At 43.0% G+C, this 57,671-nt stretch carries 46 protein-coding genes and 2 tRNA genes (2 of these 48 only partly in view); 22 read left to right on the top strand and 26 right to left on the bottom strand.

Annotated elements, in window-relative coordinates; all coding sequences use genetic code 11:
* From lvrA to lon, 3 genes are all read right to left on the bottom strand, one after another.
* On the bottom strand, window positions 1-1,457 hold the 5' portion of the coding sequence (gene lvrA / locus LEP1GSC050_RS15535) for a hybrid histidine kinase/response regulator LvrA (protein ID WP_010568659.1). It extends 1,009 nt beyond the left edge of the window; only the first 1,457 of its 2,466 coding nucleotides appear in the window; the start codon lies at window positions 1,455-1,457; its stop codon lies beyond the left edge, outside the window.
* Between the two features lie 274 nt (window positions 1,458-1,731).
* Window positions 1,732-2,847: a DegT/DnrJ/EryC1/StrS family aminotransferase gene (locus tag LEP1GSC050_RS15530; RefSeq protein ID WP_010568658.1), complete on the bottom strand. Its 1,116-nt coding sequence runs from the start codon at window positions 2,845-2,847 to the stop codon at window positions 1,732-1,734.
* 60 nt (window positions 2,848-2,907) lie between these two features.
* Window positions 2,908-5,358, bottom strand: coding sequence for an endopeptidase La (gene lon / locus LEP1GSC050_RS15525; RefSeq protein WP_010568657.1), 2,451 nt, complete (start codon window positions 5,356-5,358; stop codon window positions 2,908-2,910).
* A gap of 106 nt (window positions 5,359-5,464) precedes the next feature.
* Between lon and LEP1GSC050_RS15520 the strand changes: the two genes are divergently transcribed.
* Together LEP1GSC050_RS15520 and LEP1GSC050_RS15515 are read left to right on the top strand one after the other, a co-directional pair.
* The gene (locus LEP1GSC050_RS15520; protein ID WP_010568656.1) at window positions 5,465-6,403 is read left to right on the top strand and encodes an NADP-dependent oxidoreductase; all 939 of its coding nucleotides are present in this window, start codon (window positions 5,465-5,467) and stop codon (window positions 6,401-6,403) included.
* A 185-nt stretch (window positions 6,404-6,588) separates the two neighbouring features.
* On the top strand, window positions 6,589-8,085 hold the full coding sequence (locus LEP1GSC050_RS15515) for a pectin acetylesterase-family hydrolase (protein ID WP_010568655.1): 1,497 nt from the start codon (window positions 6,589-6,591) through the stop codon (window positions 8,083-8,085).
* A gap of 125 nt (window positions 8,086-8,210) precedes the next feature.
* On the opposite strand, the gene LEP1GSC050_RS15510 is transcribed toward LEP1GSC050_RS15515, so the two are convergent.
* On the bottom strand, window positions 8,211-9,698 hold the full coding sequence (locus tag LEP1GSC050_RS15510) for a hypothetical protein (protein WP_010568654.1): 1,488 nt from the start codon (window positions 9,696-9,698) through the stop codon (window positions 8,211-8,213).
* 460 nt (window positions 9,699-10,158) lie between these two features.
* Between LEP1GSC050_RS15510 and LEP1GSC050_RS15505 the strand changes: the two genes are divergently transcribed.
* The gene (locus LEP1GSC050_RS15505) at window positions 10,159-11,871 is read left to right on the top strand and encodes a HAMP domain-containing methyl-accepting chemotaxis protein (RefSeq protein WP_010568653.1); all 1,713 of its coding nucleotides are present in this window, start codon (window positions 10,159-10,161) and stop codon (window positions 11,869-11,871) included.
* A gap of 8 nt (window positions 11,872-11,879) precedes the next feature.
* Here LEP1GSC050_RS15505 and LEP1GSC050_RS15500 read toward each other — a convergent pair whose 3' ends face one another.
* From LEP1GSC050_RS15500 to LEP1GSC050_RS15490, 3 genes are all read right to left on the bottom strand, one after another.
* The gene (locus LEP1GSC050_RS15500) at window positions 11,880-12,638 is read right to left on the bottom strand and encodes a hypothetical protein (RefSeq protein ID WP_010568652.1); all 759 of its coding nucleotides are present in this window, start codon (window positions 12,636-12,638) and stop codon (window positions 11,880-11,882) included.
* 17 nt (window positions 12,639-12,655) lie between these two features.
* Window positions 12,656-13,423: a hypothetical protein gene (locus tag LEP1GSC050_RS15495; protein ID WP_010568651.1), complete on the bottom strand. Its 768-nt coding sequence runs from the start codon at window positions 13,421-13,423 to the stop codon at window positions 12,656-12,658.
* A 104-nt stretch (window positions 13,424-13,527) separates the two neighbouring features.
* Window positions 13,528-14,559 (bottom strand): zinc-binding dehydrogenase, encoded by a 1,032-nt coding sequence (locus LEP1GSC050_RS15490; RefSeq protein WP_010568650.1) that lies wholly within the window; start codon window positions 14,557-14,559, stop codon window positions 13,528-13,530.
* Window positions 14,560-14,818: 259 nt separating this feature from the next.
* Here LEP1GSC050_RS15490 and LEP1GSC050_RS15485 point away from each other — a divergent pair, with 259 nt between their 5' ends.
* The 3 genes from LEP1GSC050_RS15485 to LEP1GSC050_RS15475 all read left to right on the top strand — a co-directional run bounded on the left by LEP1GSC050_RS15485 (window position 14,819) and on the right by LEP1GSC050_RS15475 (window position 16,620).
* Window positions 14,819-15,418, top strand: coding sequence for a PaaI family thioesterase (locus LEP1GSC050_RS15485; RefSeq protein WP_020987531.1), 600 nt, complete (start codon window positions 14,819-14,821; stop codon window positions 15,416-15,418).
* A 49-nt stretch (window positions 15,419-15,467) separates the two neighbouring features.
* Window positions 15,468-15,902: an MAPEG family protein gene (locus tag LEP1GSC050_RS15480; protein WP_010568648.1), complete on the top strand. Its 435-nt coding sequence runs from the start codon at window positions 15,468-15,470 to the stop codon at window positions 15,900-15,902.
* 100 nt (window positions 15,903-16,002) lie between these two features.
* On the top strand, window positions 16,003-16,620 hold the full coding sequence (locus tag LEP1GSC050_RS15475; protein WP_010568647.1) for a glutathione S-transferase family protein: 618 nt from the start codon (window positions 16,003-16,005) through the stop codon (window positions 16,618-16,620).
* A 159-nt stretch (window positions 16,621-16,779) separates the two neighbouring features.
* Here LEP1GSC050_RS15475 and LEP1GSC050_RS15470 read toward each other — a convergent pair whose 3' ends face one another.
* Both LEP1GSC050_RS15470 and LEP1GSC050_RS15465 read right to left on the bottom strand, forming a co-directional pair.
* Entirely contained in the window at window positions 16,780-17,166 is a 387-nt protein-coding gene (locus LEP1GSC050_RS15470) for a hypothetical protein (RefSeq protein WP_010568646.1), read from the bottom strand.
* Window positions 17,167-17,229: 63 nt separating this feature from the next.
* On the bottom strand, window positions 17,230-19,122 hold the full coding sequence (locus tag LEP1GSC050_RS15465) for a PAS domain-containing sensor histidine kinase (RefSeq protein WP_010568645.1): 1,893 nt from the start codon (window positions 19,120-19,122) through the stop codon (window positions 17,230-17,232).
* 165 nt (window positions 19,123-19,287) lie between these two features.
* Between LEP1GSC050_RS15465 and LEP1GSC050_RS15460 the strand changes: the two genes are divergently transcribed.
* Together LEP1GSC050_RS15460 and LEP1GSC050_RS15455 are read left to right on the top strand one after the other, a co-directional pair.
* Window positions 19,288-20,457 (top strand): esterase/lipase family protein, encoded by a 1,170-nt coding sequence (locus tag LEP1GSC050_RS15460; RefSeq protein ID WP_010568644.1) that lies wholly within the window; start codon window positions 19,288-19,290, stop codon window positions 20,455-20,457.
* 203 nt (window positions 20,458-20,660) lie between these two features.
* Entirely contained in the window at window positions 20,661-21,830 is a 1,170-nt protein-coding gene (locus LEP1GSC050_RS15455) for a PilZ domain-containing protein (RefSeq protein ID WP_010568643.1), read from the top strand.
* A 112-nt stretch (window positions 21,831-21,942) separates the two neighbouring features.
* Here the strand turns inward: LEP1GSC050_RS15455 and LEP1GSC050_RS15450 are convergent, their stop codons facing one another.
* From LEP1GSC050_RS15450 to LEP1GSC050_RS15430, 5 genes are read right to left on the bottom strand one after another with little or no spacing between them, the layout of a single operon-like run.
* A complete protein-coding gene (locus LEP1GSC050_RS15450) occupies window positions 21,943-22,677 on the bottom strand; it encodes a histidine phosphatase family protein (RefSeq protein WP_010568642.1) in 735 nt (244 codons plus the stop codon).
* A gap of 6 nt (window positions 22,678-22,683) precedes the next feature.
* Window positions 22,684-23,079, bottom strand: coding sequence for a DUF6285 domain-containing protein (locus LEP1GSC050_RS15445; RefSeq protein ID WP_010568641.1), 396 nt, complete (start codon window positions 23,077-23,079; stop codon window positions 22,684-22,686).
* 8 nt (window positions 23,080-23,087) lie between these two features.
* Window positions 23,088-24,131: a phosphotransferase family protein gene (locus LEP1GSC050_RS15440; protein WP_010568640.1), complete on the bottom strand. Its 1,044-nt coding sequence runs from the start codon at window positions 24,129-24,131 to the stop codon at window positions 23,088-23,090.
* Between the two features lie 2 nt (window positions 24,132-24,133).
* A complete protein-coding gene (locus LEP1GSC050_RS15435) occupies window positions 24,134-25,309 on the bottom strand; it encodes an acyl-CoA dehydrogenase family protein (RefSeq protein WP_010568639.1) in 1,176 nt (391 codons plus the stop codon).
* A gap of 28 nt (window positions 25,310-25,337) precedes the next feature.
* Window positions 25,338-26,420 carry an SMP-30/gluconolactonase/LRE family protein gene (locus LEP1GSC050_RS15430; RefSeq protein ID WP_156895970.1) on the bottom strand — a complete coding sequence of 361 codons (1,083 nt, stop codon included), beginning with the start codon at window positions 26,418-26,420 and terminating at the stop codon, window positions 25,338-25,340.
* Window positions 26,421-26,582: 162 nt separating this feature from the next.
* Here LEP1GSC050_RS15430 and LEP1GSC050_RS15425 point away from each other — a divergent pair, with 162 nt between their 5' ends.
* The 4 genes from LEP1GSC050_RS15425 (at window position 26,583) to LEP1GSC050_RS15410 (ending at window position 28,645) form a co-directional block, all read left to right on the top strand.
* Window positions 26,583-27,215: a cyclic nucleotide-binding domain-containing protein gene (locus LEP1GSC050_RS15425; protein WP_010568637.1), complete on the top strand. Its 633-nt coding sequence runs from the start codon at window positions 26,583-26,585 to the stop codon at window positions 27,213-27,215.
* A gap of 3 nt (window positions 27,216-27,218) precedes the next feature.
* A complete protein-coding gene (locus LEP1GSC050_RS15420; RefSeq protein WP_010568636.1) occupies window positions 27,219-28,421 on the top strand; it encodes an acyltransferase family protein in 1,203 nt (400 codons plus the stop codon).
* 66 nt (window positions 28,422-28,487) lie between these two features.
* Window positions 28,488-28,561, top strand: a tRNA-Ile gene (locus tag LEP1GSC050_RS15415).
* An 11-nt stretch (window positions 28,562-28,572) separates the two neighbouring features.
* Window positions 28,573-28,645 (top strand) — tRNA-Ala (locus LEP1GSC050_RS15410).
* A 60-nt stretch (window positions 28,646-28,705) separates the two neighbouring features.
* On the opposite strand, the gene LEP1GSC050_RS15405 is transcribed toward LEP1GSC050_RS15410, so the two are convergent.
* Window positions 28,706-30,367, bottom strand: coding sequence for a hypothetical protein (locus tag LEP1GSC050_RS15405; RefSeq protein ID WP_020987611.1), 1,662 nt, complete (start codon window positions 30,365-30,367; stop codon window positions 28,706-28,708).
* Between the two features lie 92 nt (window positions 30,368-30,459).
* Between LEP1GSC050_RS15405 and LEP1GSC050_RS15400 the strand changes: the two genes are divergently transcribed.
* Window positions 30,460-31,722 (top strand): PQQ-dependent sugar dehydrogenase, encoded by a 1,263-nt coding sequence (locus LEP1GSC050_RS15400; protein ID WP_010568634.1) that lies wholly within the window; start codon window positions 30,460-30,462, stop codon window positions 31,720-31,722.
* Window positions 31,723-31,740: 18 nt separating this feature from the next.
* Here the strand turns inward: LEP1GSC050_RS15400 and LEP1GSC050_RS15395 are convergent, their stop codons facing one another.
* Window positions 31,741-33,381 (bottom strand): hypothetical protein, encoded by a 1,641-nt coding sequence (locus LEP1GSC050_RS15395; protein ID WP_010568633.1) that lies wholly within the window; start codon window positions 33,379-33,381, stop codon window positions 31,741-31,743.
* A 141-nt stretch (window positions 33,382-33,522) separates the two neighbouring features.
* Here LEP1GSC050_RS15395 and LEP1GSC050_RS15390 point away from each other — a divergent pair, with 141 nt between their 5' ends.
* The gene (locus LEP1GSC050_RS15390; protein WP_010568632.1) at window positions 33,523-35,802 is read left to right on the top strand and encodes an NAD(P)-binding domain-containing protein; all 2,280 of its coding nucleotides are present in this window, start codon (window positions 33,523-33,525) and stop codon (window positions 35,800-35,802) included.
* Window positions 35,803-35,917: 115 nt separating this feature from the next.
* Window positions 35,918-36,376 carry a TfoX/Sxy family protein gene (locus tag LEP1GSC050_RS15385; protein ID WP_010568631.1) on the top strand — a complete coding sequence of 153 codons (459 nt, stop codon included), beginning with the start codon at window positions 35,918-35,920 and terminating at the stop codon, window positions 36,374-36,376.
* Window positions 36,377-36,410: 34 nt separating this feature from the next.
* Here the strand turns inward: LEP1GSC050_RS15385 and LEP1GSC050_RS15380 are convergent, their stop codons facing one another.
* Window positions 36,411-38,099: a helix-turn-helix domain-containing protein gene (locus tag LEP1GSC050_RS15380; RefSeq protein ID WP_010568630.1), complete on the bottom strand. Its 1,689-nt coding sequence runs from the start codon at window positions 38,097-38,099 to the stop codon at window positions 36,411-36,413.
* 799 nt (window positions 38,100-38,898) lie between these two features.
* Between LEP1GSC050_RS15380 and LEP1GSC050_RS15370 the strand changes: the two genes are divergently transcribed.
* Both LEP1GSC050_RS15370 and LEP1GSC050_RS15365 read left to right on the top strand, forming a co-directional pair.
* Entirely contained in the window at window positions 38,899-40,659 is a 1,761-nt protein-coding gene (locus tag LEP1GSC050_RS15370) for a hypothetical protein (RefSeq protein WP_010568628.1), read from the top strand.
* A 25-nt stretch (window positions 40,660-40,684) separates the two neighbouring features.
* Window positions 40,685-41,134, top strand: coding sequence for an LA_3150 family lipoprotein (locus LEP1GSC050_RS15365; protein WP_010568627.1), 450 nt, complete (start codon window positions 40,685-40,687; stop codon window positions 41,132-41,134).
* 74 nt (window positions 41,135-41,208) lie between these two features.
* Here the strand turns inward: LEP1GSC050_RS15365 and LEP1GSC050_RS15360 are convergent, their stop codons facing one another.
* From LEP1GSC050_RS15360 to LEP1GSC050_RS15330, 6 genes are all read right to left on the bottom strand, one after another.
* Window positions 41,209-44,313: an efflux RND transporter permease subunit gene (locus tag LEP1GSC050_RS15360; protein WP_010568626.1), complete on the bottom strand. Its 3,105-nt coding sequence runs from the start codon at window positions 44,311-44,313 to the stop codon at window positions 41,209-41,211.
* Entirely contained in the window at window positions 44,313-45,476 is a 1,164-nt protein-coding gene (locus LEP1GSC050_RS15355; protein ID WP_010568625.1) for an efflux RND transporter periplasmic adaptor subunit, read from the bottom strand. The genes LEP1GSC050_RS15360 and LEP1GSC050_RS15355 overlap by 1 nt, the downstream gene beginning before the upstream one ends.
* Window positions 45,476-46,789: a TolC family protein gene (locus tag LEP1GSC050_RS15350; protein ID WP_010568624.1), complete on the bottom strand. Its 1,314-nt coding sequence runs from the start codon at window positions 46,787-46,789 to the stop codon at window positions 45,476-45,478. Before LEP1GSC050_RS15350 ends, LEP1GSC050_RS15355 begins: the two co-directional genes overlap by 1 nt.
* 58 nt (window positions 46,790-46,847) lie before the next feature.
* On the bottom strand, window positions 46,848-47,195 hold the full coding sequence (locus LEP1GSC050_RS15345) for a hypothetical protein (protein ID WP_010568623.1): 348 nt from the start codon (window positions 47,193-47,195) through the stop codon (window positions 46,848-46,850).
* Between the two features lie 280 nt (window positions 47,196-47,475).
* Window positions 47,476-48,522: a winged helix DNA-binding domain-containing protein gene (locus LEP1GSC050_RS15335; RefSeq protein ID WP_010568621.1), complete on the bottom strand. Its 1,047-nt coding sequence runs from the start codon at window positions 48,520-48,522 to the stop codon at window positions 47,476-47,478.
* 176 nt (window positions 48,523-48,698) lie between these two features.
* Window positions 48,699-49,142, bottom strand: a complete 444-nt coding sequence (locus LEP1GSC050_RS15330; protein ID WP_020987202.1) for a winged helix-turn-helix transcriptional regulator — start codon at window positions 49,140-49,142, stop codon at window positions 48,699-48,701.
* A gap of 93 nt (window positions 49,143-49,235) precedes the next feature.
* Here LEP1GSC050_RS15330 and LEP1GSC050_RS15325 point away from each other — a divergent pair, with 93 nt between their 5' ends.
* The 3 genes from LEP1GSC050_RS15325 to LEP1GSC050_RS15315 all read left to right on the top strand — a co-directional run bounded on the left by LEP1GSC050_RS15325 (window position 49,236) and on the right by LEP1GSC050_RS15315 (window position 53,039).
* The gene (locus tag LEP1GSC050_RS15325) at window positions 49,236-49,847 is read left to right on the top strand and encodes a dihydrofolate reductase family protein (RefSeq protein ID WP_010568619.1); all 612 of its coding nucleotides are present in this window, start codon (window positions 49,236-49,238) and stop codon (window positions 49,845-49,847) included.
* 628 nt (window positions 49,848-50,475) lie between these two features.
* Window positions 50,476-52,479 carry a sensor histidine kinase gene (locus tag LEP1GSC050_RS15320; RefSeq protein ID WP_010568618.1) on the top strand — a complete coding sequence of 668 codons (2,004 nt, stop codon included), beginning with the start codon at window positions 50,476-50,478 and terminating at the stop codon, window positions 52,477-52,479.
* A gap of 101 nt (window positions 52,480-52,580) precedes the next feature.
* On the top strand, window positions 52,581-53,039 hold the full coding sequence (locus LEP1GSC050_RS15315; RefSeq protein WP_040911765.1) for a DMT family transporter: 459 nt from the start codon (window positions 52,581-52,583) through the stop codon (window positions 53,037-53,039).
* On the opposite strand, the gene LEP1GSC050_RS15310 is transcribed toward LEP1GSC050_RS15315, so the two are convergent.
* From LEP1GSC050_RS15310 to LEP1GSC050_RS15300, 3 genes are all read right to left on the bottom strand, one after another.
* On the bottom strand, window positions 53,036-53,788 hold the full coding sequence (locus tag LEP1GSC050_RS15310) for an enoyl-CoA hydratase/isomerase family protein (RefSeq protein ID WP_010568616.1): 753 nt from the start codon (window positions 53,786-53,788) through the stop codon (window positions 53,036-53,038). The genes LEP1GSC050_RS15315 and LEP1GSC050_RS15310 overlap by 4 nt on opposite strands.
* Window positions 53,789-53,903: 115 nt before the next feature.
* The gene (locus tag LEP1GSC050_RS15305) at window positions 53,904-55,265 is read right to left on the bottom strand and encodes a PP2C family protein-serine/threonine phosphatase (protein WP_020987387.1); all 1,362 of its coding nucleotides are present in this window, start codon (window positions 55,263-55,265) and stop codon (window positions 53,904-53,906) included.
* Window positions 55,266-55,534: 269 nt separating this feature from the next.
* Window positions 55,535-55,942 (bottom strand): GFA family protein, encoded by a 408-nt coding sequence (locus tag LEP1GSC050_RS15300; protein WP_040911386.1) that lies wholly within the window; start codon window positions 55,940-55,942, stop codon window positions 55,535-55,537.
* Window positions 55,943-56,248: 306 nt separating this feature from the next.
* Here LEP1GSC050_RS15300 and LEP1GSC050_RS15295 point away from each other — a divergent pair, with 306 nt between their 5' ends.
* Complete coding sequence (locus LEP1GSC050_RS15295; protein ID WP_010568613.1) at window positions 56,249-57,652, top strand: MBOAT family O-acyltransferase; 1,404 nt, start codon at window positions 56,249-56,251, stop codon at window positions 57,650-57,652.
* A protein-coding gene (locus LEP1GSC050_RS15290; protein WP_040911385.1) for a hypothetical protein crosses the window boundary here: on the top strand, window positions 57,652-57,671 show its start. It continues 925 nt past the right edge of the window; only the first 20 of its 945 coding nucleotides appear in the window; it begins with the start codon at window positions 57,652-57,654; the stop codon falls past the right edge of the window. Before LEP1GSC050_RS15295 ends, LEP1GSC050_RS15290 begins: the two co-directional genes overlap by 1 nt.

Here is a 57,671-nt window from a genome sequence, read left to right as displayed (position 1 = left end):
TCATAGATATATTCTCTCATTTCGGAATTATCTTCAACGACTAGAACGTGAGGAAGATTTCGATTTACGACTCCCGTTCCTTCTATTTCTGAAAGACGCCTAAATTCCTGTAGCGTTCCTAATACGGTAGCTTCCGAAATTTCGCTATATTTGTCCGTTGAAACGAAAGAGGAAGTCGGGGCTTTTAACGGTATCCGAATGTCAAAAAGAGCTCCTCCTCCGGAATTTTCCGATACCGAGATTCTTCCTCCGTGTAGATCCACGAAGTCCTTTACAATCGAAAGCCCGAGACCCGTTCCTCCGAATGATCGAGTGTCTCCATTGTTCACTTGGCGGAATCTCTCGAATATCGCATCGCGAAGCGAATCCGGGACTCCCGGTCCGTTATCCGAAACTATAATATTAGCAAAATCTTCTTTCGCGTTTAAAAGACAGTTTACTTTTCCGCCCGCCGGTACGAATTTGAAAGCGTTGGAGAGAAGATTTAGCAGGATTCTTTCGACTTTTGCCGGATCGACTTGTGCCGATAGAATGTTAGGGCCTTCTACGAAATATGAAATGGACTTTTCTTTGGCGACTGAATCGAAATGGGAAGCGACTCTTTGTAGCAACTTGGATAAATCGATTTCCGAATATTCGACGTTCATTTTACCGGCTTCCACTTTCGACACGTCGAGCAAATCATTAACGTGTTTTAACAAGGTTTGCGCGTTCCTTTCGACCACTTCCAAATCGGATCGATATTTATCAGGGAGGTCGTTCTTATTCAATAACTTTCGAATAGGTGCAAGTATCAATGTCAATGGAGTTCGCAATTCATGGCTTACGTTCGCAAAAAATTGGGATTTCAACTGATTCATTTCGTTCAATCGTTTATACAATTGCTGAAGTTCTTTTTCTCTTTGAGATAACTCCTCGTTAAAGTGCAGTAATTGTTTGTTTGCCTTTTGAACTTCTTGCGCCCTTAGATAGATTTCCGATTCCATCGAAGCCGTTCGGGACAATAGCTCCTCCGCTAGCCGATTTTGCTGATTTCCTAAATCCTTGAGTTTAACGAATTCGGTCACGTCCTCCACTCGATGTATAATATAGATCAGGTTTCCGGAAGAATCCAAAACCGGCGAATTGACGGGACTCCAGTATTTCTCCTCGAAGCCTCCACCTTCCGATTCGGGAAGTTGAATATCGTATTTTTGGACCGCCATGGAATTCGGAGCCTTATCTTCCAATACCCTTTTCAATGAATCGCGTAGATTGCTCACACCCGTTGCAGTGGGATCGGATGGATTGTCGGGAAATACGTCGAATACTCCGCGACCTAATATCGCCTCCCGTTCGGTCTTGGTAGCGGCAAGATACGCATTGCTGACCGCAACTATCGAGAGTCCGGGATCCAATACCAAAAACAAACCGGGGATGGATTCGAAGAGCAGTCTAAAATCAGGATTCGAGTGCAAATGGAGTCTCCAGCGAAATATTACAAGAGTGATGACTCGCTAAAAGAAACTAAATATTATATACTTCTCTCTTATTTTCAAGAATTTTAATAGGTAACGACGATCCTCCGAATCTTTTTGAATACGAAAATTTATTGACAATATGTCTAAAAATGAATTTAAAATCGGATTCGATTCGGGTAATAAAAAACCGCTAAGTCCTGTATGCAGGATTAGCGGTCGATTTTAAAAATTAAGATATAAAAAAATCGATCTGCATCAGAATCGAATCAATTTATTTTTTATATTCCCGAATCGCGGAAAATACTTCCTCGAGTTCCGAATCGGTCATATATGGGAATAAAGGGAAATTCAAGACGGAGGAACAGATTCGTCCCGTTCTATGCTCTTTTCCGAATCTACCTTTGATATACGGTTTAGCGCCTTCCTGGTCGCTCATAGCTCCCGGATAAATATTACCAAAACCGATTCCTTTTGCTTTTAAGACATCCTGAATTTTAGGTCGTTCGGACGGATCGAACAAAGTCACATTACAATAACCGTTTTCAAAAAAGTCTTTCGGAGGACGTATTACGTTTACGCCTAATCCGGGTAGGACCTCGTAATATTTATCTGCGGCCTTTCTCCTAGATGCGATTCGGGCATCCAAGAAGGGTAAGCTCAAGTTTAGAAAACCCGCCTGTAAAGTATCCATGCGTGAGTTCCAGCCCACGTCGCCGTAACCGTAATGCGAGGTCCTTCCATGATTTGCCAGCATACGAACTTTCGCGCCGAGCTCCTCGTTATTCGTAAAGACGGCTCCGCCATCCCCGGCGCCACCTAAAACTTTCGCAGGATAAAAGGATGTCGTACTAATTACGGCGTCCTTGTATATCGATTCTCCCTTGTATTTAACGCCGAAGCATTGAGCTCCGTCTTCCAATAGAGGAATTTCCTTAGATTTACAGAGTGTCCGGAAATCCTCCAAGCGGGAGCTCCCCCAACCGTAAAGATGAACGATGATAGCTGCTTTCGGTTTTACTTCTTCCAGGGCTTTTTTAAATTCTTCAAAATCCATTTGAAGATCGACGGGATTCGTATCAACGGTCGCGGGATTCGCGCCCACATTAACGACCGCTTCGAAAGTGGCCCAAAACGTTGAATCGGGAATGAGGACAGTATCTCCTTTTCCGACTCCAAGCGCACGCAAAGCCAACTGCAACGCGTCCGTTCCGTTTGCGCATGCGACGGAGAATTTTGTTCCGGTTGCAGCGGCTAAATTTTTTTCCAAGGTCGAGACTTCATCCCCACCGATAAAAGAAGCGTTTTTACTGAGAGTCTTGACTTTTTCTTCCCAAGAATCAAGAAGCCCCGGTTCAAAACGCTTTATGTCGATAAATGGTACGCCCATGTGATCTCCTTCGAACAGCTTTAGATCCATAGCGGAAAAAGCAATTCTTTTGAGACTGCATTACTTGCGGTTTCGTTTTACAGCCGATACCGGCTTACTTTTTTTCGTTTTCTTTGCGGCGACCGTTTTCGAGTTCATATAAGGAGCCAAAACTTTCGGATCAAACACTAACTTCTCCACGTCCTCGAATTTCGAAACGGGAAAGAACTCCATCCCTTTCTTCACATAATCCGGGATTTCATCCAATTGCGGTTGATTGTCTTTCGGAAAAATAATTCGATGCACTCCGACTCTCTTCGCAGCCACGACTTTTTCCCGCAGCCCTCCGATCGCTAAAACTTCTCCGGTTAACGTAAGTTCTCCCGTCATACCGAATCCTAGTTTAATTCTTTTTCCTATCGCTAGAGATAAGATAGCGGTAGCCATAGTGATGCCTGCACTAGGGCCGTCCTTGGGCGTAGCTCCGTCAGGAACATGTAAGTGAATCGTTTTATCCGTAAAGAGATCTTCGGAACCTAAGAAATTCTTAATAAAACTTAAAGCGATATTGGAAGATTCCTCCATCGATTTTCCGATCATACCCGTCAGCATGATACCGCCTTTACCCTTGACGAATACAGCTTCTATCAATAATGTCGCACCTCCCACCGAGGTCCATGCCAGTCCCAACGCGGTACCGGGAACGGTAGGTTTGGTCATTCGATCGTCTACGTATTTAGGAACTCCTAATAAAGATTCGATATCCGTCGAATGAATGGTCTTAGGATATTTTTGACCTTTTACGATTTGTAAAGCGATCTTTCGGGCAAGCTTATCCGTTTGCTTTTCCAATCCTCTCACTCCGGATTCGCGGGAGTAATGATCGATCATCGTCACAACGGCAGTTTTGTCCATTTGGATACCGTAAGGTTCAAGTCCATTCTTCTCCAATACCTTCTTCCAAAGATGTCTGGAAAAAATCTGCACCTTCTCGTCGGTGATATAGCCGGAGAGATTGATGATTTCCATACGATCCAGCAGAATTCTGCTGATGCTATCCAACGTATTGGCCGTCGCTATAAAAAAGACCGAGGAAAGATCGAAAGGAAGATCCAGATAATGATCTCGAAAAGTCTTGTTTTGCTCCGGATCCAATACTTCCAATAATGCGGAAGCCGGGTCCCCTTGCATACCGACCCCGAGTTTGTCGATTTCATCCAAGAGAATAACGGAATCTTTTTCCTTCGTGATCCGAAGAGCCGTAATGATCTTACCCGGCATCGACCCGATGTAAGTCCGACGATGACCTTTAATCTCCGCTTCGTCTCTCATACCGCCGACGGAAAAGCGAAAGAATTTGCGACCCATCGCCTCGGCGATCGATTTTGCAATGGATGTTTTACCGACTCCCGGCGGGCCGACGAACAAGAGTATGGATCCTTTCTCGGTCGGTTTCAATTTTTTTACTGCAAGAAATTCTAATATACGTTCTTTAACGTCGTCCAATTTATAATGATCTTTATCCAGAGTTTTGCGGGCTTTTTCAAGATCGATCTCTCGCATAGGAGCTGGCTCCCAGGGAAGGCTCTCCAAAATATCCAAATAATTTCTAATTACGTTATAGTCGGCGGTATTCTGATCGGTGTAGAGAAACTTTTCCATTTCCCGTTCGACTTCTTCGATCACTTCCGGGTCAGCGGGGACCGCCTTTAATCTTTCCAGAAATTTCTCGTACTTCTTCTCGTATTTATCCTCTTTAAGACCTAATTCGGTTTGGATCGCCTTTAGTTGTTCCCTTAGGAAAAATTGTCTTTGTTGTTTATCGATCTTATCCTGGATATTTTCCTGGATCTCCCGTTGCAAACTGACGAGCTCGATTTCTTTTCTCAAAAACAGAAGTACTTTCTCGATCCGATCCTTTAGATTGATCGCTTCGATAACGGATTGGTAATCCGCTTTTTCTATATTCAAAATACTGCATACGAAGTCGGCCATTTTCCCCGGCTCGTTGACGTTCAGCATAGTAAGTTTCATCTCTTCCGTAAAAAGGGGATTGTTCTGAGCCAATTCTCGGGTCATTACCAGAAGTGTCCGCATCATGGCCTTGATAGTATTTTTCGGAGCCCCAGGATCCTCTTCGGGATAAGAAACCTTTGCAACTAGAAGAGGCTCGGTGGAAACGAAGGACTCCACTTTAAATCTTCTTACCGTATTAATTAGGATATTAATGGCGTCGTCGGGAAGGTTTACCTTTTTCAGAATTTTAGCGACGACTCCGTAGGCATAAATATTTTCCTCGGTATTCTTTTCGTGCTCCTCATCGATCAATAGGACCAATCCTATGAAGGAGTTCCCCCTGAGAGAATTTTCGACGGCTTTGCTGAACTTTCCACCGGGAACGATCAATGGCGTGATGATTCCGGGAAAGACTGGACGGGCTTTAATCGGAATAAGAAAAAGCTCGGGAGGTAAAATTGCATCTACCGGAACAATATGGCTTTCCAATTCATTCAATTCGTCGATCGGTTCCAAGTTATCTCCTTTTTCAGGCGGTACGACTACTCGTTCGTTCCGGCCTTGTCCAGAATCTCACAGTGTGCAAGATTCTTAAACCATTCTTTTAGTCTAAGAAAATAGCATGAAAGCAATCCAATTTCGGAGTTTTGGCGGACCGGAAGTTCTCGAGTATTTGGACCTCCCTGATCCTGTTCCCTCAGAAGGGGAAGTACTAGTTAAGATTATTGCTTCCGGAGTTAATCCTTCCGATTGGAAGATTCGCGAAGGAAGATTTCAATCTCGTATGCCGAATACTCTCCCGATTATTCCCGGATGGGAGTTTTCCGGAATCGTGATCGGCAGGGGCTATTCGGCCAGAGAGTTCGAAATAGGTGACGAGGTATTTTCGTTTTGCCGAAGACCTTGGATTCAAACGGGATCTTACGCGGAGTTGATCAGTCTTCCTGAAACCTATTTAGCCCGTAAGCCCCGATCCTTAACCCACGAAGAAGCTGCAGGAGTTCCTCTCGCGGGAATGACCTCCTTCCAATGCTTGTTTCAAGCGGCCAATTGCTCTAGGAATGATTTAGTCTTGATTTTAGGTGCAAGCGGCGGAGTCGGGTCCTTCGCCATACAACTCGCAAAAAACGCGGGCGCCAATATCGTCGCAGTAGCGAGCGGAAGAAACGAACAATATCTAAGGACTCTCGGCGCAGACGAATTCATCGATTACTCCTCGATAGATTTTAGGAGCGCCTTTATCGAATCGCATCCGGAAGGAGCCGATCTCGTTTTAGACTTCGTAGGAGGAGAGACTTTTGCCCAAGGTTTAGCCTGCATTAAACCGGGAGGCAATATTGTTTCGATCATCGTTAACGATTTTCCTTCTAACGGAAATTTCCGGACGTCGTATGTTTTCGTAGAACCCAATTCAAAACAATTATCGGAACTTGCCAGATGGGCAGATTTGGGAAAGCTCAAAGTGCATATCAGTGAAATCTTTACGCTGGAGAACGCGCGACTCGCGCAGGAAAGAATCTCGCAATTGCACACGAGGGGAAAAATAATTCTGAAAATATGATCGATCAAAGATTCATTTTTTTATAACAATTGCTATTTATTATGGCTCGCCGTAAGGAACGGATTGACTTTTCTATACTCTTGGAAGAACATAAATAACTTTCTCATGCAAAGCGAATAAATAGAAAGTCTAAAACTAAATTCCAAAAAAAGATAATTAGATACGGGTAGGAAGAGTTTACTCTCATGAAAATAGATAGAATCATCATCGGGGCATTGGCAATTTGTCTAACGGCAGTAAGTTGCAAAACGAAAAACGATAATAACAAAGAAATCGTAGAACTCGCTTTAGCTGTCGCACTCTATAACCCTTACGAAAAAATCACCCCAACCGCAGGGACAATTTCGATTACGGGAGCAAGTTATACCAACCGAGCGTACAGTCCTTCTTGCACAGGAGTGACGGGAAATACGACCTTCGATTTCTTTCGCAAAAAAATCGTGGATAATAATACGAAACTCTTAATCAATTTCATGGGCGGAGGAGCCTGCTGGGACGGATCCAATTGTTTTGGAAATAATACGACCACCTATTTCAACCAATTGAACGCGGTCCCCGACCTATTCGTGAAATTCGCGTTCCGTGGAATTATGAATGAGACCGCTCCGAGCAACCCTTTTAAAAATTACGACGTGGTCTTTATTCCATATTGTACCGGAGACTTGCATATTGGTCATGCGAACACGGTTTACGTGAATCCGTTAACCGGCACCAACGTTACCATTAATCATTACGGTTACGATAATGTGCTTTCCGTATTGAAGTACATTCAGCAAAACTATACGAACGTGCAAACAGTATTCGTCACTGGACAAAGTGCGGGCGGTTACGGAGCCATATTAAATTATCCTGTTGTTCGGGAAACGATCAAGGGAATCAACGCTAGCGCACAAGTTAGTATGCTATCCGATGCGTCGAATGGAATCGTACCTGCATCAGGAACACCGGGCGCGTTCTTCCCTAAGCTAGCCTCTAAATGGGGAGTGGAGGCCGCTCAAAATTTACCGACCTGGGTGACGGGAATTCAAACCGATTATACTTCGAATGCGGCAAACAACGCGTCGATGAACGATTACTTTACCAAAGTCGCAGCATTTTATAGTGGCGATAGATTAGCACAGTACACGGCGATCTTCGATTCGAACCAACGTTTCTTCTATAATGTGATGGGCCAGATCAATCGAATCAACGGAGTCGGCGCTGCTCTCGCTTATTCGGATTCGGCCACGGCGGATCCATACGATGTAGGACGGACCTACTCCACGATATTCGGAGACAGCGACGGTACGTCCCTTTCCGACGGAACTTCCGCTAGTGCGGCCGACTTTACGACTTGCGACTGGTCAAAACAAGCGATTTCAAAAATGAAAACGGTTGCCGCAGCCAGAACGAACTATCGTTATTATTTAGGTCCGGGTGATGTTCACACTATCACTACTTCCGATACTATGTTCACACTTTCCAGCGGGGGCACCGACTTTACCACCTGGCTCACCAATTTTGCTACGGGATCAATGCCGGCCAACGTAGAATGCAGCGATAATAGCGGTTCCTGCGTTTTGACTAATTTGGTTAATAATACGGTGGAAAGAAATCTTGGGCAGGTAACTTCGGACCAATCGTATGGTCTATCGCGGAATTTATACACCGCTTGCGGTGGTTTCGCAGGATTAGGATTGTAAGAAAGGAAAAGAAAAGCATCTCTTATGCTTTAGGCGAGAGATGCCATATACCTTAAATGCTTATTTTCAAAATCAGCAATAATCGATGCAGAAGTACGAAGATCATTGTCGCGACTTTCGAAATTTCAAATCGACTGAATGACTAAATCCATTATTTTCCCGAAAACTTTCCGGATATCATCTCGAGCATCTTCGTCAGGTAGAACTTTATGGTTCCAAATTTTCAGTCCAAAGCGAATAAAGAAATTATCCAGAAACTCGCTTTCAATATGAGTTTTCATTAACGTGCGGGAATTTTCCCGATCCCATCGCAGCACAAAGTAAGATCCTTTCCCGCCGTTAGCCTTCACCAGTGTCTCGGTAAATTCATGAATGATGGATTGCAAATTTCCCGGAATAAAAAGATTGATCGCCCAGCTCGGAGCCAAATAGGCAAATGCGCCGCTAACTTCGAATTTTTCTATCTTGGTTAGCTTTAAATTCAGTACGCCCGAATTTGCGGTATTAGAAAATCGTCCTAACAGTTGAATATCATCGTTTTCTAATAAAAGTCCGTATAAATTCGCCTCGATGGAAGCCTTGACTAGAAACGGAAATTCGGTTAGAGAGGCTAAAGAAAACGAATCCTGAGGATAAAAATTGCCCTTACCGTCGAAAGGGATAACTTTTCCGTCCTTGGTGAAGAAGCGCAATTTCATCTCGGCCTTTTTGGATTCGATGGCAAATTCTAATAAAGTTTTCCCTTGTAGATTAGTAAGCTTTGCCTTAATCCATCCCAAATATTTAATATCGTCTAAATATTCCCCCAAATCCGTGAAGTCATGCGTCAGCGTTTGTTCTATATTTCCTTCAAAGGAGAACTCAGTAAGTCCGTGAATTTTCCCGTCTTTATTCACTTTGACGAGCGAATTTAAACCGAAATAGTAGTTCATAAATTTTGCAAGTGCCGGAAAAGATGCCGCAAAATCGTCCAGGGCTTTTCTGGCCTCGGGATCTTTTATCTTTCGAAAGAAGCCCGTAGCAGGAGCATGAATAGAACCGAGATTGTGCGCATCCAAAAACTTTAATCCCGAATCCATCGCGTTGATCCCATGCTTATGAGTAAAGGGACCTAGATGAGTTAGAATATCCAAATTTCCCGAATATGAATTCCCTCCATAATTCGGGCTTGAGTTGTGTTTCATTGCAAACTCTGCGGAAAAATCTCCGAACTGGGCAATGGGTACCTCCTTCATCCGAATCGGTTCTAAGCTGACTCGATAACCGTCTTGCGCGAACTTTCCTTTATAGGTTACGAAATGAGTTCCGTTGTCTTTCTGCATGAACTCCGAATTATATAAATTTTTTAATTCGAACCTTTCCAACGACCTATCGAGATATTTGTGAAATTCAACCGCTCTTCCGTCGTATTTGTTCTTAAGAGCCGCTATTTTTAAAAATTGGAAAAACTGTCGGGAGATATTCCTTCCGTCCGGACCGATCGAGTCCGGAATTTCCCGCAAAGAGAAAGTAGCCGATAATGACCCAGTAATTATTAGAAGAAACAGTAGTAAGTAATAACGATATGTTTTGCTCCGCTTATCGTTCCCGTCTCGCTTGGCTGAAAAGAGCATAATCCCGGTTCCCCTTTTTATAAAACAATTGTTCCAAATAGAATAATCGCCGCTTCCCTAACTTTATCGAGAGACTGGCGGATGTCAAGTGTATAGCGATCGCTACAATCCTGGAATTCATGAAGAAAACTAAACATAAACGGACACTAAGTTTTCACGTAACTCTACAAATTCGTATCAATGGCAAAATTTTAAATCTTCGATTCCTTATATTCATTCGATTCTACTTTCCCCTAAGCCGTCGGTTTAGATAAAATCAATCGAATAGCTAATTTTTGAAAGTTAAAACCGTATATTGTTCCATTGCCACTTCGCTTAAGCGATTAATAAAGAACATGAAGATAAATTGAGACTCTACTAAAAATTTCTGGCGGGAAGTTAGAGGTACTATAATATGCTCTACTTGTGACGGATTCGATAAAGGATTATTTCGAAATCTCAGCAGAGAGGGTTTTTTAAAATGACTTGGTATTCTCATTTAGGTTTAAAAATCAAACTTACGCTTTTATTCTCTTCCCTTCTCTTGCCAATCATCGTGATCCTAACTCTATCTCTAATAAATTCCTCCTCGCGAATCAGAGATATCGAAACGATCCATAATGATCGACTCGTTCCCTTAAAACAGTTAAAGACGATCTCCGATCACTATGCGATTTCCATCGTGGACTGCGTACACAAGGTTCGGAGTGGAACCGTCAGTTATGAAAAAGGAATCGACAATTTGGATTTAGCCAAAAAGGAAATTACCGAAGAGTGGAACTCATATTTAGCAACTAATTTGGTCCCCGAAGAAGTCGAGATTATAAAAGAATTAAAGCCGCTATTTTCGGGAGCAAATGAAGCGACCGAGGAAGCCAGGAATATTTTTGTCTCGGAAAATAAGCAAGCGTTGGATGAATTTGCGGATCGTAAGATGTATCCTAAAATCGATCCTGTAACCGAAAAGATCGACATGTTAATCAAAGTCCAATTAAGAATCACCGAAAGAATATATGCAAAGGCAGAACGAGAATACGAATATAGCTTAACTGTGTTCCTGACGATTTCGATCGCGACGATCGCATATATTATAATTTCTTCAATTACTTTCTCTATTCGTTTAGTGCGAGGACTTACAATCGTAACTACTTCCATCAAAGACGCCGATTTTAGTCGGCCGATCGATGTGAAAGAAGATCATCGAAACAAAGATGAGTTGCATCTGCTTTTAATCGCCTTTCGGGAATTTCAGGAGAAAGTTAAAAATATGCTTTCGACCATTTTTTCCTTTTCCGAATCGATATTAATTGCCTCCGAAGAACTTTCTAAATCAAGCGATTATCTATCTGAAAATGCGCAGTCCGAATCAGCCTCGGTCGAGGAAATTTCGGCTTCCGTAGAAGAGATTAGTGCAGGCATGGAGCAGGTTACTAAGAACGCGGAGGAACAATACTCTTCCATTTCTTCTTTTGCCGGAGAAATGAGAGAGTTAGAATCGCTTATCAATCGGGTCGGCGACGGAGTGCGGGAATCCTTGTTAAGAATTTCGGAGATGTATTCTAAAGTGGAAGCGGGTAGGAATACGATGGGGAATTTATCGACCAGCATGGGAAAGATAGAAAGCAGCTCCGTGGAAATGAGATCGATAACTGCAATCATCAAGGAAATCTCCGAAAAAGTAAATCTGTTGGCTTTAAACGCCGCGATAGAGGCGGCTCGAGCAGGAGATCATGGAAGAGGATTCGCGGTCGTAGCCTCGGAAATCACTCGTTTAGCGGAACAGACTGACGACAGTACAAAAACGATCGAAGAGCTGATTAGAACAAGTAATGAAGAGATAGAATCGGGAAAGGGATTCGTAGAAAACTCGGCCAAAGTTTACGTCGGAATCATGGATGGATTGAAATTCGTAAAAGAGTCATCGGACAACATCGTCGAGATAATGAAGTCCCAACAGGAAAAGAAGGAAACTATCCGAGACGGAGTCAGTCAGGTCGATTCCAAATCCGCCGAGATAAGAGTTTCCGTTAAAGAACAAAAAGTCGCGATCATCGAGACGGCAAATGCGGTTTCCAGCATTTCGATCACTATCCAAAGCAGCGCGGCAAATTCCGAAGAAATTGCCAGTAGTGCTTCCAGTTTGTTGAATATAGCAAAAAACTTAAGGGAAACTATGAGTTTTCTAAAGGCCTAAAATTTCGCTTATCCTGATTCTGGTGGACCGTCCGGAACATGACTCGTATCTGTCGTGGCTTCGATTTTTTTTACGATATAAAAAACCGGAAAATGTAATATAAGGTCCCACGTTAGGGAGAGAAAGATAACAATCAGGATCAAAAGCAACCCGAAGAACGATGATAAGAAATTCGGAAAAGAAGATAGAATGTACAATACGAAGAAAGGCACGAAAAACACCAAGTAGGACGTCCAAGCGGCCTGGATATAATCCGCTCTACGCAAATATTTTCCGAAAGACAAAATTCCCTGAACAACGCTTATTTTAGCGATCAGCACCGGAACTAGAGTAAACAAAACCAAGCCTATAGCGAATGGAAGCAGAATGTATAACCTTTCAAGTTCGGGAGGCAACGGAGTTTTTGGATCCTTAACGTAACTTTCCAAATACGGTTTTAATTGCGGACCGACAAACGGACTAGCCGCAAAATCGACGATAAGGACGACAACCGCACTAAATACGAGCATCAGGAAAAAAAACTTCAGATAGCTTCCTAACGTTGTTTGTTTATCCGACTCCATGTTTGCACGAATTTCATACCCGTTTGCCGCGTAAGTTCCGATTAGCCCGACAAAAATCGCCGCAAGGGCTAATACTGCCAAAGCGTTTCCTCCTTGCAGCATAGGCTGAATATACATAGATGAAATTAATAATAACGATCGAACAGTTATGATGTTTCTTACTTTTCGAAGGTTCGTGATATATTGAAAATATTGTTTAAGCATTTATGCAAAAGCCTCGATTATGGTTTCGATTCCGCTCGCTTTCGATCCATGCTCCGAAGATAAGCGAATACGGGGAGAGCGTAAAGGAATTCGTAAAATAACGCTGGGATCGAATACACGACGACGGCAGTTCGGCTATGTTCATAAACCGTTTCCAACTGTGACGCATCTGGAATTCCCGCAAGAGCGAAGGATAAAACGTACGACCCCAAACTGACGATAAGCGTAAGTAGCCAACTGAGTAGGAATTCACGATCCTTTATCGCATCGCGTAAATTCGTCCAGCCTGGAAAAACTTTTAAAGCGCCGACCTGCACGGAAAATAGAAACGTAATAATCGGAATCACGACGACCATAATCGAAAAAGCTCGAATCGCTTGAATCGTCGTTTTTTTTCCTACCGCCTCGTCGGGAATGTCCCTAGTCGCACCGACTCCGAATAAGGAAAGTACGAAGGAAAAAATAACGAAGCATAAAACTAATATCAGTATGAGACCCATCACCCGAAGTAGAAATAGAAAAAACTCTTTCATGGTTACCGGACTTTCTGGATCCATATCCTTTCGAATCAAAAAAAAAGTTCCGATTAAAACGAATAACTGAACGGTCTGAGCTAATGAAAATAGGAAATTCGAGCGATCGACTCCCTCACCATTTAGAAGAGAACTAAAAATGATAAACGAAGTATAACTTATGTAGGCGGAAAGAATCACTCTGATTACCCAAAAAAACCAAAAGGTTCGAAGGGTTAAAAGGTAATCCTTAAATTCTAGGAAAATTCTCATCCTGTTTTCCTTTCTGAATACGTAACGATCCCAATCGATACGTTTCCGGGAAAACACAATTCTTCAAAATAAGTCGAAAAAACTCTCTCGGGAAAAATGTAAAATCAGGGAGAAATGATAAAGCGTATCGGATTTCCTTTGCGATCTTCCAAATCACGGAGTCCTTCGTTAATATCGTCCAGCTTGCGAACGTCGGTGATAGACTTAGTCAAATTCAGCTTTCCCTGCATATACAAATCGATTAATTCCGGAATCGCTCTACGATCGGATCCGTACGAACCTGCGATCGTAATCTGTTTTTCGATGATGGAAAATGGAATCGCAAAAGTTAACGGCTCTCTTCCGATTCCTACTAAAACCATTCTTCCGCCCGAATTCATTGCACGAAGAGATTCTTGGATATTTGAATATTTTCCGGAAAAATCGGCCAATAAATCCACGCCTTTGGTGATTTCCTTTAAGGTCTTACCCGCATTTTTGACTTCGCGTAAATTTATCACCTCGTTTGCTCCGTAAGCAAGAGCATTGTTAAGCGCACCTCGATCCACATCCAGCGCGATCACATTTCCGCTAGTAAGTGCGCGAGCAATTGCGACTGCATGAATTCCCAAGCCCCCGCAGCCGAAAATGGCAACGGTATCTCCATCCTCGATCTGACCGCGAAACTTGATGGCATTGTACGGCGTGGAAACAGCGTCGGCAAGAATCGCTCCTTGCTCGAACGGAATAGCATCGGGCAAATGATAGAGATATCTTTCTTCCACGACATTGTATTCCGCAAAGCTTCCTGCTCGATCGAAACCGAATACGCCCAGATTCTTGCAGAGATTCTCGCGACCATTCAGACAATGAACGCATTCGCCGCAACTCGTTCCGGCCGCAATCACAACTCTATCACCTTTTTTGAATTTAGTAACGCTTTCTCCGATTTCTTCCACCACACCCGAGGCTTCATGTCCCGGAATTTGGGGATAATGGCTGCACTTTAACGTTCCATGTAAAACCAAATGTATATCCGAACCGCAAATCCCGCAGGCTCTGATTTTCACTTTGACGGAGGTAGGTTCCATCAACGGAACGGAAACTTCCTTGATATCTAAAGATCTTTTTCCGGATTCTAAGACTGCGGCTTTCATTTCAAACTCCAAGTACGACGCTACGTAGAATAGAAGAGCGAAGCGCTAGGTCAAGGGAATATCATTCACAAAAAGAAAGAACATATAAATCGTTTGGCGTCGAAACCGTTTACCGATATTTTCGATCCGTCGTTTTAATAAGACTTATCGCTGTTCGTTAGGTTGCATGATTTAAACGGAAGCGATTTACTCCTTGTCCGTGTTTGGACTCGTTTTTCCATGGTATCAATCCGCATTTTCCGCAAAACGGAGCCTATTCATGTTAGAAGATCAACTCTATCGACAAATCAAAGCTAGTCAAAACGGCCAAGATTGGCATCATAAAAACTGCTTCGGTTGCGGTCCTGAAAACCCGAAAGGTTTGCATGCAAGTTTCCCTTTCCACGAGCCGACCGGAGAAGTCCGATTTAGTTTCGTTATGGAAAAAGGATTCGAAGGTGCACCGGGTTATACTCACGGCGGCGCACTCGCCACATTAATGGACGAAGCTCAAGGAGTCCTTTGTTTTCATTTAGGTCATTTCGTAATGACCGATCAGTTGTACATGCGATATCTGAAAGCCTGTCCGTTAGGCGCGGAGATAGAGGTACGCTGTTGGGTTACGATGGTTCGTAGAAGAAGATTATACACGAAAGGAACGGTTCATCTCAAGAAAACCGGGGAGCTTCTTCTTTCTTCCAAAGCTCGTTGGTATGATATGCCCGAGAAAGTCTTTGCTAGAATGTTCCAAGGTACAGTGTTTCCTGTTGAAACTATCTCGAAAGTTTTAGAGGAAAACCAGAAACGAGGAAAGGAAATCCGAAAACGATTAAGGAAGGAAAAAGCAAAGCAACAAGGGCAAACGCTCGAAAACGCTTAACTGTTTCAAAAGCGTAATTCGTTTCCCATCTACGATTAGGAGAAATTGTATGGACTATTCTTGGAAAATATATGCGCTTACGACAGTTGCTCTTTTCTTAAAGTTGTTAACAAACTCGATCATTCAAGGCTATTATCGCTTAAAGACGAAATCATTTACGATGGCGGAAGACGCCGCGTTCTTTGCCAAATCCGAACCCACCAAAGAAGATAACCATATTGCAGTTCTTGTCCAAAAAATCTTCCGAAACGATTTGGAGAATATTCCGATTTTTTTATTCTTGCTGATCGGTTACATCCTACTCAATTCTTGGGCGGAAGGTACCGCCGCCTACGCATCCCTGTTTGTTTTTTCCAGAATTGCGCATACGATCGCTTATCTAAAGCAAGCACAACCTTGGCGACATTTGGCTTACGACCTAGGAATCGCAGTGATGTTTGCGCTCTCAGGACACATAGTTCATTCGGTTCTGACAAGTATTTAGGTTGAAAAACCGATTCTGACAACGAGTTCTAGACGAGTTTATCTTTTGCTAATTCGGTCGACTCCGAATCGAGTCTAATCCGGTATAGAGGAGAATACCATTGATCGATTTATATACGGCTTCCACGCCGAATGGCCGAAAAGTTTCCATAATGTTGGAAGAAATAGGAATTCCATATACGGTCCATCCCATCGACTTGAACAAATTGGAGCAAAAGGAAGAATGGTATTTAAAAATGAACCCGAACGGAAGAATTCCTACGATTGTCGATCGTGACAACGGAGATTTTATAGTCTTTGAATCCGGAGCGATACTGGTTTATCTTGCCGAAAAGACGGGGAAGTTCCTGTCTAAAGATCCGAAAGAAAGGTCGGTTGCTATGCAATGGCTGATGTTTCAGATGGGGGGCATTGGTCCTATGCAAGGTCAGGCCAATTTCTTTCTAAGATCGGCACCCGAAAAAATTCCATTTGCGATCCAAAGATACCAAAATGAAACCAAACGGCTGTATTCAGTATTGGAGCGCCGCTTGCACGAGTCTGAATTTCTGGCCGGTAAAGAAATATCGATCGCGGACATCGCGACCTGGCCTTGGGTTGCGGGACATACTTGGGCCGAAGTTTCTATTGATGAGTTTCCGAAAATAAAGGACTGGCTAGAGAAATTAGGAGCACGCCCGGGTTTTGTTAAAGGCAAGGATATTCCTGTCAAAAAATAAATTCGATAGACCGTAAGTTACAATCGATATCCGACGCGATCTTCGTTTCCGTAAAAAACGGTTTCAAGTCGGATAAGCGATTACCGTAGTTTAAGATAATGATTCGATGCATCACCGAATTTCGCTTCGCTTATACGGTAGATAAACGAAGACGAAATTTTATCGTCTGGAAGAGTCGATCGCAGCCCCAACCGTAGCGGAAACGAAGAGAATTACGAAATACCTAAGTCCGATTTGAATAAAATAATCGGGTAAATTCATCTTAGACATCGGAATAAGAATCAACATATCCAATCCCAAATTTTCCAATAACCAAATGACGCCGATGATTGTGAAGGGTCTCAATGCGGGAAGAGTAACACGTTTCGAAAGTAAAAATAAGAAATAGCAACCCGTCGCATTTCCGACTAAAATCATCACAGTCTTAAACAGGAAAATGTCCGTCTGCAGCTTACCTTCCGGAGTATAAAATCCAAAAGCGACGACGAACGGGATCAGCCAAACCAAAAAGCCGAACAAGAAAACTCTTACGATGATATTTTTCAAAACATCAACCTCCTAATCGCACAATAATGAACCTATATCCCAGGAAGTGTCTATAAAAATTCATCATTTAGGATGGGAAGGTAAGATGACTTTAAACGTAGTTTTACCTACTCTCGACTCCACTTCTATTTTACCTTTATGACTTTCCACAATCTTTCTGCAGATATCAAGTCCTAGGCCGCTTCCCTCCCCTTTTGCCTTTGTGGTAAAAAAGGGTTCGAAGATTTTATCCTGTATTTCCGGCGGAATGCCAGGACCATTGTCGGTAATTAGTACGTTCAAATAATTTCCTTCTTTTTGGGTTTCGATTTCTAACCGACCCTTATAGGAAATCGCTTGGAAGGCATTATTAATCAAGTTAGCCCAGACTTGCGTTAATTGATCGGCCTGCCCGTAAGCTAAAGAAGGTTCCGAAAATTTTCGGACAATTTCCACTCCATGTTTTAGTTTATTATAATATAATGTAAGAACTAAATCGAGCTGCTCCGGAACATTAACTTCCGAGGCGCCTGCGTGATCCTGATATACGTATGTTTTCAATGCGCGGATTACCTGCGAAGCCTTGTGTGCAGCCTCTCGAATAACGTTACTTTGTCGGAAAATACCGGACAAATGAACCGCATTTGCGACTACGAAATGAAACCTTTCCTTCGGAACGTCCTTAATGATTTCCGGCAGGTCTTCCAGATGAATACCGAGTTCCGCTAGATTATCCGATAAAGAATCAGTTTTGGAAAACCCCGAAGCTTTTAATCGATCGCGGATCGCTTTACGCTTTCTTCGTTCCTCGATCGAGTCGTAAAATTCGGGAAGTATGCTTCCCTTTGAAAATAAATTTCTCCAAAGTTTTTTTTCGATTTCGTCGAATCGGGAATATTCCGCTAGAAACGATTCCCATCCTTCCCGAAAGACACTTTGGATGCCTTCGTTTGAGGATATGATCGCTCCCAAAGGCGTATTTACTTCATGAGCGATGCCGGCGATCAATTGCCCCAGGACCGCCATTTTTTCCGACTGGACCAATTGCGCCTGAGTCGATTTTAATTCCAAAAGAGCGGATCTTAAGTTTAGATTCGTATGTTCGAGATAATTATTGCTTGCATTAAGCTGCTCGGTTCTAAGTAAAACCTTCATTTCCAATTCTTCGTTGAGTTTTCGAATTTGCTCTTCGGATTTCTTTCTCTCCGATATATCCCTCACAATAGCTTGCAATAAACGTTTACCGCCCACTGTCACGGAGTTAAGAGTCACTTCCGCGTCGAAATTCGTTCTATCCTTTTTACAATGAAGCCATTCGAAAGTCTGGGGCTTGCCGGCAAACGCTAAGCTGATCTTGTCAGCCGCTTTTTCCAACGAAAAGGTTCCATCAGGTTGAAACTCCGGAGAAAAATCGACGGGAGAATGTCCGATAATATCTTCTTTTTGACATCCGAAAATTTCTTCCGTCTTTCGATTACATTCTAGAAAGAATCTTTCATCCATTAGAAAAATTGCATCCCCGGCGGCTTCGAATAATGCTCTGAATTTCAGCTCCTTTTCCCTAAGAGCTCTTTGCATCTCGATCCTTTTTGATAGATTCCTTGCGAGTTTCTTCTCGGTATTTTTTCTTTTTGTAATATCTTCGAAAGTTAAAACAACTCCGTTTATGCGATTGAAATAGTCAAAGATCGGAGCGGCTCTCAAGGCGATCTGAATGGTCATTTTGGAAACGGTCGTGAAATAAGGACCTTCGTATTGCTGAGTTTTGCCCGAAAGCGATTTCTCCAAGATGGCGATCATATTCTTATCTTTTAAACTTAAGAAAGAAACGCCTATTAGATCGGCCCTTGTCGCTTTAAGAATTTGAAGAGTAGCTTCGTTCACATCCGCGATTTTACCTTCGCGATTCAAGAGAATAAAACCTGTCGGCGACTGTTCGAAAATTGCGCGGTAAAATATCTCTAATTCCCGGTCCACGTAAATAGTCCGATATGAGTCCTTAAGAACTTTCTACCTTACTCTAACATTCACTCGGTCCGCATCCAGCTTAATTTTTTTCGTTTCCGAAGATCGGGAACGGCAATAACTTCTTTTTTAAAAATCAATTCGACAATCTTTTGTCATAATGAGAGTCTAACCCTCATGGCAAATGCGAAACGCGTTTTATTGTCTCTACTTTTATTCTCTTTTCCTCTACTGACCTGTTCGGGAGGAGAAAAAAATCATAGCGGTCCGAGACTCCTAAAACCTGTCGAACTTATTTTACCCGAATCGACTCCGATCGTTTTCGTCCCGGGATATAAAGGCTCGGAATTAATTTCTTCTAAAGGAAAAGTTTGGTTAAGCCCTTCGCAAGCTCTCGCATTCTCTTCGCCCGACCTTATCCTGCGCGAAAACGATGAAATTCAACCGGGCGACGTCTTGCGTTCAGTTACGGCAATACCGGTCTTATTAGACGTAAAAGTTTACGCGCCTTGGCTGGATCGAATGATCTCCGAAAAAAATTGGATTCCTTATGTTTTCCCTTATGACTGGAGAAAGGATAACGGAGATACCTCCTCTCAACTCGAACTCTATTTGGCCCAAATAAAGAAAAGCAATGACGGCAAATCCCCCGTCATTATCGGACATAGTAACGGTGGCACTCTCACTCTGAGCGTTTTAAACCGTCGACCCGATTTGATTGCTAAAGCGGTGTTCGTAGGCGCCCCTTTTCGCTCCGGAATCGGATTTATGGAAGATTTAACTTTAGATCAATCAACCGGACTGAACGGAAAAATTATGGGCCCCTGCGTCGCGTCTTCGTTTATCAGCGTGTATACTTTCTTTCCTCGTGAATCCTCATTTGATACTAAGGACGTTTTACAAAATAAGAATGGAGAATCCCTTCCGACCCGCTTCTTCGAAGCCTCTTTTTGGAAAGAACATGAGTTGGGAGTTTTTAGTAAAACTGCATCCTGCAATCCTGTCCCTACCTTAACCGAGTTTCAAACCCGTTTAGATAAAGCGAGGTCGTTTCGAGATTCCTTGTCTCCTAAAAAAGGGACAAAGTATCCGCCGGCCCTGGTAATTAGATCTACGAATCGACCTACGTTACGCGTTTTACTGGGTTCCAAAGACGCGCAAGGATGGACTTGGGATTTCCGCGCTTCCAAAAGAGTAAATGGGGATGGCCGAGTTACCGCAGAGAGTGCGTTGCCGCCGGAAGGGCTACCGTACGAGCTCTTTGAATCCGAACTAGGACATTCCGAATTATTAAACGATCCTAAAGTACAATCCAAAATTTTGGAATTTAGCGGATCGAAACTATAAACAAATTAGCGTTCGATTCTTAAGTAAAAGAATTCGTTTTTCTTACAGTTACTTTTATTTTTTATTAAAAAAGGTAACCTACTCTTGCTTAATATCAAAGTTTCGGATGTCTGAATTCGACATTGTGTCTCGTCTATCTATCTTAAGTTTAAGCAAAAATCGAAGCAAATCACTCGTTAAATTTATTGCTAAAGTTACGGAAAATGGACTACCAACACATTGATCATCGAGATTTAAACTTTCTCCCGAATCGCGAACAAAGATTCCAAGCAATCAATACCTACCTTTTAAATCAAAATCTATATATTAAAAAAGAGCCCTTCTTTTTCGAAGCGATAATTACGGCATGCTTTGAGAATGAAGATAAAATTCTCGTCAACATCCCCACAGGCATAAGCCTAACAAAAGGAAACCCTTTATCCTTTTTCAAAGCGTTCTCGAAATACATTCAATTAGATTGCGTTTACGAAGGAGAGGCGGAGGATTATAACTATTATTTCAGGCTGAAGGGCTTGGGCATCGCGACCGCGGCCAGGAAGGAAGAAAGAATGCCTGTACCGGTTGAGGTCGGATTTGCTAGCAATATTCTTACTTACAAATCATTTACGGATCCCGAGAAGTTTAAAATTCCGAATATAGTTAACGAAATTTTCGCAAAATACCAGGAACGATTACAAAACGGCCGATTCGAGCACGTAAAGGTCCAAGTTTTTAAACAGAGTCAAGATGCGAAATTAGAAATCGTCAGAAAAACCATGAAGACCCTTTTCATAGAAGATACTTCCAAGATCGAAAGTTTCCGGTCCCAGGATCCATCTCTACTAAATTTCGAAGGCGAAGTAAACAATCATCTTCCGGTGATTATGCAGAGATATAAAGATGAAGGTATCAAATCCGAATTAATTCTTCCGATAATCTATAAAGATCATCGTAATGAACCCGTTTCCTTAGGAGTCATTTGGATAAAAAATTCCGATCGTAGAATTGATAAAGAAGAGTTGCCCGAGCTACGATCTTTCGCGGAAGAAATCGTGGATATTATAAGAAGCTGGAATACTTTTCGAACTACGGCTTCGTACAAAATTATGGATATTTCACGTACAGGTATGTGCATTAGAATTCAGGAAAGGAAATTGATCGAAACCTTACCCAAAAGACAAAAGCTCGAATTGGATATCCTGTTCAAACGCCAAAAACCGCTTCCGGTCACTGCAACAATTCGGTGGTGGAATAAGGACGAAAAAGGTTATTTATATCTGGGACTGGAATTTGAGAACCAGGCGATCAAAGAAGTCGAAAGAAAAAGATTAGAGAAAAACTTAGACGTATTGAGCCAACAGTATAAAAGACTAATGAGCTTACGTGCCTCCTGAAATGCAGCTCCGCCTAATGATAAGTTAGTATATTCTATAAAACTAAAATACTGACTTATTCCGAAATTTCGGTCACTTCTTAGAACGGCAAAATTTCTAATACTTGCAATTTCTAAAAAAGAGTTCGACTATTCTTTTCCGGCAAGTGAGGAACGTTGTTAATCGAAACGGGTAAATACCGACTCCGAACCCACCGAAACGTACTGACAGAAGTATTCCAAATCCAGGGCATCCAGGCAAACCCGTCCTCCTCCTGCCTTAAAAGGCGCTTTAAAACGAGTGAAATCGGCGTACCGGAAGTGAAAATAAAAACCCTTTCCTTATTCGACGGCGAAAAACAAGCATCGCAAGATTGAAGCACTCTGGATTCGAAAACATTGTACGATTCGATTCCCGACGGAGTTTCTTTTCCGTCTCTCCATGTTCTTAGGATCTCTTCGGTTAACTTAAAAAATAAAGCGGCAGAACGAATTCCACCCCTCAATCGGACCTTTGAAAATTGGGTTAGCGATCGCTCAAAATCCGGATCCCTGGACGAGAGTATTTTCGCGTAGGAACTCCAGAGCATCGGGCTAAACTCGTTCCAACCTCCATCTCCTTGCCGAAATAAGTCCTGCATAAACTGAGAGTTCTCACCTATAACGGAAGATACCCCCTCTAAAAAGGAAGCGGCAGTTTCCTTATGACGACGCATAGTTCCGGTGACTATTCGGTCGGGAATATCTCCGTTTTCCGCCATAAACTTTCCTAATTGAAACGACTGCTGTTTTCCGTGTGGAGTTAATAAATCGTAATCCTCTCCTTGAGAATTTGCCTGGCCATGGCGTACGAGATAGACTATCGACATAGCCCGTTATGCTTCCGTCGTAAAACGAGGATTAGTTACTTCCACCTTTTCCCTCACGGATTCCTTTACGTGCTCCCAATAAGAACGATCGTCGATCGTTTTCTTTTCTTTTCGAATCAAGTCTCGCAATTCTAAATTCCAACCGGAGGCGAGCTTCTTTTTTTCGTTCAGCGTAGACGGAAATTTTCCGTCCTTTTTTAGCAGCTTAGCCAACCGAGAAAGTTCCTTATCAAGCAACTCTTCTCCCGAACGAATTTCCCGGGAAACCACGCCTAACATATTCCAACTGACTAACGTTTTGTATGAGAGTAAGTCCTTATCGCGAAATTCGGGAAGAACTTCCTTCATCAAAAAATCCTGGATCGCTTCCAATAATTCCGTACTAGTAGGTTTATCTTGCATAAAATTTCCTATGACAGGGATTCCTCGATAAGGCGCATAGCCTCGTATTCCATCTCGCAAGCCCTTCTGCCAATAGCTGCAAGTTCAATTCCTTTATCCTTACCTGATAAGTGACGCTCAGCCTGCCCGATGCATCCGATCGCCCAGCGCAAATTTCCCATCACTTCCCAGTAGGTTACCTTCTTAGAATCCAAAACCACGCCTGCCGCTTTCTCGTACGCCTCGTAAAATTCTTTTCTGTCCGCGAATCCTCCCGCTTCCTTATTCAATTTACCGAAGCGCCAATCGCGCATACAGAGCCAGGTGAGATCTTCGTGTCGATCTCCCCAGTGTGCGAATTCCCAATCCACGATTCCCTGCAAACCTTCGGGAGTTACCATGAAATTTCCGGTCCTAAAATCTCCGTGAATCAAAACGATCTTATCGCTAGGAAGTGGATTTTTTTCCAGCCAGTTCAAAATCATTTCCATAGCAGGATACGGTTCGTTCATTCCTTCCAACTGTAGTCGAAGATTTTTAGTCGAACTCTTTGCCACCGTTTTATCGCTTAGGTCCTGTCCTGATGCCAGGACGGTTTTTAGAGCCGCGTCCTTACATTGCTCCGGGGTAACCGAATGTATTTTCGCTAAGTTCTCGGCCAATTCCTGGGTAAGTTGCTTTCTGGTTTTGTTTAAACTCGGATCCTTAACGATGAATCGGCCGTTAGCCTTACCGGAAATCCGTTTCATAAAATAAAAAGGATTTCCTGTAACACTCGAATCCGACTCCAACCAAAACGGCTCGGGAGTTTTGACACCGGCCTCGAATGCCATTCTACATACTTTGAATTCATCGATTCTGGAAAGGGAGGCAAGAAGAGCAGCTCCCTTATCGGTACGATAAACTGTCTGGTAAAGCCCTTTATCGGATCCGTCCGCGACGGTAATGTCTGCGGAAAAATTCTCCTGACACGCTCCGCCGGAAAGTGAAATCATATTAGCGATTTCTACTTTTCCTTTCAATCTATTACCTAAATACGATTCTAATCTTTCCTTTAGTTCGACATCCTTCACTGTTAAAAGCTTTCCTTGCCTGACATTAAATTTCGCCCGATAACCATCTTATGAGTTTCCGTCGGCCCGTCGGCTATTCTAGCCGCTCTCGCATCGCGATAAAAAAGTTCCAGCTTTAAGTAACGGCTGAATCCATGAGAGCCGCATATTTGAATAGCCCGGTCCACGCATTTATTCAACGTTTCACTCACTTGCCATTTTGCGAATGAGATTGCCTGCCTAGCATCGCCGCCTTTTCGCAGAATATCCGCAGCTTTGAGAGTTAATAAAAACCCGGATTCTATTTCCAATGCAGCTTCGGCAAACATCCATTGAATTCCCTGTTGTTCGGAAAGTTTTCCTCCGAATAATTCCCGCTTAATCGCATAGTTTCGTGCAATCTCTAAAGACCTTCTCGATAATCCGATCCATCGCATGCAATGCGTTAGGCGAGCGGGACCGAGTCTTTCCTGCGAAAGTCGAAATCCTTCCGCAATTTTTCCGAGTACTTGTGATTCATGTACTTTTACGTTCTCGAACTTGAGCTCGCAATGCCCGCCAGGGCCATGGGATCCGAGAACGCCTATCTCCTGCACCATAGTGTAACCGGGAGCATCCGTAGGAACCAGAAACATCGAAGTTCTACGAAAGCTATCGTTTACCTTTGCCATTACGATCAGGAATGCCGCTCCGTTTGCTCCGGTGCAGTACCATTTATGACCGTTAAGAATATAATGGTCTCCTTCTTTAACCGCATTCGTGGTAAGAGTCATGGGATCGGAACCGGCACCCGGAGGAGGTTCCGTCATCGCGAAGCCCGAGCGGATTTTTCCCGCTACGAGAGGATAATAATACTTTTTCTTTTGCTCTTCGTTAGCGGCTAAATGTAGAAGATGCATATTCCCTTCATCCGGAGCATCACAATTACATAAATAAGGTGCGATCGGAGAACGGCCTAATTCGCTGAAGACGAGCGCAGTCCCGACCAAATCGAGCCCCAAACCGCCTTCCGACTTGGGCAAATGAGCCGTCCATAATCCCCGCTTCTTTGCCTCTTCCCGCAGCTTTTGCACGAGCGCCTCGGGCATTCGTCCGTGATCGTAGTCGTAATGATCTTCCGCAGGAATCGCAACCTCCTCCACAAAAGCTTTAGCTTTTTGCTTTATTTCGTCTACATCCTTAGAAATTGTTAAATCCATGATAGGTTCAATTTTCCTTATTTATTATTTACCGAAACTCCTGGGGGAGTTCGAATTTTCCGATTCTATCGTTATGAAGGCTGCCGAGATATAGATAGTCTCCCTTCCTCTTTACCGACGTGATTTCTTTAAGATGATTTCCGCTCGGATCCTGAAAACTAGCCAAGACACGGCCGTCTTCGTTTAATAGAACTGCGAATCCGTAGGGTTTTGGTTTAGGCCACAGAAATTTCGGTAATTTCGCTACCACGACTTTCGCCCAGGGATGAGGATGAAGTAAGTTATCCATCATCGGGTTCCTTACAGTGAATAGAGCCAAATAAAAAGTTCCTTTACCGTCGGAGGATATATTATCCGGGAATCCCGGAAGATTCTCTATCCATATCTCGCTAGTACCGGCTTTGGGTCCCTTCAACCAATAACGGTGTATTCTATATTTATATGTTTCGTTTAACACTACAAAGTCTTCGTTCTTAGAAAGGGCCACGCCGTTTGCGAAGAAAATATCCTTCAATAAAACCGTCGTTTTCTTAGTTCTTGGATCGTATTTCAAAAGACGACCGTGAGGAACTCCCTCCATCAAATCGTATAAATATTCAGGAGCGCCGTATTTGTAACTTGCGTCGGAAAAGTAAACGGTCCCGTCCTTTGTAACATCCAAATCGTCGGTAAATTTGAAGGGAATTCCTTCAGCTTCTGTCGAAAGCACCTCGATTCTACCGTTAGGATTGATCTTTAAGAGTCCTTTAACTGCGTCGGCTACGTACAATGTTCCGTCAGAAATTAGTTTCATCCCCAAAGGTCTTCCGCCGGTCGAGGCATGAGCTTTCATTTCTCCATCTTTAGAAATGAAATAAACTTTTCCGTCTTCGCTGGCAGAATAAACGTTTCCGTCCTCATCGGCCTCGATATCTTCAGGGCCATGAATCTTGCCTAATGCGATCAATTCTGCGGACTTTAAAAGTTGATTTTCGGCAAACAAGCCGATCATTCCGGGAGCCGGAGGGGGATCATATGCGATCGGCTCTATCGGTGAAGGTTTCAGGAGAATCCCCGCCGCGAGAATAATTAAAATAGCCGCGATGAGGAGGAGGATTTTTTTCGTATTCACGATTCCCTCCTTAGGGAAAACATTGAAGAAGCTAACTTGGAAGGGAGTCCGGTCAACGGAAATTTCCGGTTCTATACCGCAGCCGTTGCAATTATTGATTGCGGCTCCCAACCAATTATAGATACCCTACAGAAGTAATTAGAAGGTTTGCGTTTCTAAAAGATGAAAATTTCGGAAGAAATGGTCCAAAAGCACGGAGTCCGATTTACGGAATCCTCGATTATCTTCGATGAGAACGAACCTGCAGATCAAATGTATCTTATCCTTTCCGGGAAGGTCGGCATTCATAAAAAAATCAAAGAAGCGTTTAAGCTTTTGATCGAACTGAAAGAAGGGGACATGTTCGGAGAAATGGCTTTAGTGGATAAGAAGCCGCGAAGCGCTCGCGCCATCGCAAAAACGGATGTCTTGCTTTTTGCGATTACTGAACCTGTTTTTTATAATATGGTTCAGACCAACCCTTCATTCTCTCTTAAGATGGTCAAGATGCTCTCGTCCCGTTTACGAGAAACGAATCAAACGATTACGAGTCTTCTTAAGGCAGATCGTAAGAATCTAGTCACTTCGGCATTAATCGCCTTTAGCCAAACAAGAGGCGAACAGGAAGGCGGCCTCTATAAAATACATTTGTCGGCATTTATCAAGTGGGCCATCCTTAGAGTCGGATTGGAGCACCAAGATTTAGTCTCGTCGATAAACCTGTTAGTGAGGGATAAATTGGTGGAACAACCTAAAAACGATCCGAGCCTTTTATATATTCGAGAGGCTTTATTTAAGTATACGGTGGACGTGTAATCCTTGCTCGTTTCCTCACTCCAACCTCGCAGTGCAACGAGGTTAGATTATTTAGATAATCTTAGATCTTTTGCCCTTCTTCTAGGACTGACCTTTCACGTTGCGATCGTTTACGCTGCAGAAATCAAATATCCTTTACGAAACGTAGACCGAACTTGGATATTCGACGTCTTTGGAGAATGGGTTCATCTCTTTCGAATGCCTCTGTTCTTTTTTCTGTCCGGTTATTTCAGCGAAAGAACGTTTCGTTCCAAAGGGCTTTTCGATTTCATACGGTTGAGAGGATTTAGGATCATTATCCCGTTGATAAGCGGCATTATACTTTTTGCACCTATGCAATATTATATCGCTGCTCTTATCGACGGTTATCAAGAAAATTATTTTGTCTTTCTATGGAACGAATTCCTACTCAATAACCCTCGACCTTCTCATCTATGGTTCTTGCAATATTTGGTTTTATACACGTTTCTTTACGTCGCTATCCGACCGATTTTATCCAAGATCGGACAATATCTTTTTCCTTATAGTCGATACGGAGACGCCGAGATCGAACCGTTTTCCCGAAAAAGATGGGAAGTCCTATTGATTTTAGGAATTTGGAGCACCTTTTGGACGTGCTTAGTAAATTATTTTTTCTTAAAGGACAGCACATACTTTACGGTCGAACCCGTCCAATTCGTTTATGATATCACCTTCTTCGCCGCCGGCGGTTTTTTTCTAAATAAGGAAAAAACGATATTAATGGGAGAGACTACCGGAAAGGAAATACTCCTACTCGGTTTCTTTGCTTTACTTGCTTTCAACGGATTTTACTGGATCAAAGGAATAGATCCCTTTTGGTCCTATTTCGGTTACACTGGCGACTGGAGAAGGATTCTTCACATTTTTTTGAAATGCTTGGGCGGATGGCTTTGGGTTTCCTTTTTTATTCGCCTCTTTCAGTTTTTCTTTTCCGGTAAAAATAGTTTCTCGGAATATTTGAGAGATTCCAGTCTTCCCGTCTATTTAGTACATCACCCTGTCGCTCTAGGAATCGGTTTTATCATTGTGCAAAAACCCTGGTCAGTCTGGATGAAGTTCCCATTGCATCTATTATCGACTTATTTTCTTACGTTTGCAATCTATCATTTCCTAATTAGAAATTCTCATTTCTTAAATAGCTTATTAGGAAACGCGAAAAACATATCACCCCCTAAGATATCCTAAAAAACGCCGTCCCAAATCCAAAAATCCCTTGCCATCCGATCTCAAAACAAAATCATGTCTCTTACCGGGCCTGTAGCTCAGTTGGTTAGAGCACACGCTTGATAAGCGTGGGGTCATGTGTTCAAGTCACATCAGGCCCAAGGTCATGCAAGGGGCGTTAGCTCAGCTGGGAGAGCATCTGATTTGCATTCAGAAGGTCATCGGTTCGATCCCGATACGCTCCAATTTTCCTCCTCGCAGACCGTAATTCCGGTTCTTTTTCTTCGAAAAATGACTTGAGACTTCTATTTTAATCTCCCCGTAAGTCGTTTCCATAGTAGAATCTGCGCTTGTTTCTTCTCTAAAAATTCGCGGGAGGAAATTCTTCCTTCTTCACTAATTATAAAAATCGATATTCCGGAACATCGAACGACTCGTCGGTGTTTACCGAAATATCTTTCAACGGAATCCGCTTTTATCGGATCCAGAATTGCAAAAGAATAAGGTTCACCGAGATCATACCAGCGAAACGAATTTTGCCATACCGTAACGCTTAAATCCGCTTCGAACGGATCCGCAATTAAGGACATTTTACTAAAGTTTCGAACAGGTGAGGCTTTCCAAAATCCGGCAATGCCTCGTTTTAAATTCCACTCTTTAGCATTTTGGTCGAGGCATTCTATCCAAGGCGGATAGTATCGAGTCGCAATACCTCGTTGAGAGGCTGCAAGAAGGCAAAAACAGAATAGAGCGAAGACTAAAATAGGAAGAATCCGATTCCAAAGTTTTGCCCGATAAGAAAATACTCCGATCGAAATTCCGAAAGCCGCACCGACGATTCCTCCGAAGTACCTGTCGACCGGCTCTCCTGATTTTAAAACTCCCTGCAGTAATCCGATTACGATTAAGCAGATCGGAACGACTACGCCTGAAAAAAACGACAAAATCCAAAGAGAATCCCGAGCTTCGACCTTGCCGTTCCTTGATCTATCAAGAATATGAAATATAGAATATACTAATCCTATAATTAGAATTGCGAAAAATATTCCCTCATTAAAAATAAGTCGCAATGCAGTGTCGGATATTTGGCGAACCAGTTCAGGCGGATTCTTCAAGACGGTATCAAGATTCATAGCGTCGGAAAAATAATGAAAGGGAAAGAAAATCGTTTTATTCCTAGCTAATGAACGATATACAATTATGGATCCTAGTATCCCGATCGTGCTCGGGATGGAATCTTGAACGAAGCTTTTAAATTTGAGAAGCATCGGTTTGGAATCGATCGGTCTCTTTCTAAAGACTGTCTCTGCTACTATGGGAATAACATACGTCGGTATATACAGTGGATCTGAAATACCGCATAAAAAAGACAGAACGGTCCCAAACAGAAAATTGACCCGGCCCCGGTCTCCGCGATATTTAAAATAAAATCCCCAAGACCAAGGAAGAAGCGCCCATAACCCTCCATGAAAACCCGGTAGGAACAAATATAAATTTTGCCGGAAAAGGATAAGAAGGGCGCCCAAGGTAAAACCTAGAACGGGAACCAAAAACGAAACTGATTTTTCGCATTTTTTATCGACGTTAAATAAAAGAAAACGCGAGCCGAAAACAAAGAGACTCCATTGAAATGCGGCATAACTTATCTGAGCAAACTCTACGGGCGAGAGGCCGATCCAAGAAACAAGGAATCGTATTATGAAATAACCGATCAGGTCGGGGAAAAAATAAGGAGAAGGGGTCCAGGTCCAATCCCGAAAAATATTCTGTGAATTTCCTTCATTCCCCCTAACGTTAAACTCCGAATACAGATTGGAAAAGAATAAGGAATCGGAACTATAAAATACGTCTCCTAACTTCGGATCCGTATTTACTGTCGATAATACCAAAAAAAAAGATACGACGCTAAGTCCGAAGCAAATCGATTTTTTAATTACCTTCCGTAAATCGGCCCTGCCATCAGTCACACGAGAAATCTTTTTCCGAAGTTCCCCGAGATCAAGTCATATCCGTTTAAAAAAAGGTGGATCTTCTTTTTCTCGGAACGAAGATGCGGCCAATGAGCATTTCCATATTTCGCATGATAAAGTATTTGATCTGTCTTTTTTCCATCCTCTCCCTATCTTCCTGCGACGAACTTAGGCGAATCTTAGTGGCGAATATAGGAGACGCTTCCAAATACCAAGCCGAAGGAAAGGAATCGGGATTTAAGCCAACCTTTACCCTGAAAGACGAAAATCGAAAGAAAATCCATATCTCCTTAACTACGATCGGAGAGGGTTTCGATCAAACCACCGATTTACTGATGATTCCCGGTCCGGATATTTTCCTAGTTCTGGAAAAAACCGGTTCGATTAAATGGTTAGATCCTAAAGACGGAAGCTCCGGAACCTTATTAAAGATTCCCAATGTTCTTACGGATTCGGAAGAAGGCCTGTTGGGGATAGCGTTGCACCCCTCTTTTCCAGAAAAGCCGAAAATATATCTTAATTATGTAATAAAGAAAAATGGCAAGGACACTAGCCGAATCTCCGAATGGACTTTCGAGTCTCCCAGAGACCCGAAAAAAGGAAAGTTTTCCGAAGAACGCATAATCATGGAACTCACCCAACCTTTCGGCAACCATAACGCGGGGCAATTAGCGTTCGGAAAAGACGGTAAATTATATATCGGTTGGGGAGACGGAGGATGGAGAAACGATCCGAACGGAAATGGACAAAATCCGATGACGTTCTTGGGCTCCATGTTAAGGATCGACATAGATTCGAAGGATCCCGGTAAACAATACGCGGTTCCTAAAGATAATCCGTTTGTAGGAATCAAAGGTTATCAGCCTGAAACGTTCGCGTACGGACTCAGAAATCCTTGGAGATATTCTTTCGATCCCGCAGGCAGATTGATCCTGGCCGACGTAGGACAAGATGCGTTCGAAGAAGTGGACGTCATTGAAGCGGGTAAAAATTACGGTTGGAATAAGACGGAAGGCTTTCACTGTTTCGAGCCTAAGGAAAACTGCGATCGCAACGGACTTACCGATCCTGTATACGAGTACGGCAGAGAAGATGGCAGCTCAATTACGGGAGGATACGTCGTTACCAATGATCGCGTCGGAGATCTCCAGGGGAAATACGTCTTCGGAGATTTCATATCCGGAAGACTCTGGGCAATTTCAATCCCGAAAGACGGTGCAAAAGTAGAAGAAGTATTCGCATTAGGAAAATGGCCGATACTCGTCTCCACGTTCGGAAGAGACGCAAGAGGGTCCTTATATCTGGCCGATTTTGGATCAGGAAAAATTCTCCGAGTCGATCCCGGAAAATAAGAACGGGAAGAATCGTATTTATTTTTTTCCGATCGAAGCTTTCCATAAATCGATTTTTCGACGATTCAGGGAGTTCAACGCAGCGGATTTAGCTCCGGTCGGATCAAAGACTTCGTAAACGTTCCAGTCTCCGCAACGTATCACTGCGGAGGCCGAACCGAAATACATCTCAAAAGAATCCTTTTTGATTCCGTTCATAATCGCGAATGAGTAAGTACGATCGGATAAAAACCAACGAAAACTATTTTGCCAATAGAAAAGACTCATATCTTCCAAATAATCATCAACGGAAATCCTATTACGGGAAAAGATTCTTAAAGGGCGGCTCTCCCAAAAACTCGCGAGACCTCTGCGCCAATCCCTAGCTTGAATTTCCCGATCTACGCACGCGATGCTCTCGGGATAATAAAGGACTCCTTTTTCACCGGAAGAAGTTTTATAAAAAACGAATATAATTAAGATAGACGATAATAGTAAAGAAAATCGAGAATACGATTTTATATTCGAAATGACATGCAATAAGCCGGCCAAACTCCCGAGTGCGGCCAGGATCATCTCTCCGAAATAACGATCGATAGGCGGAGTTCCTTGAGCGGCATGACCGTTGATTGCAGGAATAAAAACGATAAAGAGAGGCACTATCGTGCCCAACGAAAAAAATAGAGTCGCAGGCAAGATTCGGGTAATAGCGGATTGTCGAAGCAGGTTATTTTTCTGAACCAAAAAATAAAGCGTCGAAGTCGAAACGAGCCCGATCAATTCGAAACGATTTGCAATAAAGACGGAAACGGACGCACCGCAAAATCCCGGCCACCAGATGGCCGGATTTCCTAATATCGTTTTCCAGGCGATTCTTCCCGAAGCATAAAGACCCGGAAAAAGAATTACTTTATTTTTATCTAATAGACTGTATACCAACTTAACGGCTATCATTGCCAATAGAACCGGAATAACGCATTTGCTTAAATTTCGCAGCCGTTCCCGGGCCGTTCCGCTTGTAAAAAAGATAGAAATTCCTTCCGTAAAAATCAGCGGAATCAGAAATGCAGGCAAAAAGAAGAGATCGCTTAATCCGAATAGGAACGAAGATAAGAAGCAAGCCAGGAAATAGATTCTTTTTTGCGAATGTTTCCAAAGGTAATAAAACGACCAGGCCCAACTAACGGATGCCCAAGTGCCGGTATGATACCCGGGTAAAAAAAGGAAAATGCGACTTTGCTCTAAAATGCAAACTGAGCCGAATAAATATCCTAATCCCAAAAAAAGATATTCCGCTTTAAGATTCTTTTTTCCGATCCTTAATGTCCGAATTAAAAATAGAATTCCTAATAAAAGATAGGTCCATTGAACGAAGGCATAAGTAAGATGCGTATATTCCCACGCACCGGCGTCCAAAAAAAGGAACAAAGTTCTGAGTCCGAAGTAGAAAAATGCATCGGGAAAGAAATATGGCGACGGAGTCCAACACCAATCCGTAAAACCGTACACTCCCAAAATCCCTTCGCGTAAAAAAATTTCCGAATAGAGAATCGGAAAAAAGAGAGAATCCGCATTATAGAAAGAATCGGCTAGTTGGGAATTAGGAGCGATTGTCCCAAGGCTAAGAGCGAAGAGAAAAGCGGAAAGAATCGTAAAAATTAGGAATAAAGTATTTCGCATGAAAAAAATTTTGCCTCTAAATGAAACCTTTTCCTGGGAAACTATCGAATCAATCCGGATGAATCGTGTGCCGAGAACGAAAAAGAGTGGCATCAATCGCGGATTTATCTTACCAAATAGTAGTACAAAATAGGCTTATGAATGAAACTCCTTTTACCGTTTAGCTCCGAATATTTTGATTGGCTTCGAAAAGATGCGCCTCAGGGACCCGTGGAAACTTATCCTTTAATAGGAGATGAATTTCGAAGTTCCATTCCCGGCATCCATATCATCGGGGACTTAACCGGAATTCCGCTCTTAAAGTATGCGGCCGATAGCGGGGCAAAAGTGGTTTCGTTTCTAGAGTCGAGCCCGGATCCAAAATCGGCGAGAGTTTACGATTTATTGATTATTGGAGGAGGTCCTTCCGGAATTTCCGCAGGTATCGAAGCCAAAAAAAAAGGACTAAAATTTCTGATCCTAGAAGGAAATAAAGCGTTTCATACGATCCAAAGCTATCCTAAAGGGAAACCGATTTTCGCCGAGCCGGAGGCGTTCATATCCGCATCGGAATTGCGGATCGACAACGGATATAAGGAAAGTCTTATACGAGATCTGCAAACCGCATTGGACGGCTATGACCTACCATTAAGGGAAGGAAAGCAGGTGGTTAAAATTATTCCTTCCGACGTCGAAGGCTCTCGCTTTGAAATTACTACCGAAGATGGGGAAACGTTTCTAAGCTTCAATGTCGTACTTGCCATTGGAAAATCGGGGGATAGTAGACGCTTAGGCATTCCAGGAGAAGACGGGGAGAACGTCTTTCATCGTCTGATTGATCCTGCCGATTTCATCGGACAGGATCTGGTCGTCGTCGGAGGAGGAGACTCGGCTATAGAAGCCGCGTTAGCGTTGGAAGACAAGGCTAAATCAGTATCTCTATCCTATCGCGGAGAGGAACTGGTGAGGCCCAAGCAAGAAAATAAAACCAAGTTTTTATCCAAAGTATCCGAAGGGAAAATAAATTTTCTGCCATCCTCGTCCGTTGAAGAAATACAAAATAAGAATGTAATATTACTTCATAATAATTCCCGAAAGAATATTCCTGCGGATTCTGCGTTGATTTTGATCGGTTCCGAACCGCCGATTTCATTTTTACGGAAAATCGGATTAGCCATTCAAAACGTTAGCTCCATCCGTGAATGGTTCGGCTTTTTTGCGATGATCTCCTTTTCGTTTCTTGTTTATTTCGGCAAAGCGGCATTCTACGGAATCGAATGGTATTCCTGGGCGGCGGGAGCCGGATTGATCGGTTTCGTCTTTTTCTCAGCCGCATGGTTCGGAAGCGGAGGCAAGAAAGCAATCTCCATCAAATGGAATTGGAATTTATTCAGGACCGCTTATCTATCGTTTGCCGCCGTTTATTTTATCGCTGCATATGTCGGAAGCAAATACTTCGGATGGTTTTTACTGAACAAGTATCCCGGCTTTCATTATACTTTATTGTATTCCCTCACGATTACCGTGTTCGGAATTCGAAGAATGAAAGTTCGCCCAACAAAATATATTAAGAGACAAACCTGGACTTTAATTCTGGTACAGATTTTTCCTCTCTTTCTACTACCGGAAATCATTTTGCCGCGGCTGGGGGAATTAGGACTGCTCGGGTCCTCCGACGGATTTTTACTGACTCAAGTATTTCCCGGAGGTGCGTATTGGAAGGCGTACGGCTTGATCCTTGCTTGGCCTTTGAATATGGGAGTTCTTTACGACGGCGGAATCACCTCTTTTTGGCTGATTTACGGACTCGTCCTTAGCTTCGGAATCATTCCCTATTTAGTATTCCGTTTCGGGAAAGGAGCATATTGCGGATGGATTTGCTCTTGTGGAGGTTTGGCGGAAACTCTAGGAGACGAAACACGAACGAAAATGCCTCACGGAAAGTGGGCGTATCGATTAGAGCATTCCGGACAATGGGTTCTACTCGCCGCAATTCTTTTAACAACGACTAAATTATTAGGAAGTTTTATTTCCCCGTTTTGGTTTTTGTCCTTAGGTGCGGACTCCGTTAAGCGAATCTACGATTCCGTTGTGGATATAGGTTTGGCCGGAGTCATAGGTTTGGGCGCGTATTTCTTTCTTTCGGGAAGAATCTGGTGCAGAATGTTCTGCCCTTTAGCCGGACTAATGCATATCTATGCGAGATTCAGCCGATTTAGAATTTTCTCGGAGAAGAAACGCTGTATTTCCTGCAATATATGTACGAAAGTTTGCCACCAAGGAATCGACGTAATGAGTTATGCCAATCGTGGACGGCCGATGGATAGCGTTCAGTGCGTCAGATGCTCGGCATGTGTAGTCAACTGCCCGACAAACGTCTTGTCATTCGGAGAGGAAATAAACGGATTTTCAGTATTTGGAAAATTGAAAGCGACTCTCTGAGCGAATTCATAAATAAAAAGAGCCGAATCTAAAAAACGATTTCGGCTCTTGAAATAACCTCTCCAAATAATTTTCTTCTCGCCAGAGCATCGATCATTTCAGTAAATTAATTATCATGAGTTCCTTTTTAGAATATGCCCAAGATCGTTTAAAAGTTTGCGGTCCAATTACGGTAAAATCGATGTTCGGAGGTTACGGAGTTTATTCCGGAAATCGTATCTTCGGGATGATCATTAACGATCTACTTTATTTTAAAGTCGGTCCGGGTAACCAAGCCGAATATGAAGCCGCGAGTATGTCACCGTTCACCTATGAAGGTAAGAATGGAAAACCGATCCGTATGTCCTATTGGCAAGTGCCCGAGGAAATCCTGGAAGACGACGAAGATCTCCGCTACTGGTTCCGAAAAGCGATGGCAGAAGCTGCAAAGGCGGCCTCCCCTAAAAAGAAAGTATCGGTAAAAAAATCGGCACCGAAGAAAAAGACAGTCGTAAAAAAGAAACTTCCAGCCAAAAAGAAAACGGCCGCTAAAAAGAAGATAGCGACTAAGAAGAAGTCGGTAAAGAAACGTTAAGAATTTTTAACGGGAACGCTTAAGCGCGGGAGATTCAAACCGAAATCTCCCTCCCATTTTTTCTGCTACCATCATCTCCTAGAATGGCTTTTCGACGAAAAGCGTTCGGATTGGTGTTCGTTGCCTTTTTAAACTCGAGATGAAACGCGGATTTGGAGCTATATCCTGCCTTGATTCGCACTTCATTTGTCGACATGCTCGGATCTTCGATCAGTAATCGTTTTGCTTCTTCGATGCGGTACGAATTAATCAGATTGGGAAAGGTCGTATGAAATTGCATACGAACCACTTCAGAAAGCTGATGAGCGCCGATTCCTAATTCTCTCGCCAAGTGTTCTTCCTTTAAGGAATGTTTTAGGAAGATTTTATCCACTTCGAGCAATTCTTTCAATTTCAATACCGTTTGGCCGATATCGATCGAGCCGATTTTACTTTTTCGAATAAACGACTTCGCCGGAAGGGAAATCCATAATCCTTCGGAAATTATACGGGATAAAGCGTAGGTCGTAACGACGGCGTGTAAGGGAAACAAAATCAAAAAGGAAAAAACGATTAACCAATTATACGGCGCATAATCGAAGTGATAGCTGGCCTTAATGAAGAAACAACTAATGAACAAAAGCCAGGAAAGTAGATAGAGTCTTATAGGAAAGCTATTCTTCACTATCAAACTAGAATGAACTCGATAGAAATAATAAGCCAAAATCCCGAAGCCTCCGGCCAAAAGAAAAAATCTTTCTTCCGCGAAATTCTTAACGAGCGGAATGAGAACGAAGGAATAGCTGAACAGGCATCCGATCGCAAAAAAGAGAACCGACTTGTCTTTCAGTTCGAAGAATCGTGCGAGATGAAAGAGATAACCGAACAGGGAAAGAAAAAAGACGGTTAAAAATAGATAGTATGAATAAAAACTTATTTTGTTCTCCCAACCTATCCAGGAATGAATGGAACGACCGTGAAGAAAATAGAATCCGAAAAATAAGACAGTCATATAAGTCGCAAGGGAAAGAAAGACCCGAGCTTGCAGTTTGCGAGAATAATAGATATTTAAGCCGACTACGAATAAATAAATCGCGAGAATGGCCGAAAAAATAACCCTTTTCCAAACGACCATTTCATCAAAAGCCTCCTCGTCCAAGAGACTCAGGGGAAAATTCACATAAGTCAGTTCTTCATAAGCGTCCAAATGAATGTACAATGCGTATTCGGTTTTTGCAGGAAATCGAATACGGAAGTTAGGACGCGGGGAGACGATCTTGTTATATAATTCGTCGGAATGGTCGGTTAACTCAAGTCTGCGAAACTCGCCCTTCTCGGATATATAGCATAATTCGGCCTTAGGAACGTTAATCGAATTAAAAAGAATTCGTCTGTCCAACGGCACGTTCGAGTCATTTCGAACGGTCAACCTTAACCAAACGCCGTTGGACGTCCGCCTCACGCGCAAAACGTCTTCGATCGGATTTAAGTACCACTCGAAAGCCTGCAAACCTTTGAGATTATCGATCGTACATGAAGTAAATTTTCGATCACGGTGTCTATATTCGACATAGGTACTGACGTTTAAATTACGAATCCCCTCGTCGATTCGGACAGGAGATTCTGCATTCAACGGGAAAGGCAAGAATGCTTGAATCCAAACAAACAAAGGAAGAAATTTCAGAAGAATCATCAAAACTGAATACTTTCTAAAGGGAATTTTCAAAGGTAACAAGTTTATCATGATGCTTTGCCGCGGGAAAGGCCTTCCGCTAATTTCATTCAACTTTCAATCCCGGTCAAGAACATTGAAAGAATTCCGACTCATTAACGAATAAGAAATAATTGTAATAAAGATTTTCCGCTTAGAAATATAACGGTGGATTCTTACGGAAAGGTCGATTTCGCTTTCCAAAGCCGTTCTTTTTCGACACGCCTTTAGTCGATATTCATTCCGAGTCTTTTTGACAAACGTAGTCCATTTTTTAGAAACTGGACTATTCGCCTCCCCTCTCCCGTTCCCTGATTTTTCGGTCAACGGCAATCGCAAACAAGTAAGAAGACAGATCAAAGCCGGCTCGGTAAGCTGCGGCCAACAAAAGTACAATTTCTGGAATTTGCACTCAATTTACGCCGCACGAATGAACTCACATAGTTATAATATTATTATACTTAATCTTATATTAATATCTATTGTTAATTTTTTTCACATAAATTCCAATTTCTAAAATCTGGAATACTTTTTCGAACCTCTTCGGAACCGAAAATGAAATTCACTTCGACGAAAAAGGGGCCAAAAAATATCGTCACCCAAAACGCCAAAGTACTGTGGTCCTTCCACGGGTATATCACAACGCGAGGTAGAAATATCCAAAATCTACTGGTGCCATTCTTTTCTTTATAGAATTATAATTTATATTTTTATAATACTAAAAAGTAAACCTTCCGTAATGCAGTCGTAACCATTTTTCCGGATAACATTCGTATCGGAATGAATTAGCAATTCAATCGCCAGTTCCGAAATACACGAACGGAAAAATGAAATGAATAAGCTTATTAGGAGGATCGCAATAACGGCATTCCTTCTGCCTTTGTCAGGAAATCTTTTTTCAAAAGACTTGTACGTAGATAAAACGACCGGGCAAGTGTTTGCTGCTCCCGGTGCGAATCGAGTCAAAATGCAAGACGACTCTAACGCACCAACCCAAGATAACGGGAACGGAAACGGAGGGGATAAAGTTGATAACGGACTTACCCAGGAAAACAATTTCCAGAAAGGTTACGGCTTTACGGATGTGCCGAACCAATCCGCTCACCGCCCCAGAGATCCGCAAAAAGAGAAATTAACGATCTACGGAAGACTTCAGTTTCGTGGAATTGCGGGATCAAAGGACACGAACTACAGTAACGGCCACGATAACTTCCAAGCCGTAGACTGGAACGTCAGACGACTCCGTCTCGGTGCTATGTATGAAGGCGCCGATTGGTGGGGTGGTTTGGTCAATATTCGTTTGGAAAACCTAGTCGCTAGGCCTGAATTAAGCCCTGCAACTACGGCTACGGCTTGTACGAATGCGGCCTGTACGCAAACTACGACTGTTGTGACCAAAGGTCAATCCTTAGCGAACAACAGAGGCGCGGTTCAAGAAGCGGTCGTTTGGCTCCAATCGAAATATGCGAATTCTCGCATAAGCCTCGGTCAACTCAACGTTCCGTTCAACCGGGAATACATTGCGTCTTCTCAAAACTTAGTCAATATCGAACGCTCCATGATCACTGCAGCTCTCCCCCAGTTCGATATGGGTGCGATGCTAAACGTTCACCCTCTAAAACAAATTTTAGGGGATAAATACACTCAAATGCTAACCGTAACCGGATATGTCGGAAACGGTAGAGGCGCGGGTGGAGACTACGGAACGGGTCGTAAAATCGATTTATACAATACCAGAAACGGAAATAACGGTACTATAACGACCGCTCCTACTTATATCTGGCGCGTAGTATTCAACCCTCTGGGTGGTCTCGTAAACCAAGTCGGTAAAGAAGTAGGCTGGCACGAAGGAGAGGAGATCTTCCAGTCCAGAACCAAATGGTCGATAGGCATGGCGGGATATCAGACGGCAAGTTTCAATACTATCGCCAACTCGACGATTCCTGCTTTAGTTGACGCCTATCCTAGAGGAGCAGCTGCGGTTAACATCGTAACTCCTCAAAGTACTCCTGATAACGGAACCCCTGGAGCTTCTACAAACGGCTTCGGATTCGGAATTCCATACGGTCTTCCCGGTTCCAGTAACGCGACTTTGGTGCAAAATAACTCGACCACTCCAGCTTCACCTCGTTGGGGTCTCGTAGCGCACACGTACGATACGACTTTCTATTCCAACGGAATCTACGTAAACGCTGCCTACACCAAGATGAGCGGTCCGGCATCCAATAATACGATGGGTTACCACGTAACATTAGGGTATAACGTTCCGATTCTCGCGAAATACTATATTATGCCTGTCGTGAGATATGACTACCTACAAGGCGATTTCAACCGAGATCATCATATAGATCCTAGCGACGCGTATCGTTCCTACTGGGCCGGTCTAAATCTCTATTTAGATAAACATTTGATGAAAATTCAACTTTTCTATAATGACTTTCACACCATGTTAGGATACAATCCTGCAACCGGAGGCGCCAAGGCTCTGGACAACCAAGCGATTATTCTGCAGGCTCAGTTTAGCTTCCAAACTGGTATATCGACTAATGAGAAACAGTATTCTGCAGCGGAGGGGAACGCCAGATCTAACTAATCGTGAGATCTGAAACGGAAAAAATATGAAATCAACAGTAATTAAAACTTTAATCATCGCTTTAGCCTTAGGGTTCGTCGGATGCAGCAAAACGGGCAAAACGAACGACTCCGATTACAGTGGGTTATTGGCATCGATCTTAGCTGCACCGGCTCCCGATGGAACCAAATCCGTCGTAAAAATCACTCAGCTTGATTCGGTGTCTTGGACCGGAGTTTGTTTCGATAGCTTTATCATCGCAAACAGCGGCGTGAGCGCTTCTGGAACGGATTTCTTTAACGCGACTCTGGGAGCATTGCAAAGCGCTCCTCCTTTAGTGCTCGAAAAGACTTCCAAGTCCACTTGCTCTTCTTTGGGTTTTCCCGGAGGGATCACTCAAAGAAGTACGGACAACAACTTCTTTTATAAAGTTTACTATTGTAATCCCGACGTAGGTGTCTGTACATTCAGCGCCATACAAGCCGCCGGTTTTTAATCAACGTAGTACTTTTAGAGTTACCACTGAGGCGGAGGAGACTCCGCCTTTTTTCTTTCCAAAGATAAAATCAATTATCCCTTTCTCCGCTTCACTCTATGGATAAATCTCGCGTAGACAACCGGAATAACGATCAGCGTTAAAAGACTCGCGCTGATAAGTCCGCCGATCACTACCGTAGCCAAAGGCCTCTGAACTTCCGCTCCCGGCGAGGTTGATAATGCCATCGGTAAAAAACCGATAGAGGCGAGCAATGCCGTCGTGATCACGGGACGTAATCGATGTTCCGCAGCTTTTTTAATTGCGGTCACAGAATCGGCTCCTTCCGCTTCTTCCTCTCTTGCGAAGGTAACCAAAACGAGTCCGTTCAAAATGGCGATGCCGAACAAGGCGATAAACCCTATTCCGGCAGGAATACTGAAAGGCATCCCTCTTAGTAGTAGGGAAAAAACTCCACCGGTAATCGCAAACGGAACGTTTAAGAAGATTAAAAGCGCCGGAGAAGGTTCTCGAAACGCCATATATAGAAAAAGAAAAATGACCACTAAGGTGATCGGAACGACGATCAGAAGAGTCGAACGCGCCGAATTATACTTTTTGAATTCTCCCCCCAGCTCGTAACGATAACCGGGAGGGAAAACGATTTTAGATCGAATACGATCATCCACTCTCTGAACCGTGCTCAACATATCGCTCCCTCTCACGTTGAATTGCACGAGGGCTAACCGGTACTGATTTTCATGGTTGATTTGGACCGGGCCGTCTTCGATCGAAACATCGGCAAGTTCTCCAAAAGGGACTATCTTTCCTTTTGTACCCACCGGCAAGGCGCGAAGACTCCCTAAATCATTCTCCAATTTCCAATCGGAAACGACAGCGATTTCGAAGCGTTTTTGACCTTCGAATAAGATTCCGACCGGATAACCGGATGCTAAAGACTCCGCGATCTGATTCACGTCGTTCACGTTATATCCGTATCTTGCCATCGCCTCTCGTCTGGGACGAATCCGCAGATACTCCAATCCGGAAAGTTGTTCGATTCGCAGATCCGCAACTCCTTCGACTCCTCTCGAGATCGTCGCTATCCTTTCGGCGAGAACTTTCAAAGTGGCTAATTCTTCCCCGAAGATTTTAATACCCACGTCGGATCGAATTCCGGCGATCATCTCGTTTGTTCTCATTTGAATCGGCTGAGAAATTCCATAGGCGACCTCCGGGATTAATTCGGAAACCGTTTTGGAGATTTCCTCCTCGAATTCCTGTTTGGTAAATCTCCATTCTTTACGGGGCTTTAATTCCAAAAATACGTCCGTTTTGTCCAGCCCCATCGGTTCGTTTGCCAACTCTGGCGATCCTGTTTTGGAAACGATGCTTGTGATTTCCGGAAATTTTGCCAGCAGTGCTTTCTCGATCTTCGTGGAAGTATCCAAAGATTGCTGCAAAGAACTGGAAGGTAATCGGGATATTTCCAGCAAAATGGAGCCTTCATCCATGGTCGGAATAAACTCCGCACCCATGAATACGAATCCGATAATGGCAAGACCGAACGCGCCGAGAGCCGATACGATGACCCGTTTTGAATTCCTCATCGCCTTCTCTAAAAAAGGTTTATATAGACGGCTGATTTTACGAAAGAGTGAAGTTTCTTCTTCTTGGTGGATTCGAGGATCCAAAAAGTAGGAAGCTAAAACGGGTATGAGTGTCAACGTCAGAAAAAAAGCTCCCAAGAGTGCGAACAAAACCGTTAGCGCCATCGGGATAAACATCTTCCCTTCCGTTCCCGATAGGGTAAGAATCGGAAGATAGACCACAGCGATGATGATTTCACCGAAAATAGTCGCTTTCCGAACTTCTATCGTTGCGGTTAGAATCGTCTCTCTTCTTTCCTCGAAGGTAAGCCTTCGACCTTTTTCCTTGGCCAATTCCAATAATCTTCGAAAGGAATTCTCCACCAGAATGACTGCACCGTCCACGATGAGTCCGAAATCGATCGCTCCCATCGACATTAAATTGGCGGGTAAATCGCGGAATCTCATTACGGAAATCGCAAACAACATCGCAAAAGGAATCGTAACGGCGATGACTAAGCCGGAGCGAAGATCTCCGATCATCAGGAATAGGACGATGATGACGAGAAACGCGCCTTCCCCTAAATTCCACAGAACGGTATTGATCGTGTTTTTGACCATTACGGATCTATCATAAAAGGGCTCGATCTCCATTCCTGCGGGTAGAGCCTTCTTGATCTCCTCCAGCTTTTTCTTGATAGCATCGGTGACTTCCAGAGAATTTTCATTAACTAACATTAAAGCGATCGCCCCGACTACTTCTCCCTTCCCCTCCATTGTTGCGCCGCCCTTACGAAGTCGAAATCCTTCCTCGACATGGGCCACCGACGAAAGATAAATTGGAAAGCCGTCGGGAGTTCTTCCGATCGAAATTTTATAAAAGTCCTCCTTGCTCTTCAAAAGACCTTCCGTCCCGATCACGAGGTGTTCCTTACTTTTTTCGATATATCCGCCTCCGGTCGCGGTATTATTAACTAATACGGCATCGGAGACGTCCTTTACCCCCAAACCCAGCGCTGCAATTTTCGATATATCGACGATAATTCTATACTGCTTAACCTTTCCGCCGAAGGTATTTACTTCCACGACTCCGTGAACCGTCTTCAGAACGGGGTTGATGAACCAGTTTAAATAAGTCGTAAGTTCGGTTAACGAATGAGTTTTACTCTTTAGAATAAATTGATACACTTCTCCTAACCCGGTCGAGATCGGACCGATCTGCGGAGCTCCGTAGTTTTTAGGAATTTGGCTGGATACATCCACTAATTTCTCGCTGACAAGTTGACGGCTCAGATATAAATCCGCTCCCTCTTCGAAAACGATCGTGATGATCGAGAATCCGTATCTGGAAACGGAGCGAACTTCTTGTAATTTAGGAATTCCTGATACTGCTCTCTCTATAGGATAAGTCACATACTGTTCGATCTCCAAAGTCGATAAAGCAGGCGCGGTCGTTATAATCTGGACCTGAACATTCGTTATATCTGGAACTGCATCGATTTTCAATCGTCTCGCAGAATCGACTCCGATGCCGAAAAGTAGTATCGAAAAGACTGTGATTGCGAGGCGGTTGTGGAGGCTCCAGCGAACGATAGCGGTTAAGAATTCCATTATCCCTCCTCGCCGAACGAGGATTTTAGGAGAAGAGACTTTAATTCGAAGACTCCTTGAGTCACGACATCTTCTCCCTCGCTAAGCCCGTCCAAAATCTCGACCATTCCGCCTTCCGAATTCGCTACATTTACGATTTTCGGAATATAGTTATAAGTATCCTTTCTTACGAACACGTAATCGGAATTACTTATTTTGAATATAGAACTTTCCGGAACTAAGATCCCGTTTCCGGTATCCGTCACGACTTTCGCGGTTCCGAAGAGGCCGATCTTAGCTTTTCTATCTTTATTCTTAAAAACTAATCTGGCATGAACGGTTCGAGAAGCGATATCCACCTGTTCCCCTATATGTTCCAATACTCCTTCGAATAAAAGATCGGGATAGGAATTGAGAATCACGCCCGCCTTATCGCCTTCGGCTACCTTGCTTAAATCCGCCTCGAAGATCTTAGCCATAAACCAAAGCTCGGATATATTCCCGATCGTCGCTAAATTCTGGGTCCCTGGAATCATTGCACCCGGCAAGGCGTTTCTATTCAAAACGATTCCGGCGATAGGAGCATAGATGTAGTATTTACCGGTCGTCTCATCGCTCGGCTCGAGGCCGTTTGCCCGAAGATTTTCCTCCGAAGCTTTTAAGTCGGCGGCTATGACTTTTAAATTCGCCTCTGCATCGATTTCCTCCTGCTTTGCCGCAAGTTTCATCGAGACTAGATTGCGAACCCGGTCTACGTTTTGAGACGCCGCAGAATGTCGAGTTTTAGCGGAATTATATGCGGATCGAAGTCTTGCTAAATCAGGAGAATCCAAAACTGCTAGCAATTGTCCTTTGGAAACCTGCGAACCCTCCACAAATTTAACTGTTACGATCCGACCCGCGACCCTGGCAGGGACTTCGATAATACGATCAGGAACAGGGGCGACTTCTCCTATTAGAGAAATCGTTCTTTGAAACTGTCTCTTTTCGATCCGCAAAGTCGTAATATGGAAAAGTTCCGATTGTTCCTTATCTAAAGTTACTGATCCGGACCCGATTTCGGAAGAATCCGACGCTTCCATAAGAGGTGATTTCGATTTGGACTTTGAAAACTTCTTATATAGAAAATATGAACCGCTTACGACGAACGCGATAAGCAGCACTGATAGAATGATGCGTTTCATTATTTGATTTCCTGGATATTGTCCTCGAATGAAAGTCCGATCGCGCGGACCAATTCGACCTGCGCGAGAGCGTATTCGGTTCGAGAGAGAATAAAGTTCAGCTTTGCTCCGGTCAAAATTCTTTGGGAATTTAAGGCATCGACGACTTTGATTCTTCCTGTACGGAGAGCTTCCTTCAAGAGATCCAAGTCTTTATCAAGGTCCCGTAAATAACTCGCATCGTACTGCTCTATCTCCGTTCTGAGAGCCAAGTAAGAAGATACTGCATTAACGATTTCCATTCGAACGTTTCTCTCTTGGATTCTTGCGTTTTCCTGTGCCTGTTCTTTTACGGAAGAGGCGCTTCGGATTTCTCCTTCATAGGTTCTCCAAAGAGTCAACGGTAGACTCACTTGCGCCCCTGCGACTTTTTCGTTGAAACCGTCGGATTGAATAAATCCTCCGATCGTTAGATTGGGAATTCTTTGAAGCCTCGTTTGCTCCAAACGTCTAGCTGCTAGAATGATTTCGTTCTCTGAGACTCCGATCTCGGGTCGATTCGCAAGCGCGATCTTCACCAAGCTGACTACATCGTTCGGCAATTCCTTTAGCGCAATACCCGTAATTTCTAATTCAAGAGAGGCGTCCGGATTTAAATTCAGCAGGATTAAAAGTTCTCCCTTGGCCGAATCCATTTTTCTTTCCGCTTGCTTGAGTAGTTTCCAAAGACGGAGTTCCTCCGCTCTTGCGACATCAACGTCCATTGCGGGAGCGACTCCCTCGTTTGCCCTTGCCGCGGAGAGATCGCGTAAATCTTTCGCGACTTCGTACAGTTGCTTTGTCCCCTCGAACTCCCTCTTAAAGCCGGAGTATCGTAATGTTGCCGATATAGTCCGAGAAAGCATATTTCTCCGTACTGCTTCCAACCTGCCGGCTTGTACTTTATATTCCTCGTCGGCGACCTGCTGTGCCTTTTCTCTTTTACCGCCGACATAAATTTCTTGAGTCACCAAAGTTTGGTAATTCGTAGCGATCGGCGCCGGTCCGGTTCCGAGTGGACCTCCTTCCGACGTAGTTCCCTTCCGATGGGCTAGATAGGCGCTGGCCACCGGATTGGACGGGAATAAATAGGAGGCGATCAATTTTCTTCCGGAAATTTCTTTCAGTTTTAGTTGTTCGGTTCGGTATTCGGGACTAGCCTCTAAGACGCAAATAGTAATACGTCGCAGGTCCATCCTACCCGCACAGGACGAGTTGCTCGATCGAGAAACCTCCTGTGAATAAACGCTTCCCGACATGACGACGCAGAGAAGCCATAAAATAAATATGCGCATAGTAACCTCCTCAGGGAGGATTTAATGAAATAGAGATCCTCCCTTGGTTCGCTCGTGATTAAGCGAAGGAGGTTCGAGGGGGGCGAAAAAGACGAATCGATTGCTCGAATGCGAGAACGACCGGCTTTGAAGATGGATAATAAAGAACGGATAGTCGGCTATAAATTCTGGCTACATACAAATCCCAGGATACGAAGAGAGTTAAATTACAAGGGCAATTAATGCAGACATGGTTCGATTTTTCATCGTGGCCAGGAGTGTGTTCCGCATACGGGCAATGCTCTTCCGCCACGCCTAAAGCTCCGCATACCGCCTCGTTATCGACTATCTTTTGATATCCGAAATTTGCGATAAACAGAAGTACAAATACTTTAAGTAAAAGTTTTGAAAGCCAATGACCGAGCATTCTGTGCGAGTTTCCCGCCTACAATGCAATAAGACTAAGCATCCGGGAGAATTCAATCAAATTCTTTATGAATAATATTTAGTGAAGAAAATGAGATAAAAATCAACTTTTAGAAAAACTGGAAGATGAAGAACGGACATTCATTCTGAAATCCAATCTCAAATCAATAAAGGATCTCAAAAGGAAATCTAATTTTATTTTAAGACTTTTAGAAGGCGCTGCTTCGTCCAACGAATCCACATTCGCTTCCGGAATGTAAAGAAGAATCTCCGGCTTCGGCTCAAAAATACGAATCTTGGTATCTTTCGATCTCATTCTCGAGTGCCGAGGCTACGGTTTTATCGACAGGAAAAAAAAGATTCGTTTCTATCGAACTCGCCCCCTTTTTCAAGATGCGCTTCCAGGTTCCGATAACTTGTCCATCCAGCAATATGATTGGATAAAAAAGGCCGTTGTTCGAGGCGACACGCGATTTGAATTGCACGGGTATACAAAAACTTCTATCCTCGTAACCCAAAAGGAATTCATCGAAACCGGGAAGAAGATAAATCCTTCGATTCAAAATATCTTTTTCAAATTCGAACGATGACGACCAATAATCCTGATTATTAATCCTAACTTTAGAAAGATCGGACTGAACTGCGGCAAGGCCTTTCTTAGCTTCGTTCAAAGCCAGTCCGGTCCACCAAATAAAATCCTGAATCGTAGCCGGACCATGGCCGGTAAAATACCGCTTCGCTAGCATACCCAATGCTTCTTCTCGATTCTGATCCTTTCGTTTTGGAATCCACTCTCCGAACAAAACAAACGATTCTTGCTTATCCTTCATCGGACCCTGGCAAATCAAACCGGTTAATGCCGCCTGGTATAAGAGATGGGAACCGCGAATTCCTTTCGTAGAAATCCCCTTATTCTCGAACTCGGCAAATAATTCCTTTCGAATCAATTGTTTCCCGTTTTGTAAAATCTTTGACAAAATTGCATTCGATTTTTTGAATATATCTGAATCTAATTCGAGCTTCCTATGCTGACTTGCAAGCCTCGGGATCATTCGTGGACCCAATAGAGACAGAATCGAATGGGCATCGTCCGCAAAAAGAAAGTGAAGCGTTCCTCTCAGCGACCATGTCCGAACGATTTTCTTTTTTAAAATCGCGGCTTCTATATCGGAGTCCTGAATTCCCGAGCCTCGTACGCGGATCGCCAATTTCGCTTGCATACGATCTTGCGCCTGCAATGCTCCCATCCACGCAGCTACATCCTCGACTTTTTTGAATCTTGTCCGGGAGATTTCCTGCCGATAGAGGCGATGCATGGAAATATTCATTCTAATTGTTTCCGGTTTTCGAATGTATCTCGTTCAAACTTTCGACTAAAATCGCGAGAGCAAATTTACTTCTGCTATTGCGGTTCTGATTTGCACACTTTTATACGTGTAATCGCTTGTTCGATATTTACGTTATCGTTATGTTCTATTATAAGCGGAAGATTCTAATGGAAACTTTAGGGATTTGACATGTCTTTGCGCAAATCCGACATGAGCCTTTTCCATAATTTCGGTCCCCCCGTTTCAAGAGTGCCTGCCGTCGCTCCGCTCTCTTTGGTCACAGGTAGGTTTTTACGACCCCATATGCCAATTTGCGCGAGAACCGGAAGAAGGTCAATGCCCATCGGCGTTAATCTATAAATCGCCTTCTGCTTGTGACTCGGGTCTTCCGTCTTAGATAGTATTCCGCCTTCGACGAGTTTACCCAATCGTTCGGCGAGGATATTCGATGAGATACCTTCTTGGGATTGTAGAAACTCTCTGAAATGGCGTTTTCCCGCAAACATTAGATCCCTAACGATCAAAAGACTCCACCTGTCTCCGAAAACCTCTAATGCGAGATTGATCGGACATAACGATTTTTGATAAACTGACATACCTTCCCCAAAAACTATTTGCATAATAGTCCCACCTACTCTATTATGCAACTGGTTTTATTTTGCAATCACTAATTAAAAACCCGATAAAAGAGTATTTTAGTAAAGGAAGCTTAGATGAGAAAAATTATATTACAGATGCAAATGTCCGTAGATGGATGCGTTTCCGCGGCGGATAGCAGTCTCGATTGGCAGATCTGGAATTGGGGCGACGACTGGAACTGGGATGATCGACTCAAAAAGGACTTCAATACGATCTTTGAATCCATCGACTGTATTCTATTAAGTCGCAAGATGATAGAACAAGGTTATCTAAACCATTGGGGAAATGCCGCTAGAAATTTTCCGGTTAATCCGCATTATGCGTTCGCTAAAAAGATAGTCGACGCGAATAAGGTGGTGCCGACCAATAAACTCAAAAATTCCAAATGGGATCGCACTGAAATCGTAAACGGCAATTTAATCGAAGAAGTCAGAGACTTAAAACTTCGGCCCGGAGGAAACATCATTACGTTCGGAGGCGTAAGCTTTGGCTCCTCTCTCGCGAAGGCAGGATTGATCGATGAATTTCAATTCTTTGTGAACCCAACTGTCGTGGGCCAGGGACTTTCATTATTCAATAATTTGAATGAATCTTTAAACCTCAAGTTGATACGATCCGTCGGATATGATTGTGGAATAGTCCTGAACAGATACGCACCGGAAACGTTATATCGGGACGATATTTAAGTGCCTCTCCGCTTTAGTTGCACGACGTTTTCGGTTACCTCAGGACTCGGGAAGATACGTTTTTGAACCTTCGACCCCTCCTCTAAAAAATAAACCGGACATTTAGTAAGTTTAGTGGGAAATCTTCGGCTAATTGTTCCGTTCGCAAAGCATATTAGGCACAATCGTACATTAATGATCGGATACATTTTCAACTCGACATAACTCGACCGAATAATCCAATCTTGACCACTTTATATATTCCAAGAAGAGGCATTTTCAAAATATTAAAAAAGGGCGTTTATTAGTAAATCGTCGAGTATTGATTCGGAATAATTATGATCGTTAAAAAGACTTTAAATTCACATATAAACCGCATAGGTTACTAGGTTAGCTGGAGAAAAGAATTCGATATCTTTTGCACACGATTCTAACCCGAAATGTCCGACGGCAAATTAACGAGATTCCGCAAATCGAGTCTATCTTGAGATGCTTGCGATCAAAGAAAAATTTTCTATACAGACCCTGTTCCGATTACAAACTTCTACATAGAAAAATCCGAAGATAACACCTTTGACAAATATGAAGAGAGTATCGGTTAGGTTTTTCTTCCATAGAACTTGCCTTGATAAAATCTGGCATTAATACCATGCGGCCGTTCCTCCCTATAACTTTACTTCTTTCTTTAGCGATTCTCGGCTGCTCCACCGCGGACTCGGATGTCGCTTATTCACCGAAAGCAGTTCTGGGAGTTTTGGATTTAAGGGGCTGGAATCCGGAAACTCATCCTTTAATTTCCTTAGACGGGGTTTGGGAATTTTCGGATGGACTGATTGATACGTATGATCACGATCCGAATCGAACTCGGGGATACTTAAGGGTTCCCGATTCCTGGAACCGTTTCCGTACCCTGGATAAAGAACATGGAGGAGAAGGTACCGGGACCTACGATCTTAAAATTCTATTGGATCGACCGATTCCGAACTTAGCCCTTCAGATCAACGACGTCTCGACTGCTTACCGTATTTTCGCAAACGGTAAACTATTATTGGAGAATGGGAAAGTAGGCCTCAGAAAAGAAGAGATGGTCCCCTCTTATAAACATCCGATCGTATTTCTACCGGAAGGGCCAACCGAACTAAGTATCAGATTTCAAGTTTCGAATTTTTATCATGTCACCGGTGGACTTAGAAAATCGATCCAAATCGGCAGAATACGATCGATCTTCGAATCCAAGAAGTCAGAAGCTTCGTTAGGCTGGCTTGTTTTCGGCTCTACCTTCCTCATGGGGCTTTATCATTTAATTCTTTATTTGATGAGAAGAATAGATCGCTCGGCGCTTTGGTTCGGGCTATTTTGCGTGGACGTAAGCGTGAGAACCTTCTTTACGGGTTCGGTATTCATATATGAAAGTCTTCCCGACGAATATTGGACTTACATTCATAAGGTGGATATTCTCAGCTTTATTATCGCGATTCCGCTCTTCTCTTATTTTTTAGGCAGCGTTTTCCCGAAAGAATTTCATCTGTATGCGCTTCGGGGAATATTTCTGATATCGTTACTATTTGCGGGAATCGTGATGATTCTGCCCTCCGCAAAGTATATGTGGTGGATACGGATCTTTCAGGCGATCGTAATTCTTCTAACTCCGTACCTTATTTACACAATGATCATGACTCTCTTGAGAAAAAGGGAAGGAGCTCTTTTATTTTTACTCGGAGGTTTCATTTTATTCCTGACGACATTCAACGATATCTTCACTCAAGCTCTCTGGATTAAATCCGGATACCTTGCGAACTGGGGATTACTCGCTTTCCTATTCTCCCAAACGACGATGCTTTCGATCCGATTCTCGAATGCCTTTGTCAGATTGGAAGAACTACAAAAGTCGTTAGAACTTAAAGTAGTGGAGAGAACGAAGGAATTGCGGGACGCAAAGAGAGTCGCGGAGGAAGCGAACGCCCTAAAGGACACGTTCATATCCCTCGTCACACACGATTTACGATCGCCATTGGCGAATATTATAGGCGTCTTGCAATTAATTCGAAGCGAATACGATTCGATGGATGATAGATCCATAATGGATTGGTTGGAGCGCATCGAAAAAATTTCCACACAATCTCTCGAAATGATCTCCACGCTGCTCGATTTAAATCGACTGCGATCAGGATCGTTTCCGTTGGATAATGTCCCGATCGATTTAAATCCGGAAATCGAGCAGGTGCTCAGCAAATTTTGGAGCCAAGCGAAATTTAAGAATATAACGATCGAAAACAAGATTCCGGAAAATGCAGAAATGGTAATGGATAAGACTTTATTGGCCGCCATTTTTGCGAATCTAGTTTCGAATGCTATCAAGTTCTGTAGAGACGGCGGACGAATCGAAATAGAATTCTCTCGAAAACCAGATTCGACGGAATTTATCGTACGCGATACGGGAGTCGGAATCCCCGAGGATATGATTCCACATTTATTTTCGACGGACTCTAAATCGACAAGATATGGAACCAGAAACGAAGTCGGAACCGGTTTGGGATTATCGTTAGTTTATAGCATCATTCAGGCGTATCACGGAAAAATTTCGGTTCAATCGGATCTAGAAATCGGGACTACCTTTACCTTTTCGATCCCTCAATCGTCATTGAACGCATAATAAATGTGGTTAAAATACGAAGACCCATTTCAAGAAAATTAATTCGTCTTACTTCCGGGAAAAGCTGGTCCAAAAAAAACGAAATGCAAGATTTGTTATATATGAACCTATTTATTCCGATTATCTTCGCACTTTTGTCCGGAATCGCAATGTCGATGCAACCAGGCATCAATTCCATATTGGGAAAAAGCGTTCAGAGTCCTTGGTTGGCCTCTACGATTTCATTTTTCGTGGGAACTCTCGCATTATTCTTATTTGTTTTATTCTTGGGGGAAACCAAATCAGCGTCTTTTCTTTCCGACGCGATTAGCAAAAGTCCCTGGTGGATTTGGACCGGAGGATTGTTGGGGGTACTCGTAGTAACCTCCGCGTTGGTCTTCGCCCCTAAGTTAGGAGCAACGAGTTGGATTGCCCTTTTTCTAGTCGGACAGGTCACCATGTCGGTCGTTCTGGAACGGTTCGGTATCCTAGGTTTTCCTGAAAAACCGATTTCTATCGCCAAAATCATCGGATTGAGTCTTTTGGTCTTAGGGGCCTGGCTCGTAAAGAAGGACAGTTAAGCGCTTTGTTTAACCGACTTCGCGTATTCTTGCACTCTTAAAAAGAATTCGGGATCCTCCAAAAATATCGAGAACTCGTCGAACTCCTTTCTGAAATTCGAATATAAATCTCCCATATAATAATTATTTGAAATACTCTTCAAGGTTTTCGTTAGTTTTAGATTCCATTGGGAAATTTTTGCAGCGACTTTCAAAGCGTATTCCGAAATATCCTCGCCCTCGAATATTTCGTCCACGATCCCCAAAGAAAGTAATTGAGACGATCGAATCGGATCACCTTTTAAAGTCAAAGCGAGGGCCTTCGACGGACCTACCTTTCGAGCCAAAGTAGTTAGGAGTGGAGGCGCGCCGAAGCGTATTTCCGGACGAAATAATAATGCTTTCTTTTCAGAAATGATGTAATCGCCGCAGAGAGCGAGATCAAAACCGCCCGCCGACGCGAAACCTTTTAAAATCGTAATTACCGGTTTGGGAAAACTATAAATCGCATAATGATATTCTAAAATTCTATGACGAAAGGATTCCAATCGGGTCTGAACCACTTCCTCCAAATCGTATCCGCTGGAAAAATTTCTACCTTCTGCCGCCAGAATAAGGGCTCTAATGTCATTTCTCCCGGCATTTGAATTGAATACGAACTCCAGCTCGTCCCGAATTCGAATGTTAAGCGCATTATTCTTTTCTGGACGATTCAAAGTTACTACGAGAATATTCTCCTTAGTTTCGACCTTTAAGCATTTTAATTCCATAGATTCCAAGCTCCTGCTAATTCACAATACAACGAGTGATTTAACGATCGTAGACGATTCTTTTTTCGATCGTTTGAGGACCAAATAATCGATTTGACGTAATATTAAGATCAAATCACTTATTGCCATATCGGCGCAAAAAGTCCACGCAAAGCAACGCAATATCGTCTTCCGCATTCCTGCCGTTTTGGAATTCGTGGAGATCGTATAATAGAGTTTCCAAGAATTCATCCGGAGAAAGATTCGTTTTCTTTAATAAAAGTTCGAATAGCCTTCCCTCCCCGTAAAACTGACCCAGGCGATTTTTAGCTTCCACGAGTCCGTCGGTATATAAAAACAATCTATCTTCGAATTGTAGTCGAATCGAGTCGGAGCAATATTTCCAGTGAGGCTCAACGCCTAGAAAAAAAGTGTTTTCGGTGATCAATTCGTAAATTCGATTTTCGTTTTTTCTCACGAGTAAGGAAGCCGGATGCCCTGCACTGGAATAAGACAGAATTCCTTCGGCATTCAAAATGCAGTAAAAGGCAGTTACGTACATTCCTTGGTTCTCCAACATTCCGCATAAGGATTCATTTACGATCTTCAAAAGGAGCGCCGGATCTTCCTGATCTCTATAATGATTACGAAAGGCCGCTTTTGTCATCATGGTCACCAGAGCTGCCGCAACTCCATGGCCGGAGACGTCGGCAATGAACAGACCGATCTTATCGTTTTCCAATTCTACAATGTCGTAAAAATCACCTCCGACCGTGTCAAGGGAGAGGTATCTCGCGGAAAGACGAAGAAGAGGAGATTCGAATTTTCTTAAATCCGGAAGAGTATCCCTTTGAAGACGACGGGCTAAAGTTAAGTCGACCGCTTGCATCGTGTGAAGGCGCTTCAGAATTCTCTTATTTTTTTTAGTTTGAACCAAATGTCTGGTTAACTGCTCCCCCATTTTTTTTACGCTATCCGAAGCTCTTACGAGCCAAAAATGGATGAACGCATATGAAGCCATGAATATCACGATTGCCGATATATGAGAATCGAAGTAGGTCCTCTTCCATAAGAACAATGGAAGAAGGAAGGAGAAGAAATATACGGCGTACCATAACGTTAAATAACGACTCTTTGCAAGACCTAATACAGGCAATTCGATCGCAATCACGAAGACGATCATCGCTGCAAAATAATCCGGAGCAAGGTAGGTAAAATAACCGTAAAATACCGGGAGAGGTAAGGAAAGATTCAACGCTCGATTTGCCCAAAGGACTGCGGACCAACGTCCCGTAACCATTTTAAAATTACAAAAAAGAGCCACGGAAATCGTATAAACGAAATTGAAAATTACGAGTATCGGATGCGGGGTCTCGACCGTTACGATAAAGTATCTCAAGATCACCCAAAATAAAGCTACACCGAAGGCCCCCTGAAAAAGAGATGAGGTAACCTCGCTGCGCAATGTCTTCCTAAGCTGATCTAAAAATGTCGGCATACGGCGACGCCAAGCAACCGATCGAACGGGAACCCGGAGGACAATTCGTTCGGGAAAAGGCCATACATCTTTGGTCGATTTTATGATTGGGTCAATCTAAAAATCGATCTTTGACCTACGGAAGAATTCTGAATAATGAGTCTCTTTTTGAGAGACCCATTATGAAAATCGATAACATAAAGACGTTTCTTATTTTGTCGAGTGGCGGCATATTCCGGTAAGAGGCAGAAATCTCATTTCAACCGTAGATGCGATTTCTGCCCTGAAAACTAAAGATGACGAAATTCCGCCGGCTGATTTCGCCAATTGTTATTTAGACCGTCCGAATACCAGAGCGGAGCCGCGATCAGTTCGGAAGGATCGATTGAATCTAGAGCGCTCAAATAAATACTCACAAAATCACCGCCGATTTCTTCGATGTGTCCTTTAGAAAAAGTTCTCACTCCGCAGTTCTTGCAGAATTGATGAGTAGTACTGTTAGTATTGAATCGATACGATCCGAGATTCTCCTCTCCGCTTAACAAACGAAAGGTGGAAGGCTTAATAATGGCCGACCAATTTCGAGTCTTTCTGCAAAATGAGCAATTGCATCGCCCCGTTCCCTGACTAAGATCGATATCCGCCTCGTATTTCACTGTTCCACAGTGACAACTTCCCTTGTATGTTTTGAGAGCCATTATTGTTTCCTTGTTAATCCGGAAATTACGATTTTCTCGGAATTCTAAACTCCGAAGTTCGATCGCTGATTATTCCTACCCATTAACTCTTCAAGTTTAACCGAAATATATGTCAGGATTTGTCATATTTAAAAAGTCGTAAAATGTGCTAAAGAAAAATATCCCTTCTACTGCCCCTAAAAAGAATGTTGACATACCGAAGGCAAAAAATTTCATAATAGTAGCTTTTAATTTATTCCTTTGAACCGATTGCAACTGCGCGAACAAAACGTTTACAAAAAATTCAGGTAGTTGCCTCTAAATTTTATGCTATTTAATTCAATTGAATTTTTAATCTTCCTCATCATCGTATTTATTCTTTACTACGCACCGTTTAGCTCTAAATATCAAATACAAATAATAATAGTTTCCAGCTTCATATTTTATTCATTCGGTTTTCCTATATTAGTATTTTTATTATTTTTCTCTGCGGCTATAAATGCCGGGACCAGCTACTTAATCACCTACGGCAAAGAATCAATTAGAAGGAAGGTAGCGATTTTAGGAGTATTGACGAATCTAGGCTTATTAATTTTCTTTAAATATAGCGGCCTATTGGCAAAAACCTTTTTTATCGACGAGAGTTCGTTAGGTAAGTTTCTAATTTCTATCCCCCTTCCTGTCGGAATCTCCTTCTTCACATTCCAGGGGATAAGCTTATTAATCGACGTATATTCTCAAAAGTATTTTTCTCGCCAGGAAGTCGTAGAAAGAACCTTCAAAAATCATCTTAGCAACGTAGTGTTCTTCATCTCCTTTTTCCCACAACTGGTCGCGGGCCCTATCGTAAAAGCTCATGATTTCCTTTATCAGATAGATAGAAAAAAATTCACATCGATTCGTTGGGAGGAAAGCTTCAAGGCAATTATTATCGGATATTTTTTGAAAACCGTAGTCGCGGACAATTTAAGACAGTTTACCTTTTGGATTCAATTTCCGTATTTTGATACAAAATCGACGTTCACTTTGCTAAGTTTACTGTTCGGTTATTCATTTCAAATATTTGCGGATTTTGCAGGATACTCGTCTATCGCAATCGGAATCTCTAAGCTTTTTGGCTATGATCTAAAAGTGAATTTCCTATTTCCTTATATCTCCACCTCCTTTAAGGAATTTTGGAAACGTTGGCATATTTCTCTATCATCGTTTTTAATGGAATACCTATATATTCCCTTAGGCGGTAATCGAAAGGGAAGCTGGAGGACTTACGCTAATCTTATGCTAACTATGTTTATTGGAGGATTATGGCACGGGGCTGCTTGGAGTTACGCCCTTTGGGGGTTAGTTCATGGAGCGGCTCTAACGATAGAAAGGGCACTCAAAATGGATTCTATTCGTGAAAATTGCAAAATATGTAGAGCATCTTACGGTTTTATGGTTTTCTTTTTCGTGACGTTCGCCTGGATCTTTTTTCAATTACCCGATATCAACGACGTTACAAGACTCTTCCAGGCATTATTACGTAATTGGTCCTTACCGAACAGTTATGATTTAATTGTCAGCATATTCGTCTATTCATCCCCGGTGATTTTATATCATGTGCATTATTTGATGCGAAGGAATGGGAATCAAATGTTCGAGAATTTTCAATTTATCGCTTTCGGCGCAATGATTTTTTTAATCGTCGTGAACCGCGGTTTTCCAGGCTCTTTTATTTATTTTCAATTTTAATGAAAAATAAAGTAATATA

Origin of the sequence: Leptospira broomii serovar Hurstbridge str. 5399, assembly GCF_000243715.2 — a bacterium.
Lineage (GTDB): Bacteria > Spirochaetota > Leptospiria > Leptospirales > Leptospiraceae > Leptospira_B > Leptospira_B broomii.
This window is presented reverse-complemented; position numbering and strand designations above follow the sequence as displayed.

Coding starts and splice junctions, on each gene's coding strand:
- LEP1GSC050_RS15335 (WP_010568621.1), bottom strand. CDS start 48,522: ATGAATATTTCCATGCATCGCCTCTATCGGCAGGAAATCTCCCGGACA.
- LEP1GSC050_RS15485 (WP_020987531.1), top strand. CDS start 14,819: ATGTTAGAAGATCAACTCTATCGACAAATCAAAGCTAGTCAAAACGGC.
- LEP1GSC050_RS15385 (WP_010568631.1), top strand. CDS start 35,918: ATGAGTTCCTTTTTAGAATATGCCCAAGATCGTTTAAAAGTTTGCGGT.
- LEP1GSC050_RS15455 (WP_010568643.1), top strand. CDS start 20,661: ATGGACTACCAACACATTGATCATCGAGATTTAAACTTTCTCCCGAAT.
- LEP1GSC050_RS15360 (WP_010568626.1), bottom strand. CDS start 44,313: ATGGAATTCTTAACCGCTATCGTTCGCTGGAGCCTCCACAACCGCCTC.
- LEP1GSC050_RS15300 (WP_040911386.1), bottom strand. CDS start 55,942: ATGGCTCTCAAAACATACAAGGGAAGTTGTCACTGTGGAACAGTGAAA.
- LEP1GSC050_RS15425 (WP_010568637.1), top strand. CDS start 26,583: ATGAAAATTTCGGAAGAAATGGTCCAAAAGCACGGAGTCCGATTTACG.
- LEP1GSC050_RS15315 (WP_040911765.1), top strand. CDS start 52,581: ATGAACCTATTTATTCCGATTATCTTCGCACTTTTGTCCGGAATCGCA.
- LEP1GSC050_RS15460 (WP_010568644.1), top strand. CDS start 19,288: ATGGCAAATGCGAAACGCGTTTTATTGTCTCTACTTTTATTCTCTTTT.
- LEP1GSC050_RS15380 (WP_010568630.1), bottom strand. CDS start 38,099: ATGATAAACTTGTTACCTTTGAAAATTCCCTTTAGAAAGTATTCAGTT.
- LEP1GSC050_RS15370 (WP_010568628.1), top strand. CDS start 38,899: ATGAATAAGCTTATTAGGAGGATCGCAATAACGGCATTCCTTCTGCCT.
- LEP1GSC050_RS15395 (WP_010568633.1), bottom strand. CDS start 33,381: ATGCGAAATACTTTATTCCTAATTTTTACGATTCTTTCCGCTTTTCTC.
- LEP1GSC050_RS15495 (WP_010568651.1), bottom strand. CDS start 13,423: ATGAGAATTTTCCTAGAATTTAAGGATTACCTTTTAACCCTTCGAACC.
- LEP1GSC050_RS15390 (WP_010568632.1), top strand. CDS start 33,523: ATGAAACTCCTTTTACCGTTTAGCTCCGAATATTTTGATTGGCTTCGA.
- LEP1GSC050_RS15365 (WP_010568627.1), top strand. CDS start 40,685: ATGAAATCAACAGTAATTAAAACTTTAATCATCGCTTTAGCCTTAGGG.
- LEP1GSC050_RS15510 (WP_010568654.1), bottom strand. CDS start 9,698: ATGCTCTTTTCAGCCAAGCGAGACGGGAACGATAAGCGGAGCAAAACA.
- LEP1GSC050_RS15530 (WP_010568658.1), bottom strand. CDS start 2,847: ATGGGCGTACCATTTATCGACATAAAGCGTTTTGAACCGGGGCTTCTT.
- LEP1GSC050_RS15310 (WP_010568616.1), bottom strand. CDS start 53,788: ATGGAATTAAAATGCTTAAAGGTCGAAACTAAGGAGAATATTCTCGTA.
- LEP1GSC050_RS15295 (WP_010568613.1), top strand. CDS start 56,249: ATGCTATTTAATTCAATTGAATTTTTAATCTTCCTCATCATCGTATTT.
- LEP1GSC050_RS15480 (WP_010568648.1), top strand. CDS start 15,468: ATGGACTATTCTTGGAAAATATATGCGCTTACGACAGTTGCTCTTTTC.
- LEP1GSC050_RS15500 (WP_010568652.1), bottom strand. CDS start 12,638: ATGCTTAAACAATATTTTCAATATATCACGAACCTTCGAAAAGTAAGA.
- LEP1GSC050_RS15320 (WP_010568618.1), top strand. CDS start 50,476: ATGCGGCCGTTCCTCCCTATAACTTTACTTCTTTCTTTAGCGATTCTC.
- LEP1GSC050_RS15355 (WP_010568625.1), bottom strand. CDS start 45,476: ATGAAACGCATCATTCTATCAGTGCTGCTTATCGCGTTCGTCGTAAGC.
- LEP1GSC050_RS15325 (WP_010568619.1), top strand. CDS start 49,236: ATGAGAAAAATTATATTACAGATGCAAATGTCCGTAGATGGATGCGTT.
- LEP1GSC050_RS15505 (WP_010568653.1), top strand. CDS start 10,159: ATGACTTGGTATTCTCATTTAGGTTTAAAAATCAAACTTACGCTTTTA.
- LEP1GSC050_RS15445 (WP_010568641.1), bottom strand. CDS start 23,079: ATGCAAGATAAACCTACTAGTACGGAATTATTGGAAGCGATCCAGGAT.
- LEP1GSC050_RS15450 (WP_010568642.1), bottom strand. CDS start 22,677: ATGTCGATAGTCTATCTCGTACGCCATGGCCAGGCAAATTCTCAAGGA.
- LEP1GSC050_RS15345 (WP_010568623.1), bottom strand. CDS start 47,195: ATGCTCGGTCATTGGCTTTCAAAACTTTTACTTAAAGTATTTGTACTT.
- LEP1GSC050_RS15305 (WP_020987387.1), bottom strand. CDS start 55,265: ATGCCGACATTTTTAGATCAGCTTAGGAAGACATTGCGCAGCGAGGTT.
- LEP1GSC050_RS15400 (WP_010568634.1), top strand. CDS start 30,460: ATGAGCATTTCCATATTTCGCATGATAAAGTATTTGATCTGTCTTTTT.
- LEP1GSC050_RS15350 (WP_010568624.1), bottom strand. CDS start 46,789: ATGCGCATATTTATTTTATGGCTTCTCTGCGTCGTCATGTCGGGAAGC.
- LEP1GSC050_RS15490 (WP_010568650.1), bottom strand. CDS start 14,559: ATGAAAGCCGCAGTCTTAGAATCCGGAAAAAGATCTTTAGATATCAAG.
- LEP1GSC050_RS15520 (WP_010568656.1), top strand. CDS start 5,465: ATGAAAGCAATCCAATTTCGGAGTTTTGGCGGACCGGAAGTTCTCGAG.
- LEP1GSC050_RS15435 (WP_010568639.1), bottom strand. CDS start 25,309: ATGGATTTAACAATTTCTAAGGATGTAGACGAAATAAAGCAAAAAGCT.
- LEP1GSC050_RS15515 (WP_010568655.1), top strand. CDS start 6,589: ATGAAAATAGATAGAATCATCATCGGGGCATTGGCAATTTGTCTAACG.
- LEP1GSC050_RS15330 (WP_020987202.1), bottom strand. CDS start 49,142: ATGCAAATAGTTTTTGGGGAAGGTATGTCAGTTTATCAAAAATCGTTA.